We start from the raw sequence: 47,595 nt of genomic DNA, 5'->3' as shown, positions 1-47,595 counted from the left end.
ATCCATCAAGGCCGGTTTGATTCTGCACACTGACTTGGGCAGCCAGTACCGAAGTGATGCCCTTGAAACAGCATTGAAGCAACACGCTATCCGGCACTCTTACAGTAAACGTGGCTATCCATATGACAATTCTGTGGTGGAATCATTTCATGCCAGTTTCAAGAAAGAGGAGGTTTACCAACGGACTTACAAAGACTACCACGAAGCCAATTTGGCACAGTTTAGTTACATTGAGGGATTCTATAATTCTCGGCGGATCATCAGTGCTGATGGTTATTTAACTCCAGATGAAAAGGAAAAATTAGTCAGTTAGAAATCCTACATAATCGTGTCTAAAATCTTGACTCAAATCCACTGCAAATATAGGAAACTTAACATTAAACGCTTCTAAATTTACTGAAAGTAGTTTTAAAAGAGCTATAACTTCAAGTATTATGGAAATTAATAGTGCTTTAAGATATGGTGATTTTGGAATTAGTAAATTACAGGAAGACAAGTATGAATATTTTTAAAAAAAGAGTAGAGAAAACAACTTAACAAAATACGAGCAAAGTATTTGGACTCAAGAAAAATTATATGGTTTTGATACGTATGCTGAATTATTTAAGTATTCTTATTCTAATCAAACACAATAATCGGTTTACGATGATAAGGAATGATAATTTTGATTCAAAACAGAATAATAGTTCTTCGTGCTGAAAGACGTTGGACTCAAGAGGACCTTGCAAAAAGACTAGATGTAACGCGGCAAACCATATCTTCAATCGAACGAAACAAGTATAATCTCTCACTTAGACTAGCTTTTCAAATTGCAAATGTTTTTGAAACGAATATTGAAAATGTGTTTTCATGGGAAGATAATACTGAACGAAATCATTAGTGAATAATTTTAATTACAATATTAGCATACAATTTAAAATAAAGAGTAGTGTTTTGGTCTTATTCTTAATAAGACAGTACAGCTCAAAATCAAAGTGCGACTTGGGTAAATCAATATGGCGGCACAAGTTTTGTAGCACCCCAATTAAATGGTGTTTCAGCAGTTTTGAATAGTGGACGCCATGATCGAATTGGCTTTTGGAATCCGCAGATCTATCATTTTGCTCAAAGTTCAAATTCACCATTTACGGCATTGAACTCAACTACTGATAACAACAATTTGTATTATACCAGCCAAGGCAACACGGTATATAATCAAGCGACGGGACTAGGAACTGTTGATTTTAATAAATTAAACTCTGCGTTTTCTAAGTAGATAAACCCAATTAAAAAATCAAATCTCATATACACATTTTTTTAATCAAACAAGCTTTATCGTTTGTTTGCACTTCTTTTTTGTTTCATGTTATAATTACTTTGCAAAGAAGTTAGTAACACTATTGACACCAAAGCCCCTAACGACCGCGAATCGTTAGGGGCTTTTTTGGTGAGCTAGATGTTGCCTATTTTATTTTACTTGCGGTGTTTCCGATCTAGCCAATCAGTAAACCAAGCGACTATTAAACCGACCACAAGTGGGGCAAAGAAGTTTGTAATCACTACTGACACCTCCCAACTGTTGCAGTTTGGGTAGGCAACTGCTTTATTATACCTTATTTGTTTTACTTTCTACCAGCACTACAAATTTCCGGTTTTTTATCTGACGATGGCACCTTTGCCAAACTGTTTCCGCTAGCCATATAAAAGCTAAGAGCTAAAGTAAAAATAATTGGCGAAATTGCGGTAATCAAAGTTACTGGCAAAAAACACTTACTCACAATAGTTTAAAATCCTTACTCTAATTTTTATAAAGATTAAATTAGAAAATAACGATGTTTGTAACATAAATCCTACTAAAAAAGTTGATTAACGATTAAATTCTATTTAGGATTGTTTCTTTAATTTCGTAAGTAAAACAACTTTAAATCGTTTTTAATTTGAGATTTAACTTTTGATTAACAATTTCACTTTAGAAAGTTCAGTCTAACCGTTATGAACTGCCAGCTGAGTTTACTTTTTTTAATCTATCACCAGTTATTTATGTGGTAAACTAGCAAAAAGCTTTCCAAAACTAGGTGATTCAATCTATGTATCAGGTTTTAGTTATTTCTGAGAATCGGATTTTACTGCGACAAATATGGCAGTGGTTAGCGAATACATCTAATTTGGCTATTCATCTGGTTCCTTTCAGCACAGATGCATTAACAGCTTTTTCAACAAATCAGGTTGAACTAGTAATTATTGATGCCAATATTTTACTACCATATCAAGAAATACTGAACGAGCTAACCGGATTCTCTTGGAACTATGGTGTTTTATTTTTGGGCAGGGACCTAACTTCGGCGAATTATCAGCATCCGCTGATTAGTCTACAATTTAAACAACTAAATCAAGTAAATCTTAAAAATAGCCTCAATAACTTAATTGAGCAATTAAATCAACACCGACCAGCAACAACAAGCAAACTTCCTTTGACGATTCTTAAATCAGCAACTGAGTTACCATATGGTACTTATTATCTCTTATGGGTTAAAACTTATTCTCATTCAGTTAAATCAATAACAATTAAGCAACTGCAAAAATCTTTACAATTAAAATTCTTAACCCTCATCAAGCCAAATCATCCTGACGAGCTTTTATTGCTAATTAACCGTGCGCAACTTAATTTGCAATTAAATTTTACTCAGCTTAAAGAGGAGCTAACCATTCTTTGGGGTACAAACTGCAGTTGTATCTACCGTAAAAATATTATTTCGGCTGAAGTGAAACAGCAGTTAATCATTTTCAAGCGACTGCAGAATTTAAGCTTTTTTCTGAAGGGTGAAGTCTTAGAAATGCCATTTAGGCCTCAAATCAATAGTCTAAATTTAACTCTAATTGAGCAATGTCTCACTTTCAGCCAAGCATTATTTACTGGCAATCTACAAAGTGCTCAACAGTTATTACAGAATATTTATCTTCACCAAATCAAACCACATCGCAGTTTTATAGCTTTAGCTTATCTTCGACTGCAAATTGCTTTTTTCGTTTATTTGACTAAAAATCAAAGAATCAGACCAGTTGCTTGGGCTTCTCCAACTTTAGAAGATGAGCTGCAGGGCTTGCTTAAGAAACCGTTTTGGGAAAAGATTAAATACAATTCACCAATCATTAAAACAACTTTAAATGATTGTCTTCAGGTAATTTGGCAACATTTTTCTCAAGGCTGGTCGCTCAAGGAAACAGCTGTGCAACTGGCAATTAACAAAACATACTTGAACCGCATTTACAAAGAACAATTTCATCTGACAATTGCTGAAACATATACTTGGCTGCGACTTGAATTTGCCAAAATTTATTTATGCTTTAGCACTGCAACGATCACGCAAGCCGGATCGGCAGCTGGATTTAAAAGTATCAATTATTTTAATCGTGTTTTTAAGGCTCACTATCACACAACCCCTAAGGTTTACCAAGAAAAAATGCGAAAAGAAGGGAAAATTGGGTATTATGAAGACTATTTGGAACCATCGCAGTGGATTGATTGAGTTCTCTGAACAACCAGAACCTTTTGTACAATCAAGCGATGAGGTTAAAATTAAAGTTATTTATAGTACAATCGGTATCCAGGATCTCCGTTTGAAACGACAATGGGATTTTTACAGTAAAGAAGGAGTTGCTGGTTATGAAATGGCAGGGGTAATTACAGGCGTTGGCAGTTTGGCGCAAAATCATGGTTGGCAGATTGGACAGGCAGTTTCAGGAACTGTTGTGCAATTTTGCGGGAAATGTCAAGCTTGCAAGCAGCATCAAGAGCAAAATTGCTTGCAACTGCGTGTCAAAAGCGGGACTCTCTGCCCTTATATCGTCTGGAAAGATGATCAGTTAGTTCATTTACCAACTAATATTTCCTTTGCAGCTGGCTGCCTGCTGGAACCAGTCGCTGTTGTCAAAATGGCATATAATAAATTACACGTTAATGACGCTGATCGAATCTGTATTTTGGGCGGTGATTTTAACGGTTTGGTTTTATTGCAACTGATCAAGCTTTACACACAAGCCTTTGTCGTGATCGTTGAAAATAAAGCCAAAAACAAAATGTTAGCGCAAAAATTTGGTGCTGATCAAATTATTGATCCGCTCGACACCAATTTTGAAACTGAGCTTTTAAAGTTATCAGACTTTATTGGCTTTAATAAAACAGTTTTAACTACTTCTAAATATCCAGAATTAATTTCAACTATGATCAACTCTACTGCTCGAGGAGGGCTATTTTTAACAACTGTCTATTTTGATCAACAACAGCAAATTGCTATCAATTCAATTAAGTTTTTTGCTATGAACCTAACTATTATGAGTTCTTTTTTGTATACTAAAAAGTTGCTGCAAAATACAGCAACTTTATTGTCACAACTTGATTTAAAAAGTTTGATTTGTCGCGAATTTAGTTTTTCGGCTGCCTTGACAGCTTATAGTATCGAGCAAAAACGACTTTACCCACGAATTGGCATTAAAGTAAATGATCCAGATCTGTTGGTTTATGACGAATAATCTCCCGCGAATCCAGCGTTGCACCAAAAACAAAGAATCTCTGATAAAGATATTCGGTGATTCCATTGCATAAGAGATTGATAATTGTTACTAGATAATCATTCCAATGCAGAACGGTTACTAAATAGTTTCCGCCAATTGTTGAAATCGGAGTAAAAATTGAGTAATAGAAAACGACTTTTAGCATAGCAATCGGAATATTATTGTTTGATTTAAAAGTAAAGCGGCGATTCAAAGAAAAGTTCCAAATCACTGATAAAACTAAAGCAATCAGATACCGACTCCAATAAGGGAAATTGCTAAACTGAGTTAAGAGTGTAAATGAACTCATTTCGACTACCCCGGCTGAAGTGGTAAAAGTAAAATACTTGATTGTTCGTAACAATTCTTTTCGACTGCTGGTTTTCATTTTCAAAACCCCTTTCTCCCTGATTCTTCTTTAAAGAGTTGGTGTACTTATCATTTGTTGAGCCTCAGTTAAGGCTTTGTCTAAACGACTGATAACTTTTTTGGCAGTTGCTTGGTCCATCAATAAATTGGGCTTAAATTGTAAAACTGACTTATCAAAATCTGCCATCACTGCCCAAACACCATTTTTGATCAATGCTACCATTAGCGCCTGTCCACCGAGAGGATGAGCAGTTTTCAGACCCATGATCACTCCACATTGGCGGACTTCAAGCAAAAATTCTCGATGCTTTTGCTGCAATTTACTCAGATTTTGTTGAAAGAATTCAGTTAGTTGATCAATATTTTGTTTAACTGTCGGTCGTTTTAAGATATCCAAGACCTTTGCAGCAACAATGCAGCCTAATTCAGTCCCATTGAAAGATGAAGTATGTGCAAAACCATCAATTTTCATCCAACTGGCTGCTTTATCATTCATAATGACTGCAGACATTGGATAATACCCACCTGAAAGCCCCTTGCCGGTAACAATCATATCAGGTGTAGCTCCAAACTTGCAGCAGCACCACATTTGACCACTGCGCATCATACCAGTTTGAACTTCATCAGCAATATATAATGCACCATATTGATGTGCCAATCGTTGAACTTCTCGATGATAGTTTTCAACCGGCATAGGGAACCCGGCTGTAGCAGGAATCGTTTCAATTAGAACTGCCGCAGTATCGTTTTTTCTGAGGACCGTTTCCAACTGTTCTAAATTATTATATTCAATATGAGTATAGAATTTAGGATTCGGTGCCATGTTGAAAAATTCTGCTAGTTTTGGATTACCAGCTTGCATAGCAATTCCCGTTCCCCCATGGAAGGCACATGACAAACTAACCACTCGTTGCCGTTTTGTTGCTCGTCGGGCAAACTTGACTGCTGCATCAATTGCTTCTCCGCCACCATTTAAAGTAAAGACATATTTCATGCTTTCTGGTGAAACCGCTAAAAGTTTTTCATTTAACTCATTTTTATAACGCGAAGGGAAATAATGATTGCCTGCATCAACTAGTTCTGCTCCATCAATTAAAGCTTGACGAATTTCAAAATTCCGATGTCCTAAATTAAATACTCCACCATTGGAATGCATATTAATATATTTATGACCATCCAAATCTTCAAAATAACTTCCTTGACGTTTCCCCATTACCATTTCAAAGCCGAACTTTTTAAAAGTCGCAACTCGATCTGGATTCCAAATCTTAGCAGCTTCAGCGTAAATTTTTTCTGATTCTTTACTCATAATCGTTTAACTCCTTTTCTTTAAAGACCGGCAACTTTTGTATTTCCTTCTTTTTGGTCATGTAATGTAGGCTCACCCGCTGATACCAGCGAATATCGTTTAAGGTAGCGATCAGCTAAAATGACGGTCCCTTTAGCAAAAAATTCTAAAACATCGGGAGTTAACTCAATAGATTCCCCACTGCCTTCAACAACCATCCCCATGCGATAAATCAAGCTCTGCAATAGACCGATTCGGCGCATCATAATAAAAGTCCAAAGTTCATCTTTATCTTGCTTAGTGATCGTTCGAACCTGTTGATAACCACGCAGTAGTTCCGCAATTATTTCTTCAATGTCAGGTCGATGTTCCATTAAAGTTACCGCACTTGCCAAGTCATACATGAACCAGCCTTGACCACAATCATCGAAATCTAAAACTGTAATCTTTTGACCATTTTTTAATAAATTAGCTGTTCGCAAATCGCTATGAATCATTCCGTAACGATTACGATCTTTACCATAAATTGCCAGTCTCTTTTGCATTAATTCAACACACCGATCTAAAGTTCTAATATCCTTGCTATGCAACCAATGACCTGTATGATAAGAAACTCCATAAAAGTTGTTATTTTGACCAAAAGTCCCTGAAAAATTCCATTCCATTCGTTCATAAAATGCTGGTTGCTGCCATTTTTGAGCTGTTAAATGCAAAGTTGCCGCAATTTCTCCAATTTTTTGATATAATTGCCGATCCTCAACAGTTAAATCACTTTTTTTATGATTACTGAATTTAATTTCCAGAGAGGCAGCTAGTTTGAATAATGGAAAAGTAAAACAGTTAGGAATCTTCTTACAAATTTTGACAATTGGTTCAAGATCTTCATTTGTATCACTGGAATCGATTGGTGCACTGCCAGGCGCATATTCAAAACAAACTACGTATCTTTTTTCTGCTAAATTTGGTGTTTCAATCGCTTCAATATAGTGCCCATTTTGCGATTTTCGCGGCAATGCTAAAGATAGCCTGGTTTGCTGCTTTAGATTTAAAATCCAAGTCAATTCTGTCTGAATATTATTGAAAGTTGCATATTCAAGTCGGTGCACTCGTAAAATTACTTTTGGCAGACCAGCAGCTTGTAAACTGAAAGTTGCATTTTCAGTAAAGTTTAATAATTTAACTTTGGCATCTGCTGGATAGCCCCAGAGTTGCTTAGCTTTCTCAGCAACCTGTTTCAAGTGGTTCAACTTATCTGGAAAGCTTAGCAAATTAAATTTACTTTGATGAATTGCATTTGATAGCTCCATTTGATCACCCCTGATGTATTTTCTGTACCAATTACGTTTATCATACTCAGAGTTTTACCGTTTAAATAGAGCAATTTAGCAACTTTTTGCAATAGAAGTTTGCACGATGTGAACTTTTGTAACATGGAATTAAAAATTAACTTTTCCTACATAACAAACAAATATTCGAATTTTATATTGTCAATTAATTCAATCCTTTTTTCTATATTTGCACTAAACTTACTCCTGAATAATATGATTATGCTTGCTTAATGTTATTCTTAAGACGCTTTACAACTTATGCCGATTTTGGCGTTTTTATCACATTGGTTGTTGAGTTGATTAGAAATCAGCAAAAAAATAATCCGTTTTAGCTTTGGTGAGCAGATGGATTATTTTTTTCTATTAAGTTGGCACTTAAACGGTTTTACATGGGAAGTTCTGTACAAGCAGGGCTTCTTTTTCTATTGGCATTAGAACATGTCTGATAGAGAATGACTAACGCTTCATTTTCTGTAAAAGTTGCCTGCTATGCGTGTTTTGGCAAATTTATAATATTTCTTGTTATTGTGCATAGAAAATGTAAGAAAGTAAGTCTCTAAAACTGTAGTTTTTATCGAAAATAGTAATCAGGGTCCATCCTTGTGTTTCTAATCATCTAGAATAGATTGTCTGATATTCAGAATTTTGATTTCTTGTTAATAGAAATGAGCTTTTCCAAATTGGTTAACCAAGTGTTAAATAGGCAGTTTATTAATTGAGGTTGGTCAAGATGAAGCGTATGTCCAGCCATTGGCAATGAGATGTAAGCGGCGTTGGTTAAGGTTTTGTACAAAGCAAATGAATCCTCGTATCCTACCATGTTGTCATTTTTGCCAACCACAATTGTTGTTGGTAAGCAATATTTGTTCAAGTATTGATCTGGTTCTTTCGGAAGTTGAGGATTTTCACTCAAATACTTAAGTAATGGATTTTTACCGTTGCTCATAAGTCCTGGTAAAATATACTTTTTGAATAAATTGAAGTTTTCGGTACTTTCAATTGTTGCGGTCACTTTATAGGCAGTGATCTCATCTTTGGTTGCGCTTTGCGGTAAATCTGAAATTTGATAAATATGTTTGGCAGGCAGGGTTCTGTCACTATTTTCTGCTACTGTTTCAGGAGCCAGTAAAAATAATGATTTGATCTGATGACCAAATTTTTCTGTTAATGCGGAAGCTAAGTAACCGCCAAAGGAATAACCAACTATGGCAAATGGCTGCTCTCCAAATTCTTGATGAATAAATTCAACAAGTGCATTTAGAACATCAGTGGCCGATTTTATCTGAAAACCACCTTGACTCTGGCCCATACCTGGAAGATCAATATAGATTCTTTTCCATGCGGACTGTTGAGAAAAGCAATTTTCTAAAGGTAGCAAGGAATGATAATCTAATGGAAAACCGTGCAACATTAAAATTGGAAATCCAGAACCAATTTTTTGAACAAATACTTTTTTATTTGTCATTATGATATTTCTCCTTTATGGGCTCTATACTTCTTTAACTACAATTGATTAATATTATCACCGTTTTAAGTATATTATACTGCTGTATTATGTAAATACATTAAAACTACGCCGTTAATAGCGCAACTGTAAATAGGACAAAAAGATAAAAGAACATTTTTAAGTACTCAGCGAAGACAATTCAGAATTTTGACTAGTTACATCGGTTCAATTGAAAAAAATTATTAGCCTTTTTGGCTTTTCCAGCCACAATTCGCCAACTATTTATGCAACAAATATTATAGAATCACTAAATAAAAAGAACAGTTTCCAATGAAAAATTGTTAGATAATTTCATTGGGGTACAAGTAATTAGTTGCAACGAAAAGAATTTTAATCGAATTCATCGTGAGTTCGGACAAGTCAAGGACACATTAGAATTATTTTTCGACTAAAAAGATTTAATTTTATGGAGAAAGAGCAATTCCTTTTTACACAAACTTCTTGACACTCCCGATGTCATTTGTAAATAAATATCGTCACGTGATTTATTCTAATAAAAATTACAAATTATTGAATAGTGAAATTTTAAGTATGACAAAGACATACAATAAGAAATTGAGTAAAACAGCAACAGCCGATAAAGATAAAAACAAGAAAAATGACAAGGATAAGGACCAAAATAAGAATGTTAGCTCATCATCAGTAGCAACAGCTAGTTCAAGTTCAATAACATCATCAAGTACTAGTCAGACAGTTCAATCAAGTCAAACTACTGCACAAGGAAATTCAAGCACAGGATATCAAGGCAGTGTAAATCATAGTACGCAAGCTACAGGATCGACTGGTAATCAAGGGGGAACAACGTATCATGCACCAGCACAATCCACTCAACATTATAGTGGCAGTACTGGATCTACATACCGTGCACCAACACAATCAACAACACCAGCACGGAGCTATAGTCAACCTCAAAGAAGTACTCAATCAAGCCAACCAGCTCAAACTTATAAACAGCAGATGGAAGGGAATGGATATAGCTTTAATAAGCAAACATATAATAATGGTCAAAGTCATTATTATTATAGTAAGGTTGGCAATGGGAGTGCTACAGTGGTACCTTCGGATCAAAATGGTAATAATGCTTATGTGGGGGTAGATTTAAAATAATAATATAGAAGGTATTATAAAAAAAATATTATATAGCATTAATAATAATATCATTAATTTTTAACTTGTTTTCAATAGTAGATACAAAAATTTTTGCTTCTACTTATACATATAACAGGAAAAAGTGACTCTGGTGGGAGTTTCGGAGGAGATAATGGAGCAAACTTATAGATTGGGATTATCTACATTAACATGGCAAAATGGCAATGGTAATAAAACCTTAACGTTTGAAAAACATTTAGATTGACATATAGGATTAATATCACATAAGACTCAATTAAATAATATTCATGGATACTATGTTAAGTTAACTGGACAATGGATGTATTTTAGGAATAAAGAATGCATTTTATCCAATGAAACTATGTACTGGGAGTAATGTAATATTTGATATAAGAAATGCTGTAAATATTATAAATAGTCAACAATATATGCCACGTTTTTTAATGGATAAATTTAAAAGTGCAAAATCTGGTGATTAACACATAAAATGGTGCATATTTGAAAGATGGTCAACGTGTCGATGACTTAGATATAATGGTAAAGAAAGTACCTATATGATTTTTATCATCATGAAGATAGTCATTATACTGTTGTAAAATTGACAGATGATTCAAATCATAAAAATAATTTAGACAACAACATAGGGAAAAACAAGCAATGGAGTGATGAATTCTTCGTCTGATATAAATTTTATTCATTTATACTTAGGGAAAATTACACAGGTAATGATGGAAAACTTAATACAACTCCAATAATAATCAAGAAATTACAAACAATGCTGACGTAAAGGCATTATATACAAACACTCCAGTAGTAACTGGACATATATTCCCTACGAATGTAGGGGTGAATCCCGTGTTATCCATAACTGAAATTATCACATAAACGTGTTCCCCACTAATGTAGGGCTTGACTCAACCGTCTTCCAGTTACTGTTTTTGGCAAAATGAATATACGTAAGATGGCACTGCAAGAGTACACAATTTAGAAATTGCACAGGAAAGGTTTTGAAAATAAAAAAGCCATTGCTGGCGTCCTAAATTTCCTCTAAAGTTATAGTTACCATACTTTAACTTGAAGATAGAAAGGTTTGCTTACAATGACCAATATTAATACTATCAGAAATTACGTGATAATCATGATAAATCAATTAATTGCATTACTGTTGAACAATGCTATATTTAATATCCATATCTAATATTTGACAAGTTCATCAATTCTTTTAATTTTTTTGATTCTACATCTGATAATTTTATTCCATGATTTCTAATTGTTTTAGATATTTCTAAATTCATTCGATTAAAAAGCAAGGGAATGGAGTAACTTTTACTCATTATTTCATTTTTATAACTTAGCAAGATATTTTCTAAGGGTTCGTTATCCACGTTACTCTTCAATTCCACCAACAATTCTTCAATTATTTTAATTGCTTCGTCTCCCCGCTCTTTTCCACCTGAATACCATTTCATAATAATTCTCCTCCTCCTAAAATTGGCCTTTTCAAATAGTATGAAAATATTTAATTACCCAATATTACATTCTGTAGCTTCACTGGTAGTCAAATTTGTCGCTGACTTATAAATGACCAATCTATCTTAAATTCGGCTTTGTTGAAAAATAGGTTGCTTATTAATCTTAGTTGGCAAGTGTTAATAAAAATAAACCAATTATTTCAAAACTTAAACAGAATGCTGTGTATTTAAATATATCCTGTTATTTAAATAAAACAAGCTTAGTTATAAAGCCATATCATGTCTTAGATTCATAGACAAGGAGTTAATTAAGTATTTATGCCCAAATACTACTGAAAATAAGTGTTTTAAGTTTATAGGAGGATTTAAAAGGAAAATGCAGCGATTACCTAGGAAATTTAAATTCTAGTAATTATTTTCTAATTCTTTAGCAGCTAAGGCGAAATCACCAAGAGTAGCTGAACCATTGTTAGCAACTTTAGGCATAACAATGTAATCTTCTAATCTGCCGACTTCAATATAATCATTCAGAAGTTCTTTAAATTGTTGTCGAACTTTCTTTAAGAAAGATTCACTGGACACACCGCCACCGATAATAATTTTAGCCGGTCGAAAAGCTAATGTGGTTTGAATTAGTGCTTGAGCAACGTAATAGGCGATAATATCCCAAGTCGGATTTGATAACGGAACATTTTGACCAGCAATTCCTAAACGAGCTTTGAAAGTGGGGCCAGATGCCAAGCCTTCTAAGCAGTCGTTATGAAAAGGACAAATTCCTGTAAAATCTGCATCATTGGGGTGTCTTTTAACATAAACATGGCCCAATTCTGGATGACCTTGACTACCAATGAAGTGGCCATCATTAACAATTCCGGCGCCGATCCCTGTTCCGACAGTATAATAAACTAATGAATCAAGGGCTTGACCAGCTTGCTGATAAGCAACCCATTCGCCATAAGCTGAGCCATTAACATCTGTTGTCCAGTATACTGGGACATTTAAGGCTTGTTGAATTGGTCCAACAAAATCAATATCTTTCCATCCGGGTTTCGGAGTGGAAGTTACAAAGCCATAGTTAGGGGCACTGCGGCGAATTTCGATTGGTCCGAAAGAAGCGATCCCAATGGCACTAAGATTTGAAAATTGTTGAAAAAATTCAATTGATTTTTGGATAGTTGTTGCCGGATCAGTAGTTGGAAAGGTCACTGATTGTTTAACCTGATAGTTCTGATCACCGACGGCACAGACAAATTTGGTGCCGCCAGCCTCAATACTGCCTAAAAGCATGAGAAGTTCCTCCTGATTATTCATCTAAATAAAATGTTGATTGACTGCGTAGTAATTTTACTGGCAGTATATATTGCATCTGTTCCAACGGTTGTTCAGCATGATCGATTCGTTCAATTAGAATATTAACCAGCAGTGAGGCGATGTCGTCAATTGGCTGAACAATTGTTGACAATTCGGGATGATATTCTTGAATAAAGGCGGTTCCATCAAAGCCGACAACTTTTAATTCTTGCGGGACAGCGATTTTTAAATTGCGAGCAGCCTGCAAAACTAAGATTGCCGTTAAATCATCAGTACAAACGATGCCGTCTGCATGATGCTGCGTTAGTAATTTTTTGATCGATAATGACTTCAGTGTTGGTGATTCGCTGAAAGCAACAGCATGAATATGCGGTGTTAGTTTTAGTTTGGCAATGGTTTGTTGGTATCCTTGCAAACGTAGATCAGTTGGATTTCCGATTTGATGCGGATTGCCTAAAAAATAAATATGGCGTGCGCCAGCTTGGTAAATTTCTTTGGTAGCCAGAGCAGTTCCGCGCAGATTATCACTGCTGACGATGGGAATTTTATCTGATAATCGTCGGTCAAATGAAACAATCGGCAACCCAACTTTGTTATATTCGTCAATCCCTAAGTTATGGGTACCAGCGATAATTCCATCAACTTGGTTAGCTATCAGCATCCGCAGATAATCACGTTCTTTTTCTTTGTTATCAGCGCTGTTGCAGAGAATAATTTTATAATTTTGATTAAATAATTTGTTTTCGATTCGTTCAACCAGCTCAGCAAAAAAAGGATTGGAGATCGAAGGGAAAATAACTCCAATCAACAAAGTTTTTTTGCCATGCAAAGAACGCGCCAACGAATTCGGCTGATAGTTCAGCTCGCGCATCGCTTGGAAGACTTTATCTTTGGTCTGCTGGCTCAGATAACCATAATTATTAATTACTCGGGAAACGGTCGTAGCGGAAACACCGGCTTTGGTTGCAACATCGGTCAATTTCGGACGCATTGAAAGCCCTCCTTTGTGGTGGGTAACTCACTTAGTTTGCTAACTGCCACCAACGACCATTATAAATTATTTCTTGTGCTGCTTCTAGAGTAATTTCGTTAGTTGTTGCTGGCAGCGGGAAAACTCGTTGACTGAAAACAAATTCGCCACCATTAACAAAAACCTCGCATACGGAATTATCAATAAAAATATCGAGGGTCAGTGGTTGCTGAGCGGTTAAATCAACTTGACGAGTAGTTCCATAAGCTTGAGCAAATTGCTGGCCAGCTTGCGAGCGGTCAAGTACAAGCTGAGCTGCTTGAGTTGTATCAAAATTGATTTTGAAGCCCTGTTGCTGTTTTGAATCTCTGAATAGCTGCAAAGTGCCTTTCTGATCGGCCGGAATTTCAAGCTGCAATTCGTATTGCTTACCTGGATTTTTGACTAGAACAGTTTCACTTGTTGCGGGCAGTTTGCCAGTTAATTGTTGCTGATTTTGCCGCAATTGTTTGATAGCTGCAACCGGCTGTTGGTAAAGACGATTATTTTTGATGGTTAGTTTTTTGACTAAACTCAGGCAATGAGCCCAATTTTCTTGATCGGTTGGATATGCAATTTCTGGAAGTCCCAGCCAACTGACTAGATAAGCTTGTCCATCAGGCGCATTAAAGGCTTGGCTGGCGTAGACATCAAAGCCGTGATCAAGCAAAGTCAATGATTGATCAGTAGTAAAACTGCCGTCAGTTAAATTGCACTGCTTACCAATTAGATAAGTATTAGGATAGATATTTTGATAGTTAAGCAGTTTTTTGTCTAAACCTTGTGGGCAAAAAACTAATACCGGCTGATGATCAACCCAAATCAGATTAGGACATTCGATCATGTAGCCCAGGTTTTGGTCGGTGAAGTTTAAATAACCGCGATCTTGCCAATTTTTTAAATCATCAGAAGCAAATAAGGCAATTTTTCCTTGTTTGTCAGCAGCATTTTGTGCTCCCAGCAAAACATAATAGCGGCCTGCTTTTTCTAATAATTGTGGATCACGGAAATGGTCAGTAGTGTGTTGGGGCTGACCAAAAAGTGGTCGTGGCAATTTAGTGATCTGATTATTCTGATCCATCCAAGCTCCATTTTGGTAAGGATGGCGCTGCCAATTTTCATCGCGAACATTCCCAGTGTACATTAGAAATAAGCGTTCACCAATAACGTGAGCCGACCCAGAATAAACTCCTTGGGCGTCATAAGGGGTGTCGGGCAACAATGCTGGACCGATGTCTTTCCAATTGACTAAATCATCTGAAATCAGATGTACCCAAGATTTCAAACCATGAACCGGTCCATAAGGGAAAGATTGATAAAATAAATGCCACTTACCATTAAAATAGCTGAAACCATTTGGATCGTTTAACAATCCTGAGGTAGGGGCAGTATGGTAAAGCGGACGATAAGCTGAATCAGCAGTTTGGCGCGTTATCTTTTTTAAATATTCTGTGGGCCACTTGCTGTAAGGCAAGTAGCGTTGAGTACGTGTCCATTTCATTTATATAATCTCCTTGAAACCGTTATCTTTTAAACAACCATATTTTAACGGAATATTGCTTTTGTGTCAATCGAAAGCCAGCTTACACTTCATAAAAATAAGGATTTTTAATAAAATAAAATATTTTTGTGATAAACGATTGACATACGAAAAAAATCAGGTATCATTGAAATTGTAAGATAAAACGTTTTCAAAAGGAGTTGTTAATTATGGATCACAAGCAAGTTGCGACTGATGTGATTAAAGCATTGCATCAAGATAACATCATTGCTGCAGCCCACTGTGCTACTAGATTGCGGCTGGTTTTAAAGGATGATTCCAAAGTTGATCAGGCGGCCTTGGATAATAATCCCGGAGTTAAAGGAACTTTCAAAACGAATGGTCAGTATCAAATTATTATCGGGCCAGGGGATGTCAACAATGTTTACGATGAGATGATCAAACAGACAGGATTAAGTGAGGCATCGACAGATGAATTGAAACAAGTCGCTGCAAAAGGTAAACGTTTTAATCCGGTAATGGCATTTATTAAATTATTATCTGATATCTTTGTTCCAATTATTCCAGCTTTGGTTGCTGGTGGCTTGTTAATGGCTTTGAATAACTTTTTAACATCGGAAGGCTTGTTCGGACCGAAAGCTTTAGTAACAACGTATCCAGCAATTAAAGGTATTTCTGATATGATTCAAGTCATGTCGGCTGCGCCGTTCATTTTTATGCCGATTTTAGTTGGTATTTCAGCAGCAAATCGTTTTGGTGCAAACCGCTTCTTAGGTGCGGCAGTCGGAATGATTATGACGACACCAGGATTGGTCGAAGGCAAATATTGGGATATTTTGGGGATGCATGTTTCGCAAAATAATTACCAATATCAAGTAATTCCTGTGTTGGCGGCAGTTTATATTTTATCTGTTTTAGAAAAATGGCTGCATAAAAAATTACCAGCGGCCGTTGATTTTACATTTACTCCCCTTATTTCTTTAATGGTAACTGGCTTTTTAACATTTATTATTGTGGGACCAGTTATGCGTGGCTTGTCAGATGCAATTACAGCTGGAATCGTCTGGTTATATGATACGTTAGGTTTTGTAGGAACCGGTATTTTCGGTTTACTTTATTCACCTATTGTTTTGACTGGACTGCATCAGGCCTTCCCGGCGATAGAAACGCAATTGATTACTGCTTTTACGCAAAATCATACCGGATACGGTGATTTTATTTTCGTTGTGGCTTCAATGGCCAATATCGCTCAGGGTGCTGCTTGTTTTGCAATTTTTGTATTGACAAAAAACAAGAAAGTGAAAGGACTTGCTTCTTCAGCTACGGTATCAGCTTGTTTAGGAATTACTGAACCAGCGCTGTTTGGGGTTAACTTGAAGTATCGTTTCCCATTCTTCTGTGCATTAATTGGTTCAGCGGTTGCATCTGCAATTGCTGGATTAACTCATGTAATTGCTGTTTCATTAGGTTCAGCTGCTTTTCTTGGTTTCTTATCGATCAATGCAAAATCGATTCCAATTTATATAGTATGTGAATTAATCAGTTTTGCAATTGCTTTTGTTTTAACATTTTTGTATGGCAAAAAAAATGCGCATTTAATTGATCCAGTGCCGGTTTCTGGTGCCACTGATCAAGCTCAAGTTGAAAAAAAGGCCGTTGAGGTTGCTAAAAAGCAGTTAAGTTTAAATGATGAAGTAATTGTTGCTCCAATTGCTGGTCAGGCAGAATCTTTAAGTAAAGTTAATGATAAAGTCTTTTCAGCTAAGTTAATGGGTGATGGTGTAGCAATCGTTCCTGAAAATGGCGATATTTTTGCTCCCGTAAGTGGCGAGATCACCGTAACTTATGATGATAGCAAGCATGCTTATGGTTTTAAATCAGATGACGGAGCTGAAGTACTGTTGCACATTGGAATTGATACCGTTGAATTAAAGGGCAAATTCTTTGAAACTAGTGTTGCTCAAGGACAGCGAGTAACTAAAGGCCAAAAGATCGGCAGTTTTGATTTAGCCGGAGTTAAGCAAGCGGGTTACGATCCGACAGTGATGTTAGTGGTAACTAATACAGCTGATTATGCAAGTGTTGATCGAATCAATGTTGAAGCAGTTAAACCGGGAGAAAAGGTAGTTTCAGTTACTGCTCGTTAAAATTTGAAGTGTGATCTATTATAGGTAGTAAAAAGGTCGGGAATGGGTCCCCGATTTTTTTTTGCTGAGTTTTCCTTTTTGACTTCTTAGCTATATTCTAAATGGTACAAAAATAATTATTGGTCGAGTGGTAAGCAACTAAAATTTATACTTGATAATCTGTAGTATAAGCTGTTAGATTTGCTGAATTTTTGTTAAAATGGAAGTCGAATTTAATTGATTTTTAATGCAATTTAATTATATGATAGTTGTTGTAAAATAAAGCGAGGTCAAAAAAATGAGTGAAAAATTAAAAGTAGGTGTTTTAGGAGCAACTGGAATGGTGGGGCAGCGTTATATCACGCTATTAGCCAACCATCCATGGTTTGAAGTAGTTTTGGTGGCGGCGAGTCCCCGCAGTGCTGGCAAAACGTATGAACAAGCAGTTGCCGGTCGTTGGAAAATGGATGAACCAATTCCAACTGCAGTTAAAGATTTACAAGTTTGGGATGTTAATCAGGTTGAAAAAATCGCTAGTCAAGTTGATTTTGTTTTTTCAGCTGTTAGCATGTCCAAAGACCAAATTCGTAAGATCGAAGAAGATTATGCCAAAACGGAAACGCCTGTCGTTTCCAATAACAGCGCTCATCGCTGGACACCGGATGTACCGATGATTGTTCCAGAAATCAATCCGGATCACAGTGAAGTTATTAAATATCAGCGTGAACGGTTGGGTACAAAACGGGGCTTTATTGCTGTTAAACCGAATTGTTCGATTCAAAGTTATGCACCAGCTTTAACTGCTTGGAAAAAATTTGAACCGACCCAAGTGATTGCTACCACTTATCAAGCTATTTCAGGGGCTGGCAAGACGTTTCAGGACGCTCCAGAAATTTTGAATAATGTTATTCCTTTTATTAGTGGTGAAGAGGAAAAATCCGAAAAAGAACCAATGAAGATTTGGGGACGGATTGATCCGCAGCAAAAGGCGATTATTCCTGCGACAACACCGGTTATTACCAGCCAGTGTCTACGGGTGGCTGTCTTATATGGTCATACAGCAGCTGCTTTTGTTAACTTCAAGCAAAAACCGACTAAAGAGGAATTAATTGCCGCTTTAGAGGATTACAGTGGTGTGCCACAATCACTCAAACTGCCAAGTGCACCCAAGCAGTTTATCCAGTATCTAACAGCAGATGATCGGCCGCAAGTTAGTCATGATGTTAATTTTGAGCATGGAATGGGAATTTCAATCGGCCGCTTGCGTCCAGATAAGATTTTTGATTGGAAATTTGTTGGCTTGTCACACAACACCGTTCGTGGAGCCGCTGGTGGTGCTATCTTATGTGCTGAACTCTTGAAGGCGCAGGGGTATATTACTGCTAAGTAACTAGCAATTGATTTGAAAAAATAATAACGGTAAAATAAAAAGCTGTTCAGCCTAATATGACTGAACAGCTTTTTTAACAATTAATGTTTTAATATGCTAGTTAGATTCAAGTAAAAGAGCGATTACTCCTAATGGAATCAATTATCACAATAAGCGCGTCGTGACAATTAAATTACTCTGTAACCTTTTTATCCGGTTCATTGATATCTCCTTGGATATCATGGAAGAGAATATCGTCTACTCGGTAAGAGTTGGTAACATCAATTTTGGATACTGTGCCACTGAATGTTTTGCCATTGCGATGACGCAGGGTCGTTAAATTAAATTCAGGAGAATTTGTAATAACAATTAAATGACCACGGCCGATCTCGTTAGTTTCAACGGCTGACTCATCAGTGGTAGTCTCATCTGCGGTGCCAATGTAGACAGCATCAACCGGACTTTGATTAATTGTTAACTGTAATGGCTGAATAATTTTTTTCATAGATTATCTGATCTCCTTAAATTGACAAGAGCACTGTAAACTACAGTGCTCTCTAACTAAGCTAATTATCTTAAATCATTCCGAAATTTTATTACAGAACTCAACATTAAATTCTAACTCTCACAAATGCCATCCCTGCCTCTAAGGCACTGTTACAGCTCCTAGACTGTGCCACTGATTATGAAAGATCGGCAAATTCAAATCTACATCTATAAATTAAATAACGCCCAAGCTGATTACAATCATAACATATTAGACACCTAATGTCTATTTTACAGCTTACAGCAGTATGAAACTTAGTTAGCTCGCTGTTTGTATTCACCGTTAGCCGTATTAATCGTTAAGATGTCACCTTTTTCAATGAAATCTGGAACAGTAACAACTAAGCCGGTTTCCATGGTGGCTGGTTTGCCACCGTTAGCAGCAGTTGCTCCTTTAATATTTGGTTCTGTTTCTGTGACTTTTAGATCGACTGTTGTTGGTAAATCAACTCCAATTAATTTATTATCGCAAAAGTTTAGTTGAACTTCCATATTAGGTAATAAATATTTACTCTCTTTACTAATAGCATCAGCTGCTAATTCATACTGGTCATAAGTTTCCAAATCCATAAAATAAACAATTCCATCTTGGCGATATAAATACTGTGCTTTTTTCTTGTCAACAATTGCGAGTTCAACTTTTTCAGTTGGTCGCATAGTTGTTTGAACGATGGAACCTGAAAGAACATCATTTAATTTCATTTGCATGACGGTATTGCCTTTTCCGGGTTTGTGATGATTAGTTTCCAATACCCGGATCAGCTTGTTGTCTTTTTTGAAAATCATACCAGACTTTAAATCTATTGCTTCAATCATTTTAATACGCTCCTTTGTTTTTAGTCGACTACGGTCAATTTAATTGATAACGTCAATCGGCGGTGGCAGCGGTAAAGCAAATCCAAAATGAAGCATTATTATTCACCGTTCCTTTAAGAAATTAAAGTCAATAATTCTATTATACACCATCTAGTAATTTAGTAAGTATAAGTAGGAATTTTTGTAAGAATATTCGTTGGCAAACTACCAGCTTATCAATATAGAAGATGACTAATATATGCTATAATGAAAATGTTTTTAATTTATTAATGAAGACAGAGATAACTGCAATAAAAAGGAGAAATCAATGGCATTTTTAGAGCTGATCGATATTCATAAATCCTATTTTCTAGGTAAGGAAGAACTGCCGGTACTCAAGGGAATTAGTTTAGGATTTGAAAAGGGTGAATTTGTTTCAATTCTAGGTGAATCTGGCGGTGGCAAATCAACACTGATGAACATTATCGGCGGGCTTGACCGTGAATTTTCAGGTGACCTTTTGGTAGATGGACAGAAGTTGGATCATACGCAGGAAAAACAGGTTGATGATTATCGGCGGGCTCGGATTGGCTACATTTACCAATCGTATAATTTAATCAGCCATTTGACAGTTTTAGAGAATGTTTTGATTTCGTTAGAGATGACTACTCTAAATCGGCAGCAGCGTTTGGAGCGCGCTAAACAGCTATTACATCAAGTCGGCTTGGGTGATCAATTAAAGAAGCATCCAAACCAATTATCCGGTGGTCAAAAGCAGCGGGTAGCAATTGCTCGTGCATTGGCTAGTGATCCACAAATTATTTTGGCGGATGAACCTACTGGGGCGCTGGATTCAAAAAATACGCAAGAAGTTTTAGAATTATTAAAGCAGATTGCTGCGGACGGCCGCTTAGTGATTGCTGTAACGCATTCACAAGAAGTTGCCAGTCATGGAACGCGAGTTGTTCATATGGAAGATGGGGTAATTGACAGTGATCGGCGATTGCGCGCGGCGTATCCGGTACCGGAAAGAAAAGTAGAATTTGAATCACGAACTTTGACAGCTATGGCCAGCTATCAAAATGCTTTTAAACACTTGTTTTATCATTTTCAACAAAATTCGCTGATTGTTTTAGGAACTGCGATTGGAATTTTTGCCGTACTATTATTTTCTGGCTTAGGTAATGGGGTTAATTCTTATATTCAAGATCAGATCGATTCATTAGCTAATCCGCAAGTGGTGACAATTACCAATAATCCTGCGGGCAAGTATTTATCTGAACAAAAAGCACAGGCAAGCGTGCAGCAAGCCAGTAATGATCCAACACAACGTACAATTACACAAAAACAGGTCAATAAACTGAAAAAAATTAAGCATGTTACTAAGGTTCAGACAGGGTATCAGTTAAGCAACTACACTTTGAATGTAGGTAATAAAAAAGCAACTGGCAGTACTTTGCAAACTTACACTGCGGCTTATACAAGCAATGTTTTAAAACAAGGCAGTTGGCCGCATCAAGGTGAGATCGTACTTGATCGATCAATGGGTGAGCAGCTTTTCGGTAATATATCTGCTAAAAAGATGATCGGTAAAAAAGTTCAACTGAACTACAATTGGCTGACAAGTGCCAGTCAACCGGTTCAGGCTAGCGGTAGCTATAAAATTTCTGGAATTATTGATGGTAAAAAAGCTGGGACAATGATGCTGGCAAACTATGCTTCAATTAAAACAAGTCTGCAAAAGGCTAAGGCTATGACATCTCCTAACTTTTTAAGTGTTAAGGTAAATAGTATGGATCAGGTTGAAGCGGCAGCCAAAAAAATGCGTCATTTGAAAACTGACGGCAAGTATGATTTTGCAGTCATCACGATTGGTAGTTTATTGAAGACCGTTAATCGCTATGTTAGCTTAGCATCAACTGTCCTAGCAGCAATTGCCGGGATCTCATTGTTAGTTTCAGCGTTGATGATTATCGTAACGATGTACATGTCAGTTGCTGAACGGACGAAGGAAATCGGGATTTTGCGGGCATTAGGAGAACGCCGTAAAGATATTCGGCGGTTATTTACATCGGAGTCACTGTTGTTGGGATTCTTTGCTGCTATTTTAGGATTGGTGATTGCTTGGGCAGCTGGTGGAATCTTGAATCATGCGCTGTATGGTTTGATTAAATACAATATTGTACAAATGAATTTAAGCAACGTAATTTTTGCTTTTGTTGCAGCGATGGTCATTGCCTTTATTGCGGCCTTGCTGCCGGCTCGCAAAGCGTCGCGCTTAAATCCAATTGATGCTTTATCTGCTGAATAAAATGATTAATATTTGTGGTGAGAACAATGGAATTAGCAGAATTTTTCAGTGGTCGGACGACCGCAGCGATTGCACGGAGTTTGTTGGGTAAAAAATTGATTTATCATACAGCACAAGCTAATCTAAGCGGCTGGATCGTTGAAACTGAAGCTTATTTAGGCCAGCAAGATTCAACAGCCCATGCATATCAAGGACATCGTAGTCCGGCTAATGAAGCATTATATGGACCACCAGGGATGATTTATATTTTTTCCTTGCGTGGTCGGATGATGCTGAACTTTATTACTCAAGCAGCAGAAGTACCACAAGGAATTTTACTCCGTGGATTGGAACCAGCTACTGGGCAAAAATTGATGGCAAAAAATCGGCAGCAAACTGGGGTACTTTTAACGAATGGTCCGGGTAAGTTGACGCAGGCACTGGGAATTACTGATCGACAGTTGAACTTGACGATGCTGAATGCTGGTGCTTTGGAGCTTGAATTAATTGGCGGTCGACAACCGCAGCAAGTTAGCAGTGGTCCGCGAATCGGGGTTAGCCGTCGTGGCTCTTGGACGGATAAACCACTGCGTTATTATGTAACTGGCAATCCTTATGTTTCACAGTTGCCCAAACGAGATTGGAACTTAATAACTCATGGTTGGCTGCGAGAATAAAGCAGCTTGTCAGGAAGAGTATAATAAAAGAGAATCTAAATTTAGACAAGGGAGACTTTTTTTGCTTACTTTAAAATCTAAACGTGAAATTGAAGGCATGGCGCATTCAGGCGCAATTTTAGCAGCTGCTCACCAAATGCTTAAGCCGAAATTATATGTTGGCATGGATACTTGGGAGATTGAGCAGTTAATTGATAATTTTATTCAAGCTCATGATGCAACAGCATCTGAAAAGGGTGTTGATGGCTATAAATATGCAACTTGTATCAGTATTAACGAAGAAGTTGCTCATGCTACGCCGCGTAAGGGCTTAAAACTAAAAAATCATGATGTAGTTAAAGTTGACTTTTGTGTTAATTGGCATGGTTATCAGAGTGATTCAGCTTGGACTTATGTAGTTGGTGAATCTACTCCGGAAATTGATCATTTAATGCAAGTTGCTCATACAGCATTGTATTTAGGAATCAAACAAGCCCAACCTGGAAATCGGGTTGGCGATATCGGTGCTGCTATTCAAGATTATGTTGAAAATCAAAATCACATGGGCGATGTTCGCGAGTTGATTGGTCATGGTATTGGGCCGTCTGTTCATGAAGATCCGGAAATATATCATTATGGAGTAGCGCATCATGGGTTGCGTTTACGACCGGGGATGGTTATTACGATTGAACCAATGATTAATGCTGGTGGTGATTGGGGATTGGAAACTAAAGTTGTTCCAGAAACTGGCTGGGAGTATTATGTTTCAGCTGATCACAGCTTATCTGCTCAGTATGAACATACCTTAGCCATTACTGAAGATGGTCCCAAAATCTTAACATCACAAGATCCGATTGGAGATCAGGAATTTTTGCTTAAAAAAGCTTAGTAAAATAGATCTTCAATAACATAATTAATGGAACTAAGAAAACTCTTTGCGAGTCCTTCTTAGTTCCATTTTTGCTTATTTAAGCAGGCTTTTGCGATAGGTCTTGGCAGTTTTTAAACGAATAGAAATGATAGATTCAATATTTAAATCAATCTTTGAATTAAATAACTTTTTGAAAGTTAAAATAAAAGTATTTTGCTTACTATCAATTGTATGATTAGTAAGTTAACAGTAAGATAAACACATAAAAAAGAATTAACTAATCTTAGCAGTTCACACCAAAAAGAGAATTAGTCGATCTTTTCGAGAATTATTTTAATAAACATTATAGTTGTACTATTGAAACTTTTTTTAAAAAGTACTTAAATTTTTCAATTCCAATAAATCCTGTTTTTTCTTCAAGTGCATTAGCTGTTCCAGCAGAGATAGCAAATGCGATTTGTTTTTGAATATCAGCATGCATATCTAACGATGCTAATAGTCCTCCAACCATTGAATCTCCTGAACCTTCAGTGTTTACAGCTTTAATAGGTGGAAGTTGTGCATAAAAGTATTTTTCATAATGTTTGACAACAACTCCCTTGTTTCCTAAAGAAACAAAAATATTATTAATGTCCGAAAGTTTGCTATTAAGAATTTCCTCTTTAATTTTATGCGGATTAGTTGTTACTTCCGTGTTTAGAAAATCAGAAAGCTCATTTTCGTTAGGTTTAATATAATCAGGTTTGTTCTCTCCTTCAAGTGCATTAATTAGACCCGTTCCAGATGAATCAAGAATTGTTTTTATTTCAGCGTTAACTTTTTTGATTTCGTTAATTAATAATTGATAGCTGTTATCCTTCATGTTTGGAGAAAGACTACCATTTATTGAAATAGCGGTAATCTTATTATTATTAATTATATATTTTATAAGATCTAATAGTTCTATATAATTATTTTTTTTGACAGAACCACCGTATTCATTAATTTCGGTTTTTTCTCCATCATCATCAATTATAGTAAAACAATTTCTAGTGTTTTCATTAATGCCAATGAAGGATGATTTGAATAACATTTCACAATTTGATTGTTCAAGAATGTATTTCCCATTTTCTCCCCCAATGAAGCCAGTTGTAGTTACATTGGATCCTAGTAATGAAGCAACACGGGCAGCATTTATACCCTTTCCTCCAACCATTTTTTTTTGAAGTGTAACACGATTTAAATCTCCGCTTTTAAATTTTTTTGTTTTATAAAGATAATCAACAGATGGATTAACAGTAATTGTCAGAATCATTTGGCAACAGTTCCTTTATAAATTATTTTTGTATATTTAGAGTAACATTCTAAATCTATATTATTGATTCCAGAATCGGTAATTAAAAAATCAAATTCATTTAATTTTTTAAATGTTATTATATCGGATTGATTAAACTTGGTATGGTCAGCTACAATTATTCTTTTTTTAGAATGATTGATAGCAACATTTTGGATGCTTCCTTCGTCTGCATTGCTAGTAGTAACATTATTTTTAGTTATTCCATTAGTTGAACAAAGAGCGTAATCAATATTTAGATCTTCAAAAGCTCGCTCTGCTAAGGTTCCTAAAAATTCACTAGTATTTTGATGTAATTCTCCTCCAGTCAAAATTATGTGACAATTATTTTTTTTAAGCTCTAAGAATGCAGGCAAACTGTTAGTTATGAAAGTTATATTTTTATTGATAAGAAATGGAGCTGCAAATAATAATGTAGTACCAGCACCTAAAAAAACAGTAACGTTATCAGGAATAAAGTTTCTAAGGGTGGAAGCTATTTCTTTTTTTTCTGTAACATTTCGTTTCATTTTTTCATCTGTTGTAAATTCATTTTGAATTATTTTTTTTTTGCTTTGAGCACCACCATATATTTTTATTATTTCATTTTTTTGTTCTAATTCTTTTAAGTCTCTCCGGATAGTCATTGGAGAAACATTCAATATTTCGGCAATCTTTACAGTGGATAGATAACCGTGTTGTTCTATTAATTTTCTAATTTCAGTAAGTCTTTTATTTTTTATTCCCATTGTTGGAAACCATCCTCCTTTGATTGATTTATGTTCATTCTATATCAATTTCCTTTTTAATAATAATATAAAAATTGTTTTTGTTCAAGGTAGAACATAAAAAACAAAAAAATGTATTTTTATGCTTGACTTTGTTTAACATCGAACATAGAATGGAAGCGTAATCAAAAAAGAATCCATTATAAATATAGAAAGGAGATGTTGTTTTGGTGTTGACGTCAAAAATGTTTTGTGAGGATTTAATTGATTTGTCGATTGATGTAAACGATGAACAAGAGCTATTTGATTTTGTAGGTATGATTACTTATAAAAAGGGGGTCAGTAGATTAGGGTATATTTCATCCTTAGAAAAAAGGGAAAGTGCATATCCAACAGGGTTACAATTTCCGATGATTACATTAGCTTTACCACATGTGGATAGCAAATACGTTAACAAACCATTTATATTTGTTGGTAAAACAAAGAAGAATCTAAAAATTAAACAAATGGGAGACTCCAAAGATTTAAAAACAAATTACTTTCTTTTTCTTGGAATTAAAAATGGTAAAGATCAACCTAAACTTTTGGCGAACTTAATGCAGTCGTTTCAAAATGAAAACTTTGTAAAAGAATTTGTTAAACAAGATTCCAAATGTGAAATGTATAGTTTCTTAGTTAAAAATATCATTTAAATTATATGGGAGGAATTATTATGAAGACAATTCTTGTATGTTGTGGTTCAGGTGTGGCAACCAGTCCACAAGTTGCTAATAAAATTAATGATAATCTGTCAAACAAAGGCCTTGATGGTAAGGCTAAGGCAATACCAAAACCAATTGAAACGGCAAAGTCTACTGTAGAGAATGATCCTAGTATCATAATTTATGTAGGAATTGCACCTGCAGATGCAGAATTACAAGAAGTATTAGATAAAAATGATGTTTTTGGTACGGTAGGTCTCCCTTGGCTAACAGGGATGGGAGAAGAAGAAGCAAATCAAAAAGTAGAAGAAATTGTTAATAAATATTAAGGAGAGTGAAGATTAGTGGGATCGAATTCAATTGTTCAAGCAATTTTAGGAGTTGGTTCACAGGTACTTATTCCAATTTTTATTACAATTTTGGGCTTGATTTTTGGTATGAAGCTATCTAAAGCGATTTTGTCTGGTCTTTATTTAGGAACTGGTTTTATTGGAATGACTATGGCAATTAACAAATTGACTGAAGTCGTTAGTCCAGCTGCAAAAGCTTTGGCAAAGAATACAGGAATTAACCTGCCTGCAGTTGATTTTGGTTGGACAGGTGCTGCAGCAATTACTTGGGCTTGGCCATTGGCGTTTACGTTCTTTGTTGTTGAGATTGTAATTAATTTAATTATGTTACTTACTAAATTAACAAAGACATTAAATGCTGATATGTGGAATGTTTGGGGGGTAGCGTTAACTGGTTATATTGTTTATCAAATTTCCGGTAATTTAATTTGGGCGTATGTTGCTTCAATAGTTCAGGTAGTTATTATGCTTAAATTAGGAGATATGTGGTCTTTGGAAATTAAAGATATTTTAGGATATGAGGGTGTAACAGTTACTCATATCGAAACATTTGTAGCAATCCTTATGTCACCGGTAAACAAACTTATGGATTACATTCCAATTTTTAATCGTCAATGGGATGCTGCCGCTTTAAAGAGAAAAATTGGTGTATTAAGTGAACCAGTAGTCATGGGAGCGTTAATTGGATTGATTCTTGCCTTAGCTGGAAGATATAGTATAGGCGATGCTTTGAATTTAGCAGTAACAACTGGTGCAGTAATGGCAATTTTCCCTGTAATGGCAAAATTCTTTATGGATGCTTTAACACCATTTGGAACAACGATGAGTAATTTTATGAAGAAACATGTCAAAGGAAGAGAATTTGTTATTGGACTTGATTGGCCAATTCTTGGTCAAAGTACAGAATTATGGGTAACAATGGTTGTTTTAATTCCCGTGGCAATTTTGTTTTCAGCAATTTTACCAGGAAATACAATTCTTCCACTCGCTGGTGTAATTAATTATTGTATAGGTGTAGGTGGACTTTTGTTAACTGGTGGAAATTTACTGAGAATGCTCGTTTTAGGAGTCATTTACCAACCATTATTTCTTTACGGGGGGACATATTTTGCAAATATATTTACAAAACTTGCTAAAGAAACCAACGCTGTAAATGTTCCAAAAGGTTCAAAAGTATCATGGAGTTCAATTGAGGCTCCAGATTTGAGATTTTTATTAGGGTGGTCAGGTAGAGGAAACATTTTAGCTATTGTTGGTTTAGTTGCTTTATTGGCTCTTTTCTTTTGGTTATATCAGCAATTTAGAAAAAATCCATTACCTGAAAATAAATATAAAGAGTTAAAAACCACTAAGTAGGAAGTGTTATAGATGAGTTTTTTTAGAAAAAGTAAAACGTTTTGGACTTTGCTTAGTTTTTTAACATTCTTGTTATTTGTACTAGCTATAGGTTTTAAAATTTATTGGATAAATATCTTTGTAATTGCTTTTGGGATTTTAATTAATAAATTCGGTATAGATAAAGTAAATAAAAATTATAAATTTGAAAGGAAAGATTGATTATGGAATTTCCAGCAGGTCGTATACCATTTGAGTTTGAAAGAGAAGATTTGGCTAAGGTCGTAAGAGAAACAATGGATCGTCGAGATACCAATATTGTTGGAGGAAATATCAGTATTCGTGTTAAAGATGAAAATAATGAAGAATTTTACGTAATGACACCAACAATGATGTCGGAAGCTTATTTAGGACAACTAAGTGCTGATCAAATTCTTGTAATTCAACCACATACTAGAAAAGTTATTTCTGGAACAGGTAAAGTTACTAGAGAAATTAATATGCATGAAGCTATTTATGATGCTAACCCAGATATAAAATGTGTATTTCATTCACACGCCGATCAGGCAATGTTTTGGGCAACAACGGGATTGAATATGCCCAATGTAACAGAAGCAACACAAAAATTACAAGAAATAAGAACACTAAAATGGCATCCAATGTGTACCGAAGAATTGGCAAAGTATGTTTCAGAAGAAATAAAAAAATTAGGAAATAAAGCATTGCGAAATGGATTTCTTTTAAATTCACATGGTACTTTGTTTACCTGTGGAGGAAAAGACATGTTACCTTTGACAGCACTTCACAAATGCTTAGCAGATGTGGATATTACAGAGTGGAACGCTAAGGTTGCTTTTAAGCAAACCTTACTACAAAAAAGTGGAGTACTTGATGGATATTATTCAGAGGGAAATAAAATTGGTACTTTGCAAGACGTTATTAAAGGGGTAGCTTTGTACAACAAAAAAGTTAAACAAAATGTAAATGGTGATTAAAATTGCTTGTTTTGTGTTATCAGTAAATAAATAGTTTTATTATTAATTAATTCGTTAAATAAACCACAAGCTTTATTTGTGGGTGTCAAAAGAGCTTTAGCGAGAAAAACTTCCTTTCGATATAATAGTTTTTGGCTATCAACCAAAACTGTACGAAAGGAAGTTTTTGTATTGTCAGAAGACGATAATAGCTTAGCACATACGAGATGAAATTGTAAATATCACATAGTGTTTACACCCAAATATCGCAAAAAAGTTATTTACTTGAGAGTTTAAAAGAAATATAGTTCATACTTAGTTCCATTTTTGCTTATTTAAGCAGGTTTTTGCGATAGGTCTTGGCAGTTTTTAAACGAACAGAAATGATAGATTCAATATTTAAATCGATCTTTGAATTAAATAACTTTTTGAAAGTTAAAATATCAGTAACTTTTTGTTTTCCTAGCTTAAAATCTCCAAAATATAATTCCCATATGGCCAACCATAATTGTTTAGTTATGCTGGCGTTCCAGTCTAATAGCTGATCGTCTAACTTGATAAATTTTTCTTTGAATTTATACGCGGCTGAATAAGCAGAATCGTTTAAATATGTTTGTAAAACAACACCATAGTAGTTTATCAACTCATTGTTAACTTCAAAATAATCTGCATATTTGGTTAAATATTTAGCACAATTTTGTTCCATCTGTTCAGTTATCCTAGGAATGGAAATCTTGAATTCTTGGTGGGTGGCAATACTGGGAATTATTGTGCTGACTAGTTTAATTTCTTGTAGAGTCCAATTCTTTTTATCCAATAAATGATATAGCATGATTTTAATATTTCGGCTTAAAGGGAAATTGTGGTGACTGAAGGTTATTAATAATAATTCTGCGTACCCAGCAACGATTTGAATCTGAGGGTTATTACTATCTTGATGTTGCTGCAACCAATGAGCTAAAGCGCTAAAAGCATGGGTTTCATATAGATAATTAATCTTAGTTAAGAGCTGATCTATTAATGGTAATTTATATGAGTTGTTAATATATTGAAATTCGCTAGGTGAGATTGCCAAATTATTTAATATTTTAAAAAGTTTTTCAGATTGAATATCGTTTTCTCCACTCTCAAATCGATTAGCAAATGATCGTGAAATGATGCCAGCATAAACCTGTTTTTGAGCTATTCCTTTAATCAAACGGATTTTTCGAACAGTTATTCCAACTTTTTCCATGTCTCAACCTCTTAGTTGCAGATTTGCAACAATATCCTTGAATTTATTTTCTATTCTACTGATAAAATTAAAATAATCAATGGGAGGAGGTAGAAAATTGGAAATTACAAATCGTGAATCAAATCAGCAAATTTTTAAAGATATTACTAGTAATTTGGTTAGTTCTTTAAGTAGTAATATGTTTATTTACGGTTTAGGACTAATGTTATTGAATCAAACGCATTCGGCACTAAGTTTTGGAATTGATCTGGTAGTTGGCCCAATTATCAGTTTAATCTGTATGGTACCGATTGGTAATTTGGTGGATAAATATCCGCATAAAAATATTATTTTAATAAGTATGATAATCCGAATAATTGCTATATTGTTTTTAGGAATGACAATTGATATTTTTAAAGGACTGTTTAAATTTATTCCGGTCATAGTCTTTGTTTCAATTAACTCAGCAGCAGTTGTTTTTGCGACTACAGCGTACGCAGCTGCAGTTCATGAATTAGTTAATGAAGCAAAAATTCAACAGTTAAGTTCATTAACAAGTGCAGCAACTTCATTTGCTAATATTTTTGCACCGGTACTAGGAGTTGGTGTATATGCCGTATTAGGATTTCAAGTTTTTGTTTGGATTGAAATCTTGGCATTGCTGTTTACCAGCTTGTTGACTTTAACTATGAAATTTCATTATCAAGATCGTCTAGCGCAAGGTATTGCCGTAAAAACGCAGTCACAATTTACCAACTTTAAAAAGGGTTTAAATTATATTGTCCAGCAACCATTAATTAAAAGGTTAATCATTATTGCTGTAGTTTTGAATTTTATGTTTTCTTCGATTAATATGGGATTGCCTTATATTATTAATACCCAGCTTCATTTAGGCAATACTTTGATTGGAATTTTGGATATGTTTAATGCAATTGGCGGGTTATTAGCTGGAATTTTGCTGAACTTTTTATCTGCTAATAGAGGGGGAAAAGCTAGAATTATTATCCCACTATTTATTTGTGGATTTTACTTTTTATCGCTTGGACTTATTTTTATGCAAATAGCTAAGATTACAATGATTATTGTTTGGGGTTCAGTTACAATGCTGATTGGAGGGTTGGGAGTATCGGTGTTAAACATAACGACACAAGTATATATTCAAAAAATGACCCCAATTGATATTTTGGGCAGAGTCATGTCAACAATGACGACGGCCAGCACGATTATGTTTCCAGTGGGTACCTTGTTTTTTACATTCCTTTTTCAAGCCAGCAGTAATGGGGCAGTAATTTATTTGATCTGTGGTGTTATTTGGTTAATTATGCTTACAATAGTAACGCCAAATTTGAGCAAAAATATTAAATAAAACTATAAGAATTGAACTCAAAAGGCTTAATTGAATTGATGTTTAATCAGTAAGCAAGATTACCTGGTAACTTATAATAATTAAGAATACAAAAGCCAGCGCTTTAACGCTGGCAAGGATAGTTAGCTTGTAAGTAAGGGAAAATAAGTTTATTCAAATGGATATTTTAGTCCCCAAGCGGTGCGGATACTGCCAAGCAAGTGAGCAACGTCATGCGATAAAGCTAGTTGACCATCATCATGACCTTGTTCCATGAAACGCTGCATATCTTGTACTTCGTATTTCAACGCATCAGCACTGTTACCACTAGTCAGGATTTCACTGCTTTGTTGGTGAGCATCAGTCGTATAAGTGATTTTGGCTGTCGTTGCGCGCGGATAGTTTTCAATTTCAACATAGCCTTTTGTCCCAGAAATTACACCGCGTTTCGGCTGCTTTGCGCGTAATGAGAGGCTGATTACAGCGATTTGTTCTTGGGCGTTTTTTAAAATAATACCAGATTGTTCATCAACGCCGGTTTCAAAAAATTTGACAGTTGTTAATACATTGTTTGGCTGTTGACTTAAAAACAAACGAGCAAAAGCTGTCGCGTAACCACCGATATCAAGTAAAGCTCCGCCAGCTAATTCTTTGCTGAAAAAGCGATTTTGCGGATTATAATCTTTCAAACTACCAAAGTTGACTTGGACCAGTTTGATTTCACCTAATTTGCCTGCAGTAATCAGTTGTTGAACTTTTTGATAAATCGGCATATGAAATAGAGTAAAGCCTTCCGTCAAAATTAAGTTCTTTTTCTGAGCCAGAGCTTGGACTTCATCAAATTGTTGAGCATTGACTGTAATAGCTTTTTCGCAGAAGACGTGTTTTCCGGCTTGTAAAGCTGCTTTGATATATTGATAATGGAAAGTGTGTGGAGTGGCGATATAAACAACATCTGTTTTGGGATCGTTGATCATTTCCAAGGGATCGGTAAAAACTTTCGTGATTTTTTTAGCTTGCGCAAATTTTTGTGTTGCCGCTTGATTTTGGGCACTGACTGCATAAATTTGTCCGTTAACAACATTAAGTGCATCTGCCATTTCATTGGCAATTACACCGGTTCCGATTAGTGACCAATTGTATTTTTTCATTTTAATTCGTCCTTTCGCAAATAGTGAACTTTTTCATCAGGGTCAAATAGTAATGCTTCAGTTACCAAGTTTTCAAAATAAGAGGTTCCAACGACACCATTGAATTGGCTGATCTTTTGATTAAATTCAGTGATATGCTGCCAATCGTTAGTTGCATAACAATCAACTAGTTGATTACCATTGATTGTTAGCTGAGGAGTACCGGTTGCAGTTTTTCGCAGCTGTGGTTGATAGTTATTAAACTGACTGATCCAGTTGATCACTTGATTGCTGGCCGGCGGGATTACTTCTAAAGTTAACGGCAGCGCTGGATCAAGCTGAGCTTTCATACGACTGCGGGGAGCCAAGATACAATAACGTTTGGCTTGCGCGGCAAAAATCTTTTCTAAAGTGTGGATTCCGCCACGACTTTTCAAAGCTTGTAGTTGTTGATTTAAACTGTCACAGCCATCAAAGGCTAAATCGATTGCAGATACGGGTGGTTGAGCTGCAATTTGCAGTTTTAACTTTGCTCCCAGCTGGCGTGTGTCGTTAGAAGGACTGAAAAGCTGTAATGGTAATTTTGCGGCTGCGATCGCTTGTGTTAGTTGAGCAACATTACTGCCACCACCAAGACTGATTACTTGGTGAGGTTTGATCATTTTGAGAGCAGTACTGATAAGTGGTCGGATAATTATCAACTCCTTAAAATTAATTTCATGAACAAAATAATTTGAAAATTATTTTCAAAACTATGATATGATGAAACTAAGTAATTGTCAATCAAGAAAGCGGGTAATTTGAATGGTAGTTAATTTATTAGAGCGAATTTATGAAAAGAAACCGCAGATGACAGCTGCTGATCAGAAAATCGCAGCAGTCATTCTCCAAGATCCTGCTAAAATTGTCGATCTAACTATTTCACAATTGGCCAAATTGGCTGTCGTCAGTGAAGCTTCAATTTCACGTTTTTGCCGAAATTTAAACTTGGTTGGTTTTCATCAATTAAAAATTGAGTTAGCCCAAAGTGTTGAACAAACTAAAGTCCCAGCTCCAGCAGCTGGAGTAGATGATTGGCAATCGGCCATCAAGGTTATTGAGCAAAACAAGCAATTGGAAATTAGCGGAACTTTAGCAAACTTTACCACCGATTTAGCCAAAGTAATTATTGACCAGCTGACTAGTTGTCGTTTATTGCAAGTAGCCGCTGAAGGCAATACCTTTCCAGTAGCCGCGGATGCAGTTTATCGCTTTAATCAGATTGGAATTTTAGCTGTAGCAGATCAGTCACCAGCGACAGCTTTAGCCCAAACATTGAACTTAACAGCAGCCGATACTTTGCTGGTAATTTCAAATTCAGGCGAATCCAAGGAATTACTCAAGCAGGTTAAAGTTGCCAAGCAGCAGCAGACAAAAGTTATTGCGATAACTAATCGAAACGAGTCACCACTAGCATTGCAGGCGGATTGGCATTTAAAAACCGTTGTCCGTCAGCAAGTGCTGCAATCGGAGTATTATTTTTCACGAGTAGCAGCAATGACAGCAGTGGAAACCTTATTTTTATTGATGATTGCCCAAGAACCCCAGCGAAAAGAACTAATTAAGCGGCATGAAGAATTAACTGCCGATATGAAAGTTTAAGGTAGCAGCAATGACGAAAAAAATTAAGGCGGTAATAGCAGTTATTGTGAATAATGATCGGATTTTAGCAACTCAACGAAAACAAACTCGTCCGTGGGGCGGTTACTGGGAATTTCCCGGCGGTAAAATTGAAACAGGAGAAACAGCTTTGCGGGCACTAAAACGCGAGTTATTTGAAGAATTGGCGGTTAAAGCAGTGATTGGTCCCGCTGTAATGCCACCGCTTGTCTATAACTATGATTATGGGATGGTGCAATTGGATATTTATTATGCCAAGTTGAAGACAACAGCAATTAAACTGCGAGCCGCTAGTCAATTTCGCTGGCTTTTACCGACGGAATTAGCACAGCTTCAATGGCCGCCAGCTAATCAGCCATTAATTGAAAAGCTCAGCCGGGTGCAGTTGTCGCAACTTAATTTTTAAAATTCTTAGTTGATCGGTCTGTTAAAAATGGCTGTGGTATAATGCAGCTGAAGCCAGCTTAAATAGTTTAAAGGGAGGAATTTAGCATGGATACAATGAAGACACTTTTAACACGTCAAGCAGTTCGGCGCTACCCGGCAACCCAAATCACGGCGGAACAATTGCAGCAGTTACTGCAAGCTGCTAATGCTGCGCCGGTGGGAATGGGAGAGTATGATAATTTTCATTTGACGGTTGTGCAATCCCCGGCAGTGATTGAACAATTGGAACGATTTAGTGATCGTCATCCTTATTATGGGGCACCGACTGTCATTATTGTTTCTGCCAAGTCACCCGGACCAATGGAGTTGCTGAGTATCGGTGGAATTGTTGAAAATATGGCATTGTCTGCAACTGAACTCGGGTTGGCAAGTTGTGATATTTTAGGAGCAATTGCTATGGGAGTCGCTAAGGATTCGGCATTAAGCCGCCAAATCGGAATTCCAACTGGTTTTCAGCCATGCTTTTCACTAGCTGTTGGACAAACATCAGCGCCACTGTCACAACGGACACCAACTACTAAGCGAATCACAACCAATTTTGTTCGTTAATAAAAAATGTTAAACCGCCGGATTTTCCTGCTAATAATCACTAATTCTAAGATGAAAATACCTTTCAAGTTGAGATTCATAACTAAATCTCAGTTTGAAAGGTATTTTTGCGTCAAATTATTTTCTGTGTTTAAAATGCCGTCGTAATTCATCTAAAATCAAAAAAATAATGATGACAAAAGATACTAGATACCCACCGACGCCGATATTATAGATTGCTGGATGATCAGCGCTGCCTTGAACTAATAAAGAAGAGCTGAGAATGATTGCAGCTAAAATAATCGTGATCATTAAGCGATTGATGATTTGTTCCAGACGATTAAGCAGCGTATCTTGACCTTTATAACGGATATTCAGCCGACCCTGTCCTTGCAAAAGCATATCAAAAACTTTTTCGGCTTTAAGCGGCAGTCGCGGTGCGGCTTGAGCTGCTTGAAAGATATTTAATAAGGTGTCTTCGGTTTCGTGCTTAAAATTAAATTTTTGCCGGAGATATTTTTTTCCAAATGGTCGGGCAACATCCATCATTGATAACTCGGGATCCAGTTGTGCCACCAATCCTTCCAATAAACCAAAAGCTTTTATTAATAAAGTAACTTCCGGTTTGGCTTGCAAATTGTTTTGCCGGCAAAGTTTGATAACGCTGAAGATTAAAGTTGAAAAATCAATTTCGCCAAGACCGCTATTCAAATAAGGTGCCAAGAAAACAGATAATTGATCATAAAATTCTTCTTGATCAACTTTTCCGGTTCGATTGCAGATGGCTAAAAGAGCTTGCCCAATTGATCGTGAATCTTTAGTATTTAAAGCTAAGACGACATTGGCGATTCCGTCTGCCAAACTGGGAGTCAAGCGGCCCATCATCCCAAAATCCAAATAAATTAGGCGATAGTTTGGTAAATTAGTCGGCGCTTTCCGCGGCTGCTGCGGAATATGGGGTGTGAATTGTGGCACTTGCCAAAATAAAATATTCCCTGGGTGCGGGTCAGCATGGAAAAAATGATCCACAAAGACTTGTTTGATAAAGTTTTCAATTAAGGCTCGTGCCAAATAGGTCCGTTGCTTTTTTTGAGCAGCAGCTGTGTCGGAATCGTGGCTTAATGGTTGATCAGCAAATCCTTTAATGCTGGTACCCGGCATATCTGAACAGACAAGTACTTTTTGGGTTGAATATGCTGCATAGACTTTGGGAACCAAGAAAATTCCCTGATGATTATTTAAACGGTAGAATTCTTGACCGTTTTTAATTTCATTTTCGGTATTGATCTCATTAAGCAATGAACGGCGAACTTCTTCAAAAACTTCCGCTGGATTGATAACACTAATATCAGGAACAAATTTTATTAAACGTAAAGCTTGACTGAATAAAGCCAGATCAGTTGCGACTAATTCCTCGACTTGCGGATGCTGAATTTTAATGACAACTTTGGTTCCATCCTTTAAAACAGCACGGTGTGTTTGACCGATCGATGCAGAAGCAAACGGCTTTTCAGTAAAACTTTGAAAAACATCGCTGATCTTTTTACCGGTTTGCTTTTCAAAAGTCTGCTTGACGCTAGAAAAATCATCGACAGTTACATTGTCTTGTAATTTGCTGAACTCTGCAATAAAAGCTGGGGAAACCAGGTCAGGACGAGTTGATAACAGTTGACCGGCTTTAATAAAGGTTGGACCCAGTTCTTCGAAAGCTGCGCGGATTTCTTCGGGATGCTGTTGTTTTAGAAAATTACGAATAAAGTCATGAGCACGAATTACGCGTACGATTTCCAGTAGCCGCATTCGTTGATTTTTATGGGTGATTTTGTTGATTTCATTTTCAGAAGTTGCCACTTATTTCACCTCAAACAAGATTATTTAATATTATTATTCTAACATGTTTTCTAAGTTTTAATTAGGTTGGTCAACTAAGTTGATGTTTTATTGTATAATTAGCGCTGGACTTATAGATGATAAATTAATGAACTGATTTTTTGTTAGATGAGGTGAGGTTGATGAAAGGTAAATTAAAAGTTATATTGGAATTTGGTGGGGTAGTTTTAGTAGTCGCGTTAGTTGCTGTTTTTTTGCAGAGCTGTCGTTCACGAGCAGCAGCTAAATACCGCCAAACAGCGACACCAACTTTTTTCTTGCACGGTTATAGCAGCAGTTATCGAGCTGAACAGCAAATGACTGACAGTGCAGTTAAAGCTGGCGCTGCATCATTAGTTGTGCGGGCAAATGTTTCTGCAAACGGGAAGGTGACTTTAACCGGCAGTGGTTGGGGCAAAAAAACCCGCAATCCGCTGGTTGAGATTAATTTGGCAGCTAATCGCAACCGTAACTACCAAACGACGGCCGTTTGGGTACGCAAAGTTATTTTAGCAGAAGAAAAACTGCATCATTTCAAAGAATATAATTTTGTAGCGCACTCGATGGGGAATACCACGTTTATGAACTTTATTTTAAACCCAAAATTACAGGCTGGAATGCCTAAGTTAGCTAAGCAAGTGGCGCTGGCGGGCTCATTTAATGGAGTGTTGGGCTTAAATGATCACGTTAATTGGAATAAATTATTAGCAAATGGCCGGCCAGAACATTTAACGGACAATTACCGATATTTGATAACCAAACGGCAGAACTATCCTCAGCAGGCTGAAGTCTTGAATATTTATGGTGACCTGGAAAACGGGAGTAATTCAGATGGCCGGGTTTCGATAGCATCAGCTAGATCACTGGGTTATTTGATCAAAAATCGCAGCAAATCTTATCATGAAATTAAGATCAAAGGTAAGAAGGCGCAGCATAGTGCACTGCATAATAATCGACAGGTGGATCGTTATTTGATTAATTTCTTGTGGGGAAAGTAGTTAATGGTTTAAACTAATTTTAGTTTGCAGAAAAAATGTATTAATAAGGAAAAAGAGAGATTGAAAATGAAATTTGTAATTGCGCCCGATTCGTTTAAGGGGTCGCTGACAGCTAAACAGGCTGGTAAAGCCATGGCAACTGGTATTCGTCGTGTATTTCCAGCAACAGCAGCTGAAATTAGAGTCATACCGCAAGCAGATGGCGGCGAGGGGACAGTCCAATCGTTAGTTGATGCCACCAATGGACGACTACTGACGGCGAATGTTCATGATCCGTTGGGACGGGTAGTTGCGGCACATTATGGTATTTTAGGTAATAAAAAAACAGCGGTAATTGAGATGTCTGCTGCTAGTGGCTTGCAATATGTTAATCGTCAAGTACGCGATCCGCGAATTACTTCGACTTTTGGAACTGGGGAACTGATCGCAGCAGCCTTAGACCAAAATGTCAGTGAAATCATCATCGGACTGGGCGGCAGCGCGACTAATGATGGCGGTGCGGGGATGTTTCAAGCCTTGGGCGGTCATTTGTTGGATCGCCAAGGCCAAGAACTGGCTCGTGGAGGAGCAGCGTTAAAGCAGCTAGCCAAGATCGATGTTAGTTCATTGGACACCCGTTTGCAGAAAGTAAAAATCAAAATAGCTTCAGACGTGACTAATCCACTAACTGGACCGCAGGGAGCTTCATGGATCTTTGGACCACAAAAAGGAGCAACGACGGCCATAATTAAGCAATTAGATGATGCATTACGGCATTATGCGGCAATTATTGAGCAAGATTTGGGAGTCAAAGTTGTAGAATTACCGGGAGCAGGTGCAGCTGGTGGTTTGGGAGCGGGGTTATTAGCCTTTACTAAGGCTGAAATGTGTCATGGTGTTGACTTAGTGATTAAGTATACGGGGTTAAAACGGCAATTACAGCAAGCTGATATTGTTTTAACCGGTGAAGGTAAAGTGGATCTGCAGACTAAGTTCGGGAAAACACCTTTTGGAGTAGCTCAAGCTGCTAAGCAAATTGTGCCGCAAGCTCCGGTAATTGCACTAGCTGGTAATCTTGGACCTGGAATTAATGAGATTTGCCAAGCAACCGGAATTGATGCTGTTTTTACAACTCCAATTGGTGCCAAAAGTCTGCCGCGAGCTTTAAATGATGCTACCCATGACATTTCACTGACAGCTGAAAATGTTGCCCGCTTAATAAAAAAATTACAGAGCTAAATAAAAAAACGGTAAAACCAACTATGTAAGAGTTGATTTGCCGTTTTTAATTGATAAAGACTATTTTAAATTGGTTAATGCCTTAAAATCTTCATTTGATAATTTAATTTTAGCTGCTGCAATATTTTGCAATGCGTGTTCAACTGATTTGGTGCCAGGAATTGGCAGAATTACCTTACTGCGTTTAAGCAGCCAAGCAAGAGCAATTTGAGCTGGACTGGCTTGGTATTTCTTGGCAATTGAGCTCAATAAGTCGCCTTTGGTCAATTTTCCTGTAGCTAGTGGGAACCATGGAATAAAAGCCAAATGATGTTTTTCAGCATACTCTAAAACATCTTCATCACGCCGGTCAATTAAATTATACCGGTTCTGTACCGAAACGATCGGAACAAATTTTTGAGCAGTTTCTAGTTCTTTGACTGAAACTTGACTTAATCCAATGTGTTTGATTTTGCCTTCTTGCTGCATTTCAGCCAGTACACCTAGTTGATCAGCTAAAGGAACTGTCGGATCGATTCGGTGGAGTTGAAGAAGGTCGATATGATCTAAGCCAAGTGAAAATAAGTTCATTTCAACTTGTTGCCGCAAATATTCAGGACGACCATTAGGAGTCCATTTACCAGGCCCTTGCCGAGTAAAACCTACCTTGGTCGCAACCATTACCTGATTATCCGGGCGATTTTTTAGAGCTTGCCGTAGATATAAATTAGCAAATAACGGGCCGTAAGCATCGGCAGTATCAATAAAATCGACTCCATGGTCAATTACTGTTTCAATTACTTTAACAGCATTTTCTGGATCAGCTGAAGGACCCCAGACTCCTTGACCGGGCAGCTGCATAGTACCGTAACCTAGACGATTAACAAGCAATTCATTATCAAATTTAAATTTTTGTTCCACTTTTATCACCTCAATCGCAGTATACCTGATTTATGAGCGAGTGACTATTAATATGTGTCAACCAGAGCTTTTTTGTCGGTTGCTTTAGTCAAATATCGAAGTTTGTGAAAAATCTTAAGCATAATATATCCAAAATGATGATGTTTTTTTAGAAACATCACGGCCGAATCTTTAATTGCTGTTCCAGCTTAGATTATAGTAATAAATTAAAGCTTGGCATTTACTTTGGAAACTGTTTTAAATAGTTACTGGAAGTTATAGTATGCAAGCTAGCTATCATTTGCTGCAATTCTATAAAGATTTAGCTGTTTTCGGACTTAACGCGTGTGGTACAATGCTAGTAAGTTCAATGCAGGAAGGTGATATTCATGGATTTCAGAAAAGATGATCCAGCACTATGGGACGCAATTAAGCATGAAGAAGAACGGCAACAGGGAAATTTGGAACTGATTGCTTCAGAAAATATAGTTTCCAAAGCAGTTTTAGCGGCTCAAGGCAGTGTCTTGACTAATAAATATGCTGAAGGCTATCCAGGTAAACGTTATTATGGCGGCTGTGAGTACATAGATGTTGTTGAGAGTTTGGCAATTGACCGGGCAAAAAAATTATTTGGAGCGAAATTTGCCAATGTTCAACCACATTCCGGATCGCAGGCTAATGCAGCAGCTTATCAAGCATTAATTGAACCGGGCGATACAGTTTTGGGAATGGATTTGACAGCTGGCGGACATCTAACACACGGCTCCCCAGTTAATTTCAGTGGCCGAACTTACCATTTTGTTGCTTATGGGGTAGACAGAAAAACTGAAAAATTAGATTACGCAGCAATCGCTGAGTTGGCAAAAAAACATCAACCAAAATTAATCGTAGCTGGAGCAAGTGCTTATTCAAGAATTATTGATTTTGCCAAGTTTCGTGAAATTGCGGATGCAGTTGGTGCAAAATTAATGGTGGATATGGCGCATATTGCTGGTCTAGTGGCAGCGGGACTGCATCCGAGTCCAGTGCCATACGCTGATATTACAACAACGACGACTCATAAAACTTTACGCGGACCACGTGGCGGGATGTTGCTGACTAACGATCCGCAAATAGCTAAAAAAATTAATAGCGCAATTTTCCCAGGTTTACAAGGTGGACCGCTGGAACATGTAATCGCTGGTAAGGCAGCAGCTTTTTATGAAGCTTTGCAACCGGATTTTAAGGATTACAGTCAACAGATTATTAAGAATGCGCAAGCTATGGCTCAAGTTTTTGCTGATCATCCCAAAGCACGGATTATTTCCGGAGGTACTGATAATCACTTAATGCTGGTTGATATTCGTGGTTTCGGCTTAAATGGCAAACAAGCACAGAATGTTTTAGATTCAGTGCATATTACAGTCAATAAGAATACGATTCCTTTCGAAACGTTAAGCCCATTCAAAGCTAGCGGGATTCGTTTGGGAACCCCAGCAATTACTAGTCGTGGTTTTGATGAAAATGAAGCTCGGCAAGTTGCAGAATTGATCGTAAAAGTTTTGAGCGCACCAGAAGACAAAGCCGTTTTGGAAGCTGTTTCTCAGCAGGTCAAAGCTTTGACTGATGCTCATCCGTTGTATGCACCGGATGCTATTAGATAAATTTCAAATTGCCAGAATAAATATTTTAGTGTGGTAAGGTAAATCAAAACTGATAAGTAAAACTATTAATAGAGTTTTGTGTTTAAATCGAGTTAATTTTGTCAGCAGTGTTATTAAGGGAAAGTTGGATACTAATTTGTAAAAGATTGGGCAAAAACTTCATTTTGTCCAATCTTTTTTGGTAAACTTTCTTCTTGTAGAATTTTAATCAATGTAATTTTATAGGTGAGGGTACGACACACATTTAAAACCGAATAAATAAACGGTGACAAAAAACTATTATAACTATAAACTATTAAAAAAGGAGTGATTTTTTGTTTACCTATGCAGAGTTTACTTTAGGCAATGACCAAATTAAGTTGACATTACCGGATAAAAGGCAGGCCACTGACCTTTTTCAAGCAATTGAACATGATCGGCAAGAACTTGAGCGTTGGATGCCATGGACTAAGGCAACTAACTCGATTAAGGATGAAGAAAATTTTATCAACTATGCTCGCGAACAAGTTATTCAGAATAAGCTATTGGAGCTGGTAATTGTTATTAATAAAACAGCTGCTGGAATGGCAGATCTGCATAATATTGATTGGGAAAATCGGCGTGCGGAAGTGGGTTACTGGTTGTCTAGCGATTTTCAAGGTAGAGGAATTATGACAGAAACTGTTAAACGCTTGATAAAAACAGCTTTTGCTGATTGGTCGTTGCATAAGATTATCATTCAGGCTGATAATGAAAATTTGGCTAGTCAGGCAGTTGCGAGACGACTGGGTTTTAGTAAAGAAGCAGTTCTTAAAGAACAGCTTTATTCAGGGAAAGAGTTTCACGATTTGGTTGTGTATACACAATTGATAAATGATTGGAGCAAATGAAGTTAAAAACTGCCTATCAGTTAATAAAGGGACTGATAGGCAATTTTTTGACAACTATTTTAAATCTTTGACAGTTAAAAAACTCAATAGCTTAAAAATTAACAGAAAAATTATTAAAAAGCCAGCGCTTAGATAATGTCCTAGCTGAGTATTGGTTAGATAATCACCAATTAATGGTAAACGCATGGCAACGCCTAAAAAAGCAACTGCCAACAGAAAAGTAACAAACGGCAAAAAAGGTTTCTTTTCGGTTTGTTTCATAAACCAAAGTAAGCCTAGAATAGTGAAAATTAAAATTACACCGATACCAGGCCAAGCGGGCAAGTAAAATCGAAAGGGTGTTTTAACGAAAATGTTAATTAAAAAAATCGGTGCAAGTATCAGCATGCATGAGAACAATAAAATGAAAAATTTGATTATTTTATGATTTACAAGCCTTTTTTGCGGATAAATTGTATTACCGATGTACTTCAAAATTCCAAGGACTACTAAAGACACATAAATGCTTACCAAAATAATGTTTCCCAGGTCAACTGGTGTCTGTGGATTAACCAAAGTTGGTAAAAAGACGACTAAAAAATATGTTGAAATGGCAACTAATAATAATTTAATTAATTCAAAAGGTTTAACCGGGATAGCAGTTATTAGGTCATTTGCCAAGCTCTGCGTGTTTTTACCAAAATATTGTTCTGCTGGTATCCCGTCAGTTTGGGCGTCTAGCAGGTCTTCTAAAATTGTTATTAGAGCCGTTTCGATAGCATGTTCATCATGAACGAGTCCTTTAATCCGAATGTAAACTAATAAATCATCATAAAATTTCTTGTTTTGAGGGTCTAATTTTAGACGTAATTGATTATTTTTTTCAATTAATAGGGATGATTTCATTTTTTAGACTCCTTGTCTAATAATTTATTAACGACATTTTCAAGCTGGCGCCACTCATTAGTAAACTCATTTTTGGCTGTTATTCCAGCAGCTGTAATAAAGTAATATTTACGATCAGGTCCGGCTGGTGAGGACTGTATCCTCCCTTCAATTAGTCCGCGCTTTTCCATAGTTGTTAATAAAGGATAAATTGTTCCTTTAGGTATGGCGACTAGCCCATAATCATTGAGTTTTCTGCCAAGTCCATAACCGTATTCCGGCTGCTGATCAAGAATCAACAACATAATGCCTTGTAAAATGCCCTTTAAAATTTGACTTGAAATATCTTGTATCATAGATGATCATCTTCTTTAATATGCAAATGCACTTCTAACTTGCTTAACATACTATTAACTTATCAGTTTAATACTAGTTTGTAAAGCAAACTAGTGAAAAAATAATTTTTTGAAAAGAAAGGCAAAAAAAGAACCTGCATGCTGTATGCTCAGGTTCTAATTTTTATTAATTGTTTAATTAACCTAGACGACGGGTACGATAGCTGGCAGATCCAAAGCTTGCAGATAACCAGCCGGACCAGTTACAACTTGTGGAATAGCATTTACAGTTGGTGCAGCACTAGTTGCATAGCTTTCATCAAGTGGCATCATGCCGTTAATCGAGATATCAAGACTCGAAGGAATACCATTAATTATAATTTTGTTATCAATTTGAGGTTCCTTGATGAGATCATCACAAATTTTATGAACATAGATTAAAGAAACTTTTTCTTGACCATTAACGACACCAGTCATAGTAAAGCGATGACCATAAATAGTACCTGATTTCACAAGACCAAATTTGGGATGCAAGTCCGTGGGGGCAGTAAAATAATCATGTTTAGTTTTAACTTCATCAAATGTATATCCAAGTCGTTTGCCGATTTCATAAACGCCTGATACATAGTAAGAAACAATTCCTTGGGTTAAACGTTCATGCGGGAATTTTTCAGGATCCATTCCATATCCGAAAACTTTAACCCAACTGGAAGTATTATTTTGATCGTCTTCGCCGGACTGAACAATGATTTTATTGACTTGTCCCATAATTCCAGCCAAGATTACGGGAATATAAGATGCATATGCTCCCGGAAGTAATCCCGAAGGCAAGTAAGAGACGTTGTTTTGTTTAGCGATCGTGTCAATTTCATTAAACATTTGCGGATCAGTTGCTTGAGAAAAATAAATTGGTAGGGTAGTAATAACATTTTGCTTGAGTTGTAAAACATGAATAATTTCTTGAGCACTGGGAGAAAAACAGCCTTTTTCATCCCGCACCAAGGGAGTATAGTCTAAGACAACATCGGCATTGACTGTTTTGATTATTGTGTCAAGTTTATCAGAAACAGAGATTCCAGTTTTTTTAAAACCAAAAATTTCACCAGCATCTTTTCCAATTTTTTGTGGATCAACATCTACAGCACCAACTAATTCCAGTTGTTGACTGTTAATAATCATTCTGATTGCTGCCCGTCCAACGTTGCCTAATCCCCAAACAATTACACGATATTTTTTCAAATTAAGCCACCTCCAGCTTTATTCGCCTATAATGTAAACGCTTACTATAAATTAAATATATCATAAGAATTTACGAATGTAAATATAATGAATAATTGCTGCAAAGCAAATTACATTAAAAATGTGATGAGTCAGATATTTTGTGTAAATTAGCGCTTAAATAAAAATCTTGCTTTTATTTAATAAACATGTTAAATTAAAAGCATCGTATGCGACCTATAGTTGAGGAGGCGGAAATTATCACAAAGTCGGCGGATTTTTATGATGAATTATGTTTGAGTGTTTATACTACTAATCGTTATTTCCATCAGTTGTATGCTTTGGTGCTGCAAGACGATGAATTAACGTATTTACAATATATGGTTTTGTTGAATGTAGCACGGCAGCCTAATTGTTCCTTGGCTGATGTTTGCCAAACATTGGATTTGGATAATAACACGTTGACGCCAGTTACGCAGAAACTAATTCAAAAGGAATGGCTGCTCAAAGAACGATCAACAGCTGATCGGCGCCGGTGGATTTTGAAAATGACGCCGATGGCAATCAAGCGATTCAAAAAATTGCGCGAAAAGATTGAACATTTGCAAGCAAGATTAATTGGTGATTCAGCCAAAGAGTTTGAACAGATTTTGCAGCAGTCACATGCTTTGAATCAACGACTGCAGTTAGTACTTCAAGAAGGATTGAATTAAAACTTAAAGGAGCAGATTTAATGACTAATTATGACTATGATGTAATGTTTATTGGCAGCGGTCATGCTAATTGGCATGCCGCATTGGCTTTAAGAAAAGCAGGGAAAAAAGTTGTTTTAATTGAAAAAGACTTAATTGCCGGAACTTGTACTAATTACGGCTGCAATGCTAAGATTTTATTAGACGGGGCTGCTGATGTTTTGCACCAAGCTGCTGCTTACCAAGGAAAGGGAATTGCTGGTGACTTGAAAATTGATTGGTCAGACTTAATGAAATACAAGCACCAGACGATCAACCCACTTCACTTATTGTTGGAGAAACAATTTAAAGCCGCTGGAATTGAAATTATTGATGGAACTGCTGCTTTTGTTGATCAGCATACGGTTGAAGCCGCTGGTAAAACAATCAGTGCACAAGATATTATTATCGGTACTGGTCAAAGACCAAGCATCTTGCCAATTCCCGGTAAAGAATTGATGCACGACAGCCGCGACTTCTTGGATCTGCCTGAATTGCCTGCCCATATGACTTTTATCGGCGCAGGAATTATTTCCTTAGAGTTTGCAATGCTTGTTCAAGCAGCTGGCACACAAGTTACGATAATTGAGTTTGCTGAGACTGCTTTGCGTGGTTTCGAAAAGAAATATGTTGAACAAATTTTGCAGCAGATGCGTGATTTAGGAATTGAGCTGCATTTTAAAGAAGCTGTCCAAAGCGTTGAACAGCAAGATTCACGTTTGCTTGTTAAAACTGCTAGCGGTTTAGCAGTTACGACTGATTATGTAGTCGCTGGCACCGGCCGAATTCCTAATGTTGAAGAACTTAATTTAGACAAAGTTGGTGTTAAGTTTGATAAAACTGGAATTTTAGTTGATGATCACTTACAAACCAACGTTGAACATATCTACGCCAGTGGAGACGTAATTGCTAAAAGAATTCCTAAATTAACACCAACAGCTACTTTTGAATCAAATTATTTAGCAGCTTTATTAGCTGGTCAGACAACAGCCCCGATTAAATATCCGGCAGTTGCCAGTGTCGTCTTTACTTTGCCGCGGATCGCTCAGGTTGGAGTAACATCGGAACAAGCAGCCGCTCATCCAGATGATTATCAGATCGTTACGCTCCCATACGGTACAGTACTGCGTTTCCAGACAAAAAATGAACCAGCAGCTGAAGCAACCTTAGT

46 protein-coding genes and 3 pseudogenes (1 of these 49 cut by a window edge) are annotated in these 47,595 nt (G+C 36.5%); 28 read left to right on the top strand and 21 right to left on the bottom strand.

All coding sequences use genetic code 11. The features are described 5' to 3' along the window. The 3 genes and pseudogenes from FC89_RS12710 to FC89_RS11265 all read left to right on the top strand — a co-directional run. Nucleotides 1-313: integrase core domain-containing protein (locus tag FC89_RS12710; protein ID WP_162258280.1), on the top strand; the 313-nt coding region annotated here is incomplete at its 5' end. A 342-nt stretch (nucleotides 314-655) separates the two neighbouring features. Continuing rightward, the gene (locus tag FC89_RS11270; protein ID WP_420865005.1) at nucleotides 656-880 is read left to right on the top strand and encodes a helix-turn-helix transcriptional regulator; all 225 of its coding nucleotides are present in this window, start codon (nucleotides 656-658) and stop codon (nucleotides 878-880) included. Nucleotides 881-988: 108 nt separating this feature from the next. Then, a pseudogene (locus tag FC89_RS11265) lies at nucleotides 989-1,255 on the top strand (S53 family peptidase); the annotation flags it as partial. Nucleotides 1,256-1,452: 197 nt separating this feature from the next. On the opposite strand, the gene FC89_RS13035 reads toward FC89_RS11265, so the two are convergent. Beyond that, nucleotides 1,453-1,539, bottom strand: coding sequence for a type I toxin-antitoxin system Fst family toxin (locus FC89_RS13035; RefSeq protein ID WP_420865006.1), 87 nt, complete (start codon nucleotides 1,537-1,539; stop codon nucleotides 1,453-1,455). A 527-nt stretch (nucleotides 1,540-2,066) separates the two neighbouring features. On the opposite strand from FC89_RS13035, the gene FC89_RS11260 reads away from it, so the two are divergent. Together FC89_RS11260 and FC89_RS11255 are read left to right on the top strand one after the other, a co-directional pair. Then, the gene (locus FC89_RS11260; RefSeq protein WP_057872640.1) at nucleotides 2,067-3,506 is read left to right on the top strand and encodes a helix-turn-helix transcriptional regulator; all 1,440 of its coding nucleotides are present in this window, start codon (nucleotides 2,067-2,069) and stop codon (nucleotides 3,504-3,506) included. Beyond that, the gene (locus tag FC89_RS11255) at nucleotides 3,469-4,509 is read left to right on the top strand and encodes an alcohol dehydrogenase catalytic domain-containing protein (protein ID WP_057872639.1); all 1,041 of its coding nucleotides are present in this window, start codon (nucleotides 3,469-3,471) and stop codon (nucleotides 4,507-4,509) included. The genes FC89_RS11260 and FC89_RS11255 overlap by 38 nt, the downstream gene beginning before the upstream one ends. On the opposite strand, the gene FC89_RS11250 is transcribed toward FC89_RS11255, so the two are convergent. From FC89_RS11250 to FC89_RS11235, 4 genes are all read right to left on the bottom strand, one after another. After that, nucleotides 4,469-4,918, bottom strand: a complete 450-nt coding sequence (locus FC89_RS11250; RefSeq protein WP_057872638.1) for a GtrA family protein — start codon at nucleotides 4,916-4,918, stop codon at nucleotides 4,469-4,471. The two genes, FC89_RS11255 and FC89_RS11250, sit on opposite strands and share 41 nt — an antisense overlap. A 30-nt stretch (nucleotides 4,919-4,948) precedes the next feature. Next, nucleotides 4,949-6,208, bottom strand: coding sequence for a class-III pyridoxal-phosphate-dependent aminotransferase (locus FC89_RS11245; protein ID WP_057872637.1), 1,260 nt, complete (start codon nucleotides 6,206-6,208; stop codon nucleotides 4,949-4,951). A 20-nt stretch (nucleotides 6,209-6,228) separates the two neighbouring features. Then, nucleotides 6,229-7,494: a phosphotransferase enzyme family protein gene (locus FC89_RS11240; protein WP_057872636.1), complete on the bottom strand. Its 1,266-nt coding sequence runs from the start codon at nucleotides 7,492-7,494 to the stop codon at nucleotides 6,229-6,231. A gap of 658 nt (nucleotides 7,495-8,152) precedes the next feature. Further along, nucleotides 8,153-8,980 (bottom strand): alpha/beta fold hydrolase, encoded by an 828-nt coding sequence (locus FC89_RS11235; RefSeq protein ID WP_057872635.1) that lies wholly within the window; start codon nucleotides 8,978-8,980, stop codon nucleotides 8,153-8,155. A gap of 218 nt (nucleotides 8,981-9,198) precedes the next feature. Here FC89_RS11235 and FC89_RS13030 point away from each other — a divergent pair. Continuing rightward, nucleotides 9,199-9,414, top strand: a pseudogene (locus FC89_RS13030) (IS256 family transposase); the annotation flags it as partial. 139 nt (nucleotides 9,415-9,553) lie between these two features. Further along, on the top strand, nucleotides 9,554-10,129 hold the full coding sequence (locus FC89_RS11230) for a hypothetical protein (protein ID WP_157060720.1): 576 nt from the start codon (nucleotides 9,554-9,556) through the stop codon (nucleotides 10,127-10,129). Nucleotides 10,130-11,313: 1,184 nt separating this feature from the next. On the opposite strand, the gene FC89_RS11225 is transcribed toward FC89_RS11230, so the two are convergent. The 4 genes from FC89_RS11225 to FC89_RS11210 all read right to left on the bottom strand — a co-directional run bounded on the left by FC89_RS11225 (nucleotide 11,314) and on the right by FC89_RS11210 (nucleotide 15,425). After that, complete coding sequence (locus tag FC89_RS11225) at nucleotides 11,314-11,601, bottom strand: bacteriocin immunity protein (RefSeq protein WP_057872633.1); 288 nt, start codon at nucleotides 11,599-11,601, stop codon at nucleotides 11,314-11,316. A 408-nt stretch (nucleotides 11,602-12,009) separates the two neighbouring features. Further along, nucleotides 12,010-12,891 carry a fructokinase ScrK gene (gene scrK, locus FC89_RS11220; RefSeq protein WP_057872632.1) on the bottom strand — a complete coding sequence of 294 codons (882 nt, stop codon included), beginning with the start codon at nucleotides 12,889-12,891 and terminating at the stop codon, nucleotides 12,010-12,012. A gap of 16 nt (nucleotides 12,892-12,907) precedes the next feature. Further along, nucleotides 12,908-13,906 (bottom strand): LacI family DNA-binding transcriptional regulator, encoded by a 999-nt coding sequence (locus FC89_RS11215; RefSeq protein ID WP_057872631.1) that lies wholly within the window; start codon nucleotides 13,904-13,906, stop codon nucleotides 12,908-12,910. Between the two features lie 31 nt (nucleotides 13,907-13,937). Next, nucleotides 13,938-15,425, bottom strand: a complete 1,488-nt coding sequence (locus FC89_RS11210) for a sucrose-6-phosphate hydrolase (protein ID WP_057872630.1) — start codon at nucleotides 15,423-15,425, stop codon at nucleotides 13,938-13,940. Nucleotides 15,426-15,634: 209 nt separating this feature from the next. Between FC89_RS11210 and FC89_RS11205 the strand changes: the two genes are divergently transcribed. Together FC89_RS11205 and asd are read left to right on the top strand one after the other, a co-directional pair. Continuing rightward, nucleotides 15,635-17,572 carry a sucrose-specific PTS transporter subunit IIBC gene (locus FC89_RS11205; RefSeq protein ID WP_057872629.1) on the top strand — a complete coding sequence of 646 codons (1,938 nt, stop codon included), beginning with the start codon at nucleotides 15,635-15,637 and terminating at the stop codon, nucleotides 17,570-17,572. Between the two features lie 277 nt (nucleotides 17,573-17,849). Then, a complete protein-coding gene (asd, locus tag FC89_RS11200; RefSeq protein ID WP_057872628.1) occupies nucleotides 17,850-18,941 on the top strand; it encodes an aspartate-semialdehyde dehydrogenase in 1,092 nt (363 codons plus the stop codon). A gap of 172 nt (nucleotides 18,942-19,113) precedes the next feature. Here the strand turns inward: asd and FC89_RS11195 are convergent, their stop codons facing one another. Together FC89_RS11195 and efp are read right to left on the bottom strand one after the other, a co-directional pair. Next, a complete protein-coding gene (locus tag FC89_RS11195) occupies nucleotides 19,114-19,425 on the bottom strand; it encodes a hypothetical protein (protein ID WP_057872627.1) in 312 nt (103 codons plus the stop codon). Nucleotides 19,426-19,721: 296 nt separating this feature from the next. Continuing rightward, nucleotides 19,722-20,282, bottom strand: coding sequence for an elongation factor P (gene efp, locus FC89_RS11190; RefSeq protein ID WP_057872626.1), 561 nt, complete (start codon nucleotides 20,280-20,282; stop codon nucleotides 19,722-19,724). 307 nt (nucleotides 20,283-20,589) lie between these two features. On the opposite strand from efp, the gene FC89_RS11185 reads away from it, so the two are divergent. The 3 genes from FC89_RS11185 (at nucleotide 20,590) to map (ending at nucleotide 24,096) form a co-directional block, all read left to right on the top strand. Then, complete coding sequence (locus tag FC89_RS11185; RefSeq protein WP_057872625.1) at nucleotides 20,590-22,572, top strand: ABC transporter ATP-binding protein/permease; 1,983 nt, start codon at nucleotides 20,590-20,592, stop codon at nucleotides 22,570-22,572. Between the two features lie 26 nt (nucleotides 22,573-22,598). After that, complete coding sequence (locus FC89_RS11180; protein WP_057872624.1) at nucleotides 22,599-23,228, top strand: DNA-3-methyladenine glycosylase; 630 nt, start codon at nucleotides 22,599-22,601, stop codon at nucleotides 23,226-23,228. 61 nt (nucleotides 23,229-23,289) lie between these two features. Continuing rightward, nucleotides 23,290-24,096, top strand: coding sequence for a type I methionyl aminopeptidase (gene map / locus FC89_RS11175; protein WP_057872623.1), 807 nt, complete (start codon nucleotides 23,290-23,292; stop codon nucleotides 24,094-24,096). Between the two features lie 325 nt (nucleotides 24,097-24,421). On the opposite strand, the gene FC89_RS11170 is transcribed toward map, so the two are convergent. Together FC89_RS11170 and FC89_RS11165 are read right to left on the bottom strand one after the other, a co-directional pair. Continuing rightward, the gene (locus tag FC89_RS11170; protein WP_057872622.1) at nucleotides 24,422-25,372 is read right to left on the bottom strand and encodes a 1-phosphofructokinase family hexose kinase; all 951 of its coding nucleotides are present in this window, start codon (nucleotides 25,370-25,372) and stop codon (nucleotides 24,422-24,424) included. Further along, nucleotides 25,369-26,139: a DeoR/GlpR family DNA-binding transcription regulator gene (locus FC89_RS11165; protein WP_057872621.1), complete on the bottom strand. Its 771-nt coding sequence runs from the start codon at nucleotides 26,137-26,139 to the stop codon at nucleotides 25,369-25,371. The genes FC89_RS11170 and FC89_RS11165 overlap by 4 nt, the downstream gene beginning before the upstream one ends. 209 nt (nucleotides 26,140-26,348) lie before the next feature. Here FC89_RS11165 and FC89_RS11160 point away from each other — a divergent pair, with 209 nt between their 5' ends. The 6 genes and pseudogenes from FC89_RS11160 to FC89_RS12455 form a co-directional block, all read left to right on the top strand. Continuing rightward, a complete protein-coding gene (locus FC89_RS11160; RefSeq protein WP_235804421.1) occupies nucleotides 26,349-26,810 on the top strand; it encodes a PTS sugar transporter subunit IIA in 462 nt (153 codons plus the stop codon). Nucleotides 26,811-26,830: 20 nt separating this feature from the next. Beyond that, nucleotides 26,831-27,148 (top strand): PTS sugar transporter subunit IIB, encoded by a 318-nt coding sequence (locus FC89_RS11155; protein ID WP_057872620.1) that lies wholly within the window; start codon nucleotides 26,831-26,833, stop codon nucleotides 27,146-27,148. 15 nt (nucleotides 27,149-27,163) lie between these two features. Then, nucleotides 27,164-28,525, top strand: a complete 1,362-nt coding sequence (locus FC89_RS11150) for a PTS galactitol transporter subunit IIC (protein ID WP_057872619.1) — start codon at nucleotides 27,164-27,166, stop codon at nucleotides 28,523-28,525. Between the two features lie 12 nt (nucleotides 28,526-28,537). Further along, nucleotides 28,538-28,726 (top strand): hypothetical protein, encoded by a 189-nt coding sequence (locus FC89_RS11145; RefSeq protein ID WP_057872618.1) that lies wholly within the window; start codon nucleotides 28,538-28,540, stop codon nucleotides 28,724-28,726. Nucleotides 28,727-28,728: 2 nt separating this feature from the next. Then, nucleotides 28,729-29,499, top strand: a complete 771-nt coding sequence (locus FC89_RS11140; RefSeq protein ID WP_057872617.1) for a class II aldolase/adducin family protein — start codon at nucleotides 28,729-28,731, stop codon at nucleotides 29,497-29,499. 171 nt (nucleotides 29,500-29,670) lie between these two features. After that, a pseudogene (locus FC89_RS12455) lies at nucleotides 29,671-29,772 on the top strand (IS200/IS605 family transposase); the annotation flags it as partial. 37 nt (nucleotides 29,773-29,809) lie between these two features. Here FC89_RS12455 and FC89_RS11135 read toward each other — a convergent pair. Next, complete coding sequence (locus tag FC89_RS11135) at nucleotides 29,810-30,712, bottom strand: helix-turn-helix domain-containing protein (protein ID WP_057872616.1); 903 nt, start codon at nucleotides 30,710-30,712, stop codon at nucleotides 29,810-29,812. A 97-nt stretch (nucleotides 30,713-30,809) separates the two neighbouring features. Between FC89_RS11135 and FC89_RS11130 the strand changes: the two genes are divergently transcribed. Then, nucleotides 30,810-32,057: an MFS transporter gene (locus FC89_RS11130; protein ID WP_083485486.1), complete on the top strand. Its 1,248-nt coding sequence runs from the start codon at nucleotides 30,810-30,812 to the stop codon at nucleotides 32,055-32,057. Nucleotides 32,058-32,206: 149 nt separating this feature from the next. On the opposite strand, the gene FC89_RS11125 is transcribed toward FC89_RS11130, so the two are convergent. Next, a complete protein-coding gene (locus FC89_RS11125) occupies nucleotides 32,207-33,187 on the bottom strand; it encodes a Gfo/Idh/MocA family protein (RefSeq protein WP_057872614.1) in 981 nt (326 codons plus the stop codon). Continuing rightward, nucleotides 33,184-33,828 carry a ribose-5-phosphate isomerase A gene (locus tag FC89_RS11120; RefSeq protein ID WP_057872613.1) on the bottom strand — a complete coding sequence of 215 codons (645 nt, stop codon included), beginning with the start codon at nucleotides 33,826-33,828 and terminating at the stop codon, nucleotides 33,184-33,186. The genes FC89_RS11125 and FC89_RS11120 overlap by 4 nt, the downstream gene beginning before the upstream one ends. A gap of 142 nt (nucleotides 33,829-33,970) precedes the next feature. Between FC89_RS11120 and FC89_RS11115 the strand changes: the two genes are divergently transcribed. The 3 genes from FC89_RS11115 to FC89_RS11105 all read left to right on the top strand — a co-directional run bounded on the left by FC89_RS11115 (nucleotide 33,971) and on the right by FC89_RS11105 (nucleotide 35,821). Next, nucleotides 33,971-34,807, top strand: a complete 837-nt coding sequence (locus FC89_RS11115) for a MurR/RpiR family transcriptional regulator (RefSeq protein WP_057872612.1) — start codon at nucleotides 33,971-33,973, stop codon at nucleotides 34,805-34,807. A gap of 10 nt (nucleotides 34,808-34,817) precedes the next feature. Beyond that, entirely contained in the window at nucleotides 34,818-35,231 is a 414-nt protein-coding gene (locus FC89_RS11110) for a (deoxy)nucleoside triphosphate pyrophosphohydrolase (protein ID WP_057872611.1), read from the top strand. A gap of 86 nt (nucleotides 35,232-35,317) precedes the next feature. Next, nucleotides 35,318-35,821: a nitroreductase family protein gene (locus tag FC89_RS11105; protein ID WP_057872610.1), complete on the top strand. Its 504-nt coding sequence runs from the start codon at nucleotides 35,318-35,320 to the stop codon at nucleotides 35,819-35,821. 117 nt (nucleotides 35,822-35,938) lie between these two features. Here FC89_RS11105 and FC89_RS11100 read toward each other — a convergent pair whose 3' ends face one another. After that, nucleotides 35,939-37,600, bottom strand: a complete 1,662-nt coding sequence (locus FC89_RS11100) for an ABC1 kinase family protein (protein WP_057872657.1) — start codon at nucleotides 37,598-37,600, stop codon at nucleotides 35,939-35,941. A 212-nt stretch (nucleotides 37,601-37,812) separates the two neighbouring features. Here FC89_RS11100 and FC89_RS11095 point away from each other — a divergent pair, with 212 nt between their 5' ends. Beyond that, nucleotides 37,813-38,667, top strand: coding sequence for an alpha/beta hydrolase (locus tag FC89_RS11095; protein WP_057872609.1), 855 nt, complete (start codon nucleotides 37,813-37,815; stop codon nucleotides 38,665-38,667). Nucleotides 38,668-38,733: 66 nt separating this feature from the next. Further along, entirely contained in the window at nucleotides 38,734-39,885 is a 1,152-nt protein-coding gene (locus FC89_RS11090; RefSeq protein WP_057872608.1) for a glycerate kinase family protein, read from the top strand. A 60-nt stretch (nucleotides 39,886-39,945) separates the two neighbouring features. Here the strand turns inward: FC89_RS11090 and FC89_RS11085 are convergent, their stop codons facing one another. Continuing rightward, the gene (locus FC89_RS11085) at nucleotides 39,946-40,785 is read right to left on the bottom strand and encodes an aldo/keto reductase (RefSeq protein WP_057872607.1); all 840 of its coding nucleotides are present in this window, start codon (nucleotides 40,783-40,785) and stop codon (nucleotides 39,946-39,948) included. Nucleotides 40,786-41,153: 368 nt separating this feature from the next. Between FC89_RS11085 and glyA the strand changes: the two genes are divergently transcribed. Continuing rightward, nucleotides 41,154-42,407 (top strand): serine hydroxymethyltransferase, encoded by a 1,254-nt coding sequence (glyA, locus tag FC89_RS11080; protein ID WP_057872606.1) that lies wholly within the window; start codon nucleotides 41,154-41,156, stop codon nucleotides 42,405-42,407. Between the two features lie 314 nt (nucleotides 42,408-42,721). Then, the gene (locus FC89_RS11075) at nucleotides 42,722-43,276 is read left to right on the top strand and encodes a GNAT family N-acetyltransferase (RefSeq protein WP_057872605.1); all 555 of its coding nucleotides are present in this window, start codon (nucleotides 42,722-42,724) and stop codon (nucleotides 43,274-43,276) included. A gap of 54 nt (nucleotides 43,277-43,330) precedes the next feature. On the opposite strand, the gene FC89_RS11070 is transcribed toward FC89_RS11075, so the two are convergent. From FC89_RS11070 to FC89_RS11060, 3 genes are all read right to left on the bottom strand, one after another. Beyond that, on the bottom strand, nucleotides 43,331-44,161 hold the full coding sequence (locus FC89_RS11070) for a DUF1129 domain-containing protein (RefSeq protein WP_057872604.1): 831 nt from the start codon (nucleotides 44,159-44,161) through the stop codon (nucleotides 43,331-43,333). Next, nucleotides 44,158-44,496, bottom strand: coding sequence for a PadR family transcriptional regulator (locus tag FC89_RS11065; protein ID WP_057872603.1), 339 nt, complete (start codon nucleotides 44,494-44,496; stop codon nucleotides 44,158-44,160). Before FC89_RS11065 ends, FC89_RS11070 begins: the two co-directional genes overlap by 4 nt. Nucleotides 44,497-44,679: 183 nt before the next feature. Continuing rightward, complete coding sequence (locus tag FC89_RS11060) at nucleotides 44,680-45,714, bottom strand: hypothetical protein (RefSeq protein WP_057872602.1); 1,035 nt, start codon at nucleotides 45,712-45,714, stop codon at nucleotides 44,680-44,682. A 209-nt stretch (nucleotides 45,715-45,923) separates the two neighbouring features. On the opposite strand from FC89_RS11060, the gene FC89_RS11055 reads away from it, so the two are divergent. Together FC89_RS11055 and FC89_RS11050 are read left to right on the top strand one after the other, a co-directional pair. After that, nucleotides 45,924-46,406 carry a MarR family winged helix-turn-helix transcriptional regulator gene (locus FC89_RS11055; RefSeq protein WP_057872601.1) on the top strand — a complete coding sequence of 161 codons (483 nt, stop codon included), beginning with the start codon at nucleotides 45,924-45,926 and terminating at the stop codon, nucleotides 46,404-46,406. A 20-nt stretch (nucleotides 46,407-46,426) separates the two neighbouring features. Continuing rightward, on the top strand, nucleotides 46,427-47,595 hold the 5' portion of the coding sequence (locus FC89_RS11050; protein WP_057872600.1) for a dihydrolipoyl dehydrogenase family protein. It continues 190 nt past the right edge of the window; 1,169 of the gene's 1,359 nt are visible here — the first part of the coding sequence; it begins with the start codon at nucleotides 46,427-46,429; the stop codon falls past the right edge of the window.

It is taken from the genome of Liquorilactobacillus ghanensis DSM 18630 (genome assembly GCF_001435235.1).
In the GTDB taxonomy this organism is placed as follows: domain Bacteria; phylum Bacillota; class Bacilli; order Lactobacillales; family Lactobacillaceae; genus Liquorilactobacillus; species Liquorilactobacillus ghanensis.
Note: the sequence above shows the minus strand (reverse complement) of the source record. Positions and strands in the feature narration are given on the sequence as shown.

What these genes read in the sequence shown, in the direction of transcription:
- FC89_RS11270 (WP_420865005.1), top strand. Translation starts at nt 656, where the DNA reads ATGATAATTTTGATTCAAAACAGAATAATAGTTCTTCGTGCTGAAAGA.
- FC89_RS11260 (WP_057872640.1), top strand. Translation starts at nt 2,067, where the DNA reads ATGTATCAGGTTTTAGTTATTTCTGAGAATCGGATTTTACTGCGACAA.
- FC89_RS11255 (WP_057872639.1), top strand. Translation starts at nt 3,469, where the DNA reads ATGAAGACTATTTGGAACCATCGCAGTGGATTGATTGAGTTCTCTGAA.
- FC89_RS11250 (WP_057872638.1), bottom strand. Translation starts at nt 4,918, where the DNA reads ATGAAAACCAGCAGTCGAAAAGAATTGTTACGAACAATCAAGTATTTT.
- FC89_RS11245 (WP_057872637.1), bottom strand. Translation starts at nt 6,208, where the DNA reads ATGAGTAAAGAATCAGAAAAAATTTACGCTGAAGCTGCTAAGATTTGG.
- FC89_RS11240 (WP_057872636.1), bottom strand. Translation starts at nt 7,494, where the DNA reads ATGGAGCTATCAAATGCAATTCATCAAAGTAAATTTAATTTGCTAAGC.
- FC89_RS11235 (WP_057872635.1), bottom strand. Translation starts at nt 8,980, where the DNA reads ATGACAAATAAAAAAGTATTTGTTCAAAAAATTGGTTCTGGATTTCCA.
- FC89_RS11230 (WP_157060720.1), top strand. Translation starts at nt 9,554, where the DNA reads ATGACAAAGACATACAATAAGAAATTGAGTAAAACAGCAACAGCCGAT.
- FC89_RS11225 (WP_057872633.1), bottom strand. Translation starts at nt 11,601, where the DNA reads ATGAAATGGTATTCAGGTGGAAAAGAGCGGGGAGACGAAGCAATTAAA.
- scrK (WP_057872632.1), bottom strand. Translation starts at nt 12,891, where the DNA reads ATGCTTTTAGGCAGTATTGAGGCTGGCGGCACCAAATTTGTCTGTGCC.
- FC89_RS11215 (WP_057872631.1), bottom strand. Translation starts at nt 13,906, where the DNA reads ATGCGTCCGAAATTGACCGATGTTGCAACCAAAGCCGGTGTTTCCGCT.
- FC89_RS11210 (WP_057872630.1), bottom strand. Translation starts at nt 15,425, where the DNA reads ATGAAATGGACACGTACTCAACGCTACTTGCCTTACAGCAAGTGGCCC.
- FC89_RS11205 (WP_057872629.1), top strand. Translation starts at nt 15,635, where the DNA reads ATGGATCACAAGCAAGTTGCGACTGATGTGATTAAAGCATTGCATCAA.
- asd (WP_057872628.1), top strand. Translation starts at nt 17,850, where the DNA reads ATGAGTGAAAAATTAAAAGTAGGTGTTTTAGGAGCAACTGGAATGGTG.
- FC89_RS11195 (WP_057872627.1), bottom strand. Translation starts at nt 19,425, where the DNA reads ATGAAAAAAATTATTCAGCCATTACAGTTAACAATTAATCAAAGTCCG.
- efp (WP_057872626.1), bottom strand. Translation starts at nt 20,282, where the DNA reads ATGATTGAAGCAATAGATTTAAAGTCTGGTATGATTTTCAAAAAAGAC.
- FC89_RS11185 (WP_057872625.1), top strand. Translation starts at nt 20,590, where the DNA reads ATGGCATTTTTAGAGCTGATCGATATTCATAAATCCTATTTTCTAGGT.
- FC89_RS11180 (WP_057872624.1), top strand. Translation starts at nt 22,599, where the DNA reads ATGGAATTAGCAGAATTTTTCAGTGGTCGGACGACCGCAGCGATTGCA.
- FC89_RS11170 (WP_057872622.1), bottom strand. Translation starts at nt 25,372, where the DNA reads ATGATTCTGACAATTACTGTTAATCCATCTGTTGATTATCTTTATAAA.
- FC89_RS11165 (WP_057872621.1), bottom strand. Translation starts at nt 26,139, where the DNA reads ATGGGAATAAAAAATAAAAGACTTACTGAAATTAGAAAATTAATAGAA.
- FC89_RS11155 (WP_057872620.1), top strand. Translation starts at nt 26,831, where the DNA reads ATGAAGACAATTCTTGTATGTTGTGGTTCAGGTGTGGCAACCAGTCCA.
- FC89_RS11145 (WP_057872618.1), top strand. Translation starts at nt 28,538, where the DNA reads ATGAGTTTTTTTAGAAAAAGTAAAACGTTTTGGACTTTGCTTAGTTTT.
- FC89_RS11140 (WP_057872617.1), top strand. Translation starts at nt 28,729, where the DNA reads ATGGAATTTCCAGCAGGTCGTATACCATTTGAGTTTGAAAGAGAAGAT.
- FC89_RS11135 (WP_057872616.1), bottom strand. Translation starts at nt 30,712, where the DNA reads ATGGAAAAAGTTGGAATAACTGTTCGAAAAATCCGTTTGATTAAAGGA.
- FC89_RS11125 (WP_057872614.1), bottom strand. Translation starts at nt 33,187, where the DNA reads ATGAAAAAATACAATTGGTCACTAATCGGAACCGGTGTAATTGCCAAT.
- FC89_RS11120 (WP_057872613.1), bottom strand. Translation starts at nt 33,828, where the DNA reads ATGATCAAACCTCACCAAGTAATCAGTCTTGGTGGTGGCAGTAATGTT.
- FC89_RS11115 (WP_057872612.1), top strand. Translation starts at nt 33,971, where the DNA reads ATGGTAGTTAATTTATTAGAGCGAATTTATGAAAAGAAACCGCAGATG.
- FC89_RS11110 (WP_057872611.1), top strand. Translation starts at nt 34,818, where the DNA reads ATGACGAAAAAAATTAAGGCGGTAATAGCAGTTATTGTGAATAATGAT.
- FC89_RS11105 (WP_057872610.1), top strand. Translation starts at nt 35,318, where the DNA reads ATGGATACAATGAAGACACTTTTAACACGTCAAGCAGTTCGGCGCTAC.
- FC89_RS11100 (WP_057872657.1), bottom strand. Translation starts at nt 37,600, where the DNA reads ATGCGGCTACTGGAAATCGTACGCGTAATTCGTGCTCATGACTTTATT.
- FC89_RS11095 (WP_057872609.1), top strand. Translation starts at nt 37,813, where the DNA reads ATGAAAGGTAAATTAAAAGTTATATTGGAATTTGGTGGGGTAGTTTTA.
- FC89_RS11090 (WP_057872608.1), top strand. Translation starts at nt 38,734, where the DNA reads ATGAAATTTGTAATTGCGCCCGATTCGTTTAAGGGGTCGCTGACAGCT.
- glyA (WP_057872606.1), top strand. Translation starts at nt 41,154, where the DNA reads ATGGATTTCAGAAAAGATGATCCAGCACTATGGGACGCAATTAAGCAT.
- FC89_RS11070 (WP_057872604.1), bottom strand. Translation starts at nt 44,161, where the DNA reads ATGAAATCATCCCTATTAATTGAAAAAAATAATCAATTACGTCTAAAA.
- FC89_RS11065 (WP_057872603.1), bottom strand. Translation starts at nt 44,496, where the DNA reads ATGATACAAGATATTTCAAGTCAAATTTTAAAGGGCATTTTACAAGGC.
- FC89_RS11055 (WP_057872601.1), top strand. Translation starts at nt 45,924, where the DNA reads ATGCGACCTATAGTTGAGGAGGCGGAAATTATCACAAAGTCGGCGGAT.